The organism is Ectopseudomonas toyotomiensis, from assembly GCF_900115695.1.
GTDB lineage: Bacteria > Pseudomonadota > Gammaproteobacteria > Pseudomonadales > Pseudomonadaceae > Aquipseudomonas > Aquipseudomonas toyotomiensis.
Window position 1 is genome coordinate 1 of the sequence record NZ_FOXK01000018.1, and the last position, 44,316, is coordinate 44,316.

A 44,316-nucleotide genomic window follows, 5' to 3' on the forward strand; every position below is an offset into this window, starting at 1 on the left:
TTTTACGCGACTCATGTCTAGTTATCCGTCCCTGTTTTACGGTGCCCAAGGTCACAAGCTGCGTTATGCTTTTGCATACGCGCGGACATAGCCTCTGGGCGCTTGGGGCGCTGACGATTGGGGTTGCCATGGGCATCCCAGCGTTCCGGCCAAAGCACCTGGACAGTAAGGCCGAGAGCCTTGGCGATTACGCGCTCCATACGTGGGTAGGGCGTGCGCTTCACGTTCTTCAGGGCTGGCCCTGTGACGTGCTGCTCGCGCGCCAGCTTCGCCAGCGACGTGCCCTTGGCCCGTAGCTGGAACTTGATCCACTCCCAGCGCAGTGCTGGGTCAGATGGGATTTCCGCTGTGTTCATGTCTTGATCCATACCACCTGGCGGGGTGGCGTTTTCGGGATGTTTAACGTGCCTTACGACATAAACATAACCCATAAACAGGATCTGTAAAACTGTTTTCGAGACTTTCTTTTCTCGAAAACGGGCCTCGCAACTGAATACGGTTTTAAGGTCTTATAAATCAATGGGTTACGAAGAAAAGAAACAAGGGAAAGCGTCTGGCGAGGAACTTTCTTTTCCGTATACGGGAATGGAAAGCCGAATAGCTGCCGTTGCAGATCTGTACGAATCCCGAAAACAGGCTGCCGCCACTGCTCAGGTTGCTCTTTCGTCTCTGCAGCGCTGGATATCTGGCGATGGGATGCCTGCCTTTGGCTCCGTTGCCCTTCTAGCCTCTGGAAAGGGCATATCCCTGGACTGGATTGCGACAGGGCGAGGGGAAATGTTCATGGAGACTAGAGCGCAAGAAGCGCCAGTGGCAGAAAGCGATGCCTATGCCTATGTCCCTCTGTACGACGCCCGCTGCAGCGCAGGCAGTGGCGCCTGGAATGAGCGCAGCCGCGTACTGGTGAACCTGTCGTTCACCCGCTACTCGCTCCGCAAGAAGGGTCTGACGCCCGCTAATCTGGCATGCTTGCGCGTAGACGGTGACTCGATGCTTGGGCTGCTCGATGACGGCGACACCGTCATGATCGACCTGAGCCGCAACGCGCTTGAGGGTGAGGGTGTCTATGTGGTCATGCTCGATGACCATCTCTATGCCAAGCGCCTGCAGCGCCAGTTCGATGGCTCGGTGCTGATCATCAGCCACAACGCCGCATACAAAGATATGATGGTGCCCAGGGATCGCCTGGCCGAGCTGCACATCATCGGCCGCGTCGTCTGGGCCGGTGGCTGGATGGTCTAGAGAAGTGACGGGCAGGGAAGCCCGCTCTGCCGCCTCAAACGGCAGTGCCAAATCCCCCTGTGAAATCCTGCCGTTTCCGTGTTCGCGAGTTTTGGCACTGTTTCACCACCCGCCGCGCTGCTCACCCGCCTGAACCCCGCGCCCCGCTTGGCCGTCCGCCATCCCCCGGCCTTATCCGGCTTCTTCCGACGCGCTTCTTGACCTGTGCCAATACTCCCACTAGCTCACATCAGGCGAAGATCTTGCCGGGGTTCATGATGCCATTGGGATCGAACACCGCCTTGACCGCTTTCATGCAGGCGATCTCCGCCTCGCTGCGGCTGTAGTGCAGGTAGTCGCGCTTGGTCATGCCCACGCCGTGCTCGGCGCTGATCGAGCCGTTGTACTTCTGCACGGTCTCGAACACCCACTGGTTGACCACCGCGCACTTGGCGAAGAACTCGTCCTTGGACAGGTTCTCGGGCTTCAAGATATTCAGATGCAGGTTGCCGTCACCGATATGGCCGAACCATACCACCTCGAAATCCGGGTAATTGGCTTCGACGATGGCATCGATATCCTTGAGGAAGGCCGGCACCTGGCTGACGGTGACCGAGATGTCGTTCTTGTACGGCGTCCAGTGGCTGATGGTTTCGGAGATGTATTCGCGCAGCTTCCACAGGTTCTGCAGCTGCTGCTCGCTCTGACTCATCACGCCGTCGACCACCCAGCCCTGCTCGACGCAGTACTCGAAGGTTTCCAGCGCCAAGTTGGCCACTTCCTCGTTACTGGCTTCGAATTCCAACAGAGCATAGAAGGGGCATTCGCTTTCGAACGGCGCCGGCACGTCGCCACGACCGAGCACCTTGGCCAGTGCCTTGTCGGAGAAGAACTCGAACGCGGTCAGGTCGAGCTTGCTCTGGAAGGCGTGCAGCACCGGCATGATCGAGTCGAAATCAGCGGTGCCGAGCACCATCGCGGTGAGGTTCTTCGGCGCGCGATCCAGGCGCATGGTCGCTTCGACCACAAAGCCCAGGGTGCCTTCGGCGCCGATGAACAGCTGGCGCAGGTCGTAACCGGTGGCGTTCTTGATCAGGTCCTTGTTCAGCTCCAGCAGTTCGCCGGTACCGGTCACGACCTTCAGCCCGGCCACCCAGTTGCGGGTCATGCCGTAGCGAATCACCTTGATCCCGCCGGCATTGGTGCCGATGTTGCCGCCAATCTGGCTGGAGCCCGAGGAAGCGAAGTCAACCGGGTAATACAGGCCTTTCTCCTCGGCGAACAGCTGCAGCTGCTTGGTCACCACGCCGGGCTGGCATACCGCTGCACGGTCGTATTCGTTGAACGAGAGAATCTGGTTCATGTAGTCGAACGCCACCACCACTTCGCCGTTGGCCGCTACCGCTGCGGCCGAGAGGCCGGTACGGCCGCCGGACGGCACCAGGGCAATCTTGTGCGCGTTGGCCCAACGCACGATGGCCTGCACCTGCTCGATGCTCTTGGGGAAGACGATGGCCGAAGGCGCCGGGGCGAAATGCTTGGTCCAGTCCTTGCCATAGGCCTCGAGGGAATCGGCGTCGGTCAGTACCTTGCCGGGCTCAACCAGGGTCTTCAGCTCTTCGATCTGGGCAGGGGTGGTCATCTACAGAACTCTCAAAGGATTCATGGTCGCCCTGAGAACCATTCAGGTCGCAACCGAGCATTGAAAAAGGCGAACATGCTAGCATACGCACCCCGTGAATCGAGCCATGCGGCGATCTACGGGCGCTGGCTGAGTTTCTCGGCCCTTCCCTGCAAACATCCCTGGGACAACAGGTACTCCGATGAGCAAGACCTCTCTCGACAAGAGCAAGATCAAGTTCCTTCTTCTCGAAGGCGTCCACCAGAATGCCGTGGACACTCTGAAGGCCGCCGGCTACAGCAACATCGAGTACCTCAAGGGCGCGCTGTCAGGCGAAGAGCTGAAAGAAAAGATCGCCGATGCGCACTTCATCGGTATTCGCTCGCGCACTCAGCTGACCGCCGAGGTCTTCGACTGCGCGAAGAAGCTGGTAGCCGTCGGTTGCTTCTGCATCGGGACCAACCAGGTCGACCTGGACGCCGCCCGCGAGCGCGGTATCGCCGTGTTCAACGCGCCCTACTCCAATACCCGCTCGGTGGCCGAGCTGGTGCTGGCCCAGGCCATCCTGCTGCTGCGCGGCATCCCCGAGAAGAACGCCTCCTGCCACCGTGGCGGCTGGATCAAGTCGGCGGCCAACTCCTTCGAGATCCGCGGCAAGAAGCTGGGCATCGTCGGCTACGGCTCCATCGGCACCCAGCTCTCGGTACTGGCCGAGGCCCTCGGCATGCAGGTGTTCTTCTACGACACCGTGACCAAGCTGCCACTGGGCAACGCCACGCAGATCGGTGACCTCTACGAGCTGCTGGGCCTGTGCGACATCGTCTCCCTGCACGTGCCGGAGCTGCCGTCCACCCAGTGGATGATCGGTGAGAAGGAAATCCGCGCCATGAAGAAGGGCGGCATCCTGATCAACGCCGCGCGCGGTACCGTGGTCGAGCTGGATCACCTGGCCCAGGCGATCAAGGACGAGCACCTGATCGGCGCGGCCATCGACGTGTTTCCGGTCGAACCCAAGTCCAACGACGAAGAGTTCGAGAGCCCGCTGCGCGGCCTGGATCGCGTGATCCTGACCCCGCACATCGGTGGCTCCACCGCCGAAGCGCAGGCCAACATCGGCCTAGAAGTGGCCGAGAAGCTGGTCAAATACAGCGACAACGGCACCTCGGTGTCCTCGGTCAACTTCCCTGAAGTGGCCCTGCCGGCGCATCCGGGCAAACACCGCCTGCTGCACATCCACGAGAACATTCCGGGCGTGATGAGCGAAATCAACAAGGTGTTCGCCGACAACGGCATCAACATCTCCGGCCAGTTCCTGCAGACCAATGACAAGGTCGGCTACGTGGTGATCGACGTCGACGCCGAGTACTCCGACCTGGCGCTGGAAAAGCTGCAGCACGTCAATGGCACCATCCGCAGCCGCGTTCTGTTCTAAGTCGGAGCTGCTGCGCGCCGGCGATACGGCGTTGGGAACGACCTCGGAGATGCTCATTTACTGACGTAAACTCCGCTCTCCTCGGTCGCTCCCGCCTTTTCTCGCTCTAGCTCGCGAGCCCCGGAGCTATGTAGAAATGAACAAAGGGAGGCTTCGGCCTCCCTTTCTCATTCCGTAGGGTACGCCGCGCGCACCACCGTGCCCCGGATTGCATCCGGGCTACCTCAATCCCGCTCCAACCGCGCCAATTCGGCTGCTGCTTCGTCCAACTGCGTTTCGTTGAACACCTTCACCCCGGCTCGTTTCAGCAGGGCAGCAGTAACCCCTTCGCCCAGCACTCGCACGCCACTGAAACTGCCGTCGTAGTTTTCCAGATTGCCACACGAAGGGCTGCGCGCCTTCAGCAGTGCCAGGCGGATGTCGTGCTCGCGCACCAGCGCCAGCGCCTGTTCGGCGCCTTCGACGAACGCAGCCGTGACATCCTCGCCCTCGATCGTCAGTACTGGCAGCCGACCATCCAACACCGCACCACCCTGTCCATCGCGAATTTCCGCAGGCGGACGTGGCGTCGGCAGGCCACCGGCCACCTCCGGGCACAGCGCCACCACTCGTCCTTCATCCAGCCACCTCTGCAGTTGATCGAAAGGGCCGTGAGCACCGCCGTCATAACGCACCCGATGCCCGAGCAGGCAGCGGCTGACCAATATCTTCTGCATTGTCCTCTCCATGACTGTCGCCAGACAGCCCGCAGGCCTCAGAGTACCGCGCCACCTCGACGCCTGAACCAGCCGGTCAATGACAGTCGCTCGCGGGTGGCCGGCAGCACTTCGTGAGGCATCTCGGAAGATAGAAACAGCGCCAGTGTGCCCGCCTGGGGCAGTACGTCATGCTCCCGGCCATCGGCCAGATACAGGCGCAACGCCCCGCCCTGCTCGGCCTGCCAGTCCTCGTTCAGATAGAACACCGCCGACACCGTGCGGCGGTCGTCATCGCGAAAGCGATCAAGATGACGCTGATAGAAGGCCCCCGGTGCATAGCAGGCGAAGTGGCATTCATAGTCTTCGAGCCCCAGATAGAGCGACTGGTTGAGCGCCTGACGCAAACCGTCCATCAATTGCAGATACTGGTCACAGGCTTGGCTCTGCCCAGGTTCCAGCCATTGGATGCGATCGCCGCGAATCCCTTCCTGCACCTGCTGCATGCCCCCACGACCAACGCTGGCGGCATTGAGTTCGCCGTTCTGTGCACGCATACGGCACTCGGCGGCCAGTTCGCGGGTCAGAACCTCTGGGGCGAACAACGCCCGTTGCGACCAGCCCTGGCTGGCAAGGTCGTCGATAAGGCCGGAAAAGAGGTCTTGCAGGCTGGATTCGGTCATGGCGGCGATTGTATCAGTGGCATGTCGTGACTCGACAAGCCTCCACCAGCCACCGAAAATAACCGGCCGCAGCACCCAGCGGCCGGCCAGGAAAGTTTGCCAAGGAGTTCTCGATGCGCGTTCTGTTTGCCCTGTTGCTGATTGGCCTGACCTTGCCGGCCCTGGCAGATGACCACCTGCGCCTGTATCAGGCTGCCGGCTGGCCGCAACAGCGCGAACATTTCAACCAGGCGCTCGACGCTGCTCAGCAGCGCTACCGCAGCACCCTGCCACCGGCGGTGTTTCAGGCGTTGGTGGATAACAGCAATCGCCGCTTCGCCGCTGCCGCCATCGACCAGCGCGCGCAGTACAGCCTGGGCATGGAGCTGGCCGACCCGCAGCCGGCGCTGGCTTTCTTCGAGTCCGCATTGGGCCGCAAGATCGTCGCCGCCGAGACGCTGGCCACCCGTAGCGACCAGTTGGCCAAATATGCCAACGGCCTGCCACGCACCGAGGCCGATGCCACCCGGCGCCTGCTGATTCGTCACCTGGCCCAGGCCATTCCGGCCAAGGAAGCGGGGGCTGAAGTCAGCCTGGCGCTGGCCGGCGTGGCGGCCGACAGCCTTAGCCAGATGATTCCCGGCCTGCTCGGCGGCAGCCAGGCTCAAGGGTTGCTTAATGGCCAGCGTGAGCGCCTGATGACGCAGATCGAACAGGATCTCGACAACACCCTGCTGCACGTCTATCGCGAGCTGAGCGACCCCGAGCTGGAGCAGTTCGTCGAATTCGCCCAGTCGGAGGCGGGCAAAGCCTATTACCAGGCTGCCCTGCAGGCGCTACGCGCAGGCCTCGCAGTAGGCATGAGCAGCAACGAGCTGGCGCCGGCGCCGCAGGGCATCTGAGGCGCCTACCGAGTCCTGGCACAAACCTGCGCGTAGGGCGGTGCTCAGGAGCGAAGCGAAAAGCCCGCCTAACGTTCAACGTCCCGGCGTACTGCTTCGCGACGGCTGCATGGATGCAGGAGGTAGAGCGACGCAGGAGGCCAAAGCCGAGTACGCCCTATGCCAATCGCTCGCGCAGAAAGTCGAAATAGTGCTTACGCAACGTCTCGTTCTCGTTCGCCAGGTGATGGCGGGCGTCTGCCAATCGCAGAATCTGCGGCTGATGGAACTTGTCCTGCAGCACCTCGAGGTTGTAGCGCCAGTCCACGGTCATGTCCGCCTCACCCTGAATGATCAGCGGGCTGTGCGTGCTGCGCCCGGCCGCTTCGATATGCGGCACCCATTTGGCCAATGCCCCCACCCAGGCAGTCGGCAGACTGCGCGGCTGCAGGGGATCGAGGTTGTGCACGAAGTCGATGAAGGTGGCGTCGCTGGAGTTCTCGCTGAAGCGCCGCGGAATTTCCCGAACGAAGGGGCTGAGCATTCGATAGCTGAGCTTCGACCAGGCCCAGGCGCGCGGCCGCACCAGTGGCGCCAGGAGAATGCTCTGCCCGAGCTCCGGGCGCTTGCCGTCGGCGAGCAGATAATCCAGCAGAATCGCCCCACCCGTACTCTGCCCACAGAGATGCCAGGGCTGCGGCAGCCCCAGCTCGCTGGCCTGCTCGAACAACCCGCCCAGCACCTGCTGATACTCGGCAAAATCACCGATGCTGGCGCGCGCACCGCTGGACAGGCCGTGCCCCGGCAGGTCGCAGGCGAGCACGGCAAAATTCATGCTCAGTGCCCAGTCGACCACATGTCGGTACAGGCCCATATGGTCGTAATAGCCGTGCAGCAACAGCAGGGTGCCCTGCGGCTCGGCCGGCGCCCACAGCTGCACGGCGATCTGGTAGCCGGCGGCATTGAAGCTGCCGAGGCGGTTGTCCAGCCCGGCGAAACGCGCTGCCTGATCGAAGCCGTAGAAGCTTCGATAGGCCTGCAGCGCCGGCAATTCCAGGTGCGCTGCGGCCAAGGGTCGCAGCAGCGGGCGCAAGTGATCGGGCTGAAACGGCTCTGACATAGGGCTTTCCATAGGTTGCAGGATGCGCGCGGACGATCCCGACGACATCTCCTCGAATGCTGCGATATTCAGCTGCCCGGCGCATCGTGGCAAGCTACACGCCCTTTTTCGCCCGGCCCTCCCCATGCTCCGCCTGTCCCGCAAGAACCTGCTCATCGCCCTGCTCGCCCTGTCCTGGCTGGCCGGCATGGCGCTGGCCTACCGCTGGTTCGAAACACGCTACCTGCGCACCTTCGACGAGCGCGCAGCGGTGTTCTCCGGCGCCGAACTGCAGCTACCCACTGAACTGAGCGGCCCCGGCGCGATCCGCCTGGTGCATTTCTGGGACCCGGCCTGCCCATGCAATGTCGGCAACCAGCAGCACCTTGCCGAACTGATCGAACACTACACGCCACAAGGTGTGCAATTTCACGTCGTGCAGAAGCCCGGCAGCCAGGGCCGCCTGCCCGCCGAACTGGCCGCACTGCAACCCATCGATGAGCTGCCCGGCAGCACCAACCTGCCAGCCAGCCCCGCGGTGGCAATCTGGGACAAACAGGGCCAGCTGGCCTACTTCGGGCCTTACAGCGAAGGCCTGGTCTGCAACTCGAGCAACAGCTTCATCGAGCCGATTCTCGAAGCCCTGGCCGCAGGGCGCCGGGTCGACGCCAGCAACACCCTGGCGGTGGGCTGCTTCTGTGAATGGTCCGCGCCGACCAGCAACTGACGAGGCCCGAGCAACGTAGGGTGGGTTAGCCGCCTGTCGCGCTTACCGGTCGATTAGCCCTGTTTGACGCGGCGTAACCCACCATCGGCGCAATACGAGCCACCGCCTGGTGGGTTACGCGACGTACCACCTCCGCGGCGTTTGTCGATCCTCCTCCAGCGTCGCTAACCCACCCTACGAACGCTCTTCAATCGCCAGTCGATCCGTGGCGCGATACCAGACCGCGCGGCGTCCCGCCCTGCCAGCGACGAAACGCGCGGTAGAACGGCGACAGCTCGGCGAAACCGCAGGCCCGCGCCACGTCGCGTACACCCAGCCCCTGATCGAGCAGGCGCAACGCGCGCAAACGGCGCACTTCATCGTGAAGCGCACGAAAGCTGCTGCCCTGCTCACTCAGCGCCCGCTGCAAGGCACTGCGGTTGCTGCCCAGAGCCTGGGCACAGGTTTCCAGGCTACAGGTCGCACTGCCCAGGTTGATCTCCAACCAGTAGCGCACCCGCGCCAACAGCTGGTTCTCCACCAACCCTGCCAACTGCTTCTCGGCTTCTTCGCTGAGCACCTCGAACAATCGCGGGCTGGCGCTGCGCGAAGGCCGCGAGAGCAGTGCACGCGGCAGAATCAGCACATCGTGCGGCCTCGAGAAACGGGGCTCGACACCCAGCAGGCGGCGATGCTCGGCAAGCTTGCGTGGCGCCCGGTGGCGAAACTCGACGCCTATCAATGGCAACTCGCCGCCAGCGGCCGACGCCAGCATCTTGCTCAGCAGCACGGCCAGGCACTCCATCTGCTGACGTAGCGAGCCAACCTGGCGATAGTTGAGATCGATCACCAGGTGCGCCTCGTCTCCCTGCTCCTGCAGTCGCGCGGCAAAACCGCCGGAGAGGATGTGCTGGAAGCGCACGAAGGCTTGCAAGCCCTGACGCAGGTCCCGAGCCGCCAGCAGCAGATAGCTGACCACATCCATCGGCCGTGGCTGCATGACCTCGCCCAGGTGCAGGCCGATATCGGCGTCACCGCTGATGCCCTCCAGCGCCTGCCAGAAGCGCGGCGCATTGTCGTGCTCCTCGCGTGCTTCCAGCAACGGCGCCGCCAGGGCTACACCAGCATAGGCCCGACGGTAGGTGTCGGTCGGGTCGAGCCCCAGCGCCGCCAGGGCCTCGTAGAGCAGCCGGCGCAGGGTCGAGGAATGAGTGAGGGCGACGAAGGCGTTATCAGCCATGGCGGTTCCGGGCAGCTATTGACCATAGACTTTCAGTCTTGAGGCATATGGTCAATGCCGACACCCGAGCGCCTGAGCAAAATGCCCGCACGCTTGCTCCACAACAATAAGGATCGCTGGATGAAACGTTCCCTGACCGCCCTTGCGCTGGTGATTGCAGCCGCTGCTGGCGGCCTGACCTGGTACCTGCATGACAAGCAACCGCAACGCGATGGCGAGTTGGTACTCGGCGCGCTGCAGGCGCCGGTCACGGTCGATTACGACGAACGCGGCGTGCCGCACATCCGCGCCGAGAATGAAGCGGACATGTACCGCGCCCTCGGTTTCGTCCACGCCCAGGATCGCCTGTTCCAGATGGAGCTGCTGCGGCGCCTGGCGCGCGGCGAACTGGCCGAAGTGCTCGGAGAAAAGCTGGTGCCCACCGACCGCCTGTTCCGCACCCTGGAAATAGGCCGCCACGCCGATGCCTACGCCGCCAGTCTGGAAGCCAACAGTCCGTCCACCCAGGCGCTGCAGCACTATCTCGAGGGGGTCAACCAGTACCAGGCCAGCCGCCCAGGTCCGCTGGAGTTCGACCTGCTGGGCATCGAGCCACGCCCTTTCACCATGGCCGATACGCTCAGCATCGCTGGCTACATGGCCTACAGCTTCGCCGCGGCCCTGCGCACCGAACCGGTGATGACCCATATCCGTGACGCCCTGGGTGCGGACTATCTCGAGTTGTTCGATCTCGACTGGCATCCGCAGGGCGTGCTCGGCACCTCCCTGGCCGCAGGCGACTGGCAGGATCTTTCCGCCCTCGCTCAACTCAGCAACAGCGCCCTGGAGGGCACCGGCCTGCCACAGTTCGAGGGCAGCAACGCCTGGGCTGTTTCCGGCAGCCGCACCGCCAGCGGCAAGCCACTGCTGGCCGGTGACCCGCACATTCGTTTCTCGCTGCCGGCGGTCTGGTACGAGGCGCACCTGCAGGCGCCCGGCTATGAACTGTATGGCTACCACCACGCGTTGATCCCCAGCGCCATGCTCGGCCACAATCGCGACTTCGCCTGGAGCCTGACCATGTTCCAGAACGACGACCTCGACCTGATCGCCGAGCGCGTCAATCCGGATAACGCCAACCAGGTCTGGTACCAGGGCAACTGGGTCGACCTCGAACAGCGTACGGAAACCATCCGGGTCAAAGGTGCCGAGCCGGTGCAGATTACCCTGCGCCGCTCGCCGCACGGGCCGATCATCAACGATGCCCTGGGCCAGACCAGCGGCAACACGCCGATCGCCATGTGGTGGGCCTTCCTCGAAACCGACAACCCGATGCTCGACGCCTTCTACCAACTGGGCCGCGCCGACAGCCTGGACAAGGCCCGCGCCGCCGTCGAGAAGATCGAAGCACCCGGCCTCAATGTGCTCTGGGCCAGTGCCAGCGGTGATATTGGCTGGTGGGCCGCCGCCAAGCTGCCGCTGCGCCCGACCGGGGTCAATCCGACCTTCATTCTCGATGGCGCCAGCGGTAACGCGGACAAGCTCGGCTATCACCCCTTCAGCGCCAACCCGCAGGAAGAGAACCCGGAGCGCGGCTACATCCTCTCGGCCAACTACCAGCCCGTACCGGCCAGCGGCATCGAAATTCCCGGTTACTACAACCTGCCTGATCGCGGTCAGCGCCTGAACCAGCGCCTGAGCGACGCCTCGGTGAAGTGGGATACGCAGAACAGCCAGGCGCTGCAGCTCGACCCCGGTACCGGCTATGGGCCGCGCCTGCTGGCGCCGATCCTCGACGAGCTGCGAGCGGCAGCGACGACCGATGAGGAGCGCGCACTGGCGGAACAACTGGCCAAGTGGAATGGCGACCACACACTCGATTCCGTGGCCGCCACCCTGTTCAATCAGCTGACCTATCAGCTTGCCCGCGAAGCCATGGCCGACGAGCTGGGTGAGGTGTTCTTCGACAGCCTGCTGCAAACCCGCGTGCTCGACACTGCCCTGCCACGCCTGACCGCCAATGCCGACTCGCCTTGGTGGAATCGCCAGGGCAGCGAGCAACGCGAAAGCCGCGCACAGATCGTCGCCGACGCCTGGCGCGCCAGCCTGACGCATCTACGCAGCGTGCTCGGCAATGATGTCGATGCCTGGAACTGGGGCCGCGGTCATACCCTCACGCATCAGCACGCACTTGGTCAGCAGCAGCCGCTGACCTGGCTGCTGAACGTCGGCCCGTTTGCCGCACCAGGCGGCCATGAAACACCGAACAACCTCTCGCACAAGGTTGGCCCGGCGCCCTGGCCCGTGGTCTATGGCCCATCGACCCGACGACTGGTCGACCTGGCCGATGCCGACAAGGCGCTGGGTGGCATTCCCGTCGGCCAGAGCGGCGTGCCGTTCGACGCGCATTACGGCGATCAAGCGGCGCCCCATGTGGCCGGCAAGTATCAGCCACAGCACCTGAGCGAAGCCGACGTCAAAGCCAACAGCCAGGGCACGCTGAAACTGCTGCCACGCTGAACAACCATCCAGCGCCCTAGAACAGCGTGGTGCGTCATCGGTGCATCACGCTGCACGCTGGTGCACCGCGGCGCCGCAACTGGCGCCGCAGCCCTCGCCCGTGGGCCTCAATCCCAGCGAAATAGCACCTTCCCGCTCCGGTAATAAAATTGGCACACGCCCTGCATATGCTAAGGCAATCCCAGTTTCGGGGACCTTGGTACAGGCAGGCCGGGGAATCCCCTTCTTTATTCGACGCCACCGCGCGTCATGTGTAACGCGCCGCTGCTCTGCCAATGAGCACGGCGCCACCCGTTTCGGGGACCTTGGTACAGGCAGGCCGGGGAATCCCCTTCTTTATTTGGGACGCAGCGTCAGGCGCGCCCGCCAACGTCCATCCTCTTGCGCACCGCGCCACTCCCCGTCCAGCGGGCGGGGTGACACCAGCACCAGCAGCAGATCCCGTCCGTCGCGCTCCACGCGCCAGTTCACCAGCCCCAGCGGCAGTTTCAATTGTCCCTCACGCACACGCCCGTAGGCATCCTCGTAGCGATACACCAGGGCGCCGTCGACATGTTCGGCCTGCGCCTGCGGCTCACGATTGAACCAGAGCTGTAGTCCCTGCTCCCAGGCCTCGGCATCCTCGATACGCAGACGTGGTGGATCGAACACCCGGCCGATCATCATGCCGACGAGAAAGGCGATCAGCATCACCGATGCCACGAAACGCCAGCGCAAACGCGGCCGTGGATCTTCTGGCGGCGTAGAATGGCGCTCGTCCCAGCGCTCGGAGTGTTGCATGTTCCACGTCATCCTCTTTCAACCGGAAATTCCGCCCAATACCGGCAACATTATCAGGCTGTGCGCCAACAGCGGCTGCCAGCTGCACCTGATCGAGCCGCTGGGCTTCGAACTGGACGACAAGCGCCTGCGTCGGGCCGGCCTGGATTATCACGAATACGCCACCCTCAAGCGCCACCCGGACCTGCAGAGCTGCCTCGACAGCCTTGGCCAGCCGCGCCTGTTCGCCTTCACCACCAAGGGCTCGCAGCCGTTCCACGAGATCGCCTACCAGCCCGGCGACGCGTTTCTGTTCGGCCCGGAAAGCCGTGGCCTGCCCGAGGACGTACGTAACGCGCTACCGCCGGAGCAGCGCGTACGCCTGCCGATGCGCGCCGGTTGCCGCAGCCTGAACCTGTCCAACACCGTGGCGGTGACCGTGTACGAGGCCTGGCGGCAGAACGGCTTCGCTGGCGCCGACTAAGGCCGCGAGCGGACACAAAAAAGCGCCCCGAGGGGCGCTTTTTCACGCAGCTGAACCGAGCACTTAGTGAGCAGTGGTTTCGCCGGCTTGCTGCATGCGCTGCAGCTCCTGGGCGTACAGCGCGTCGAAGTTCACCGGCGACAGCATCAGGGCCGGGAACGAGCCACGGATCACCAGGCTGTCCAGCGCTTCACGGGCGTACGGGAACAGGATGTTCGGGCAGAAGGCACCGAGGGTGTGGCTCATCGAGGCAGCGTCCAGCCCCTTGATCAGGAAGATGCCGGCCTGCTGTACTTCAGCGATGAAGGCGACTTCTTCGCCGTTCTTGACTGTCACCGACAGGGTCAGCACCACTTCGTGGAAGTCGCCCTCCAGGGCCTTCTGGCGGGTGTTCAGATCCAGACCGACGCTCGGCGTCCACTCCTGACGGAAGATTTCCGGGCTCTTCGGCGCTTCGAAGGACAGGTCCTTGACGTAGATGCGCTGCAGGGAAAATTGCGGATTCTGCGAATCGGCAGCGGCTGCGCCGCTGTTGGCTTGCTCGGTCATGGCGTTTGCCTTCCTTAACGTTGAGGTTTCAAGCGGGGCTCTGCAGCAGGGCGTCGAGCTTGCCGGCGCGCTCCAGGGCATAGAGGTCGTCACAGCCACCCACATGGGTGCTGCCGATCCAGATTTGCGGCACCGAGGTGCGGCCGGCCTTGCGGGTCATCTCCGCGCGGATGGCCGGCTGACCGTCGACGCGAATTTCCTCGAAGTCCACCCCTTTGCTGGCCAGCAGTTGCTTGGCGCGCATGCAGTAGGGGCACCAGTCGCTGGAGTAGACGACCACGCTGGTCATGTCACTTCACCAGCGGCAGGTTGTCGCCGCGCCAGGTGGCGATGCCACCGGACAGCTTGGCGGCGGTAAAACCGGCTTTCTTCAGCTCGCGGGCGACGCTGCCGGCATGCTGACCCATGGCGTCGACGACGACGATGGTCTTGGCCTTGTGCTTTTCCAGCTCGGCGACACGTGCCACCACCTTGTCGTAAGGGATGTGCAGCGAATCGACGATATGTCCGGCGGAGAAGTCCTTCTGCGCGCGCACGTCGAGCACAACGCCCTTGTCGCTGTTGACCAGCGCGGTGAGCTCGCGGCTCGACAGGCTCTGCCCGCCCTTGCGCATTTCGGTGACGATCAGCAACACCAGCAGAACGGCGAACATTCCACTCAGTACGTAGTGGTTGATGATGAATTCAATCAGGTTGGCGAACATCTATATGGCCCAGGACGGTAAAATGCCGGCCAGTATACACAGCCCCACAGGTCGGCCAAACCCCGTCTGGCAGTGACGCGCCAGGCGCTTGGCCCTAAAATGCCGGGCTGTTTCATTGCCCCCTCAGACGCAGAGCGAGCCAGTTCAATGAGTGCCACGCCAAAACCCTTGGTTCTGATCATCCTCGACGGCTTCGGTCACAGCAACAAACCCGAGTACAACGCCATCCACGCCGCCAGCACGCCGGTCTACGACCGCCTGCGCGCCACCTACCCGCACGGCCTGATCTCCGGCAGCGGTATGGACGTCGGCCTGCCGGACGGGCAGATGGGCAACTCCGAAGTCGGCCATATGAACCTCGGTGCCGGCCGCGTGGTGTACCAGGACTTCACCCGCGTGACCAAGGCGATTCGCGACGGCGAATTCTTCGATAACGCCACCATCAACCAGGCCGTCGACAAGGCCGTGGCCGCCGGCAAGGCCGTGCACATCCTCGGTCTGCTCTCCGATGGTGGCGTACACAGCCACCAGGATCACATCGTCGCCATGGCCGAACTGGCCGCCAAGCGCGGCGCCGAGAAGATCTACCTGCACGCCTTCCTCGACGGCCGCGACACACCGCCGAAAAGCGCGCAACCGTCGATCGAGCTGCTCGACGCCGCCTTCGCCCGCCTCGGCAAGGGCCGCGTCGCCAGCCTCACCGGCCGCTACTTCGCCATGGACCGCGACAACCGCTGGGACCGCGTCGAGCAGGCCTACAATCTGATCGTCGACGGTGCCGGCCAGTTCAACGCCGCCAACGCCGTGGCAGGCCTGCAGGCCGCCTACGAACGCGGCGAGAGCGACGAATTCGTCAAGGCCACCACCATCGGTACACCGGTACAGGTCGAGGACGGCGACGCCGTGGTGTTCATGAACTTCCGCGCCGACCGCGCCCGCGAACTGACCCGCGCCTTCGTCGAGCCTGGTTTCAAGGAGTTCGAGCGCAAGCGTGCACCGCAGGTCGGCTTCGTCATGCTCACCCAGTACGCGGCGAGCATTCCGGCCCCCAGTGCCTTCGCTCCGGAAGCTCTGACCAACGTGCTCGGCGAATACCTGGCGAAGAACGGCAAGACCCAGCTGCGCATCGCCGAAACCGAGAAATATGCTCACGTCACCTTCTTCTTCTCCGGCGGCCGCGAAGAGCCGTTCGAGGGCGAAGAACGCATCCTCATCCCCTCGCCGAACGTCGCCACCTACGACCTCAAGCCGGAAATGAGCGCGCCAGAGGTGACCGACAAGATCGTCGATGCCATCGAGAACCAGCGCTATGACGTGATCGTCGTCAACTACGCCAACGGCGACATGGTTGGCCATACCGGCGTGTTCGAGGCAGCAGTAAAGGCCGTGGAAACCCTCGACAGCTGCGTCGGTCGCATCACCGAGGCGCTTGAGAAGGTCGGCGGCGAAGCGCTGATCACCGCCGACCACGGCAACGTCGAGCAGATGGAAGACGAGTGCACCGGCCAGGCGCACACTGCCCACACCTGCGAGCCGGTGCCGTTCATCTACGTCGGCAAACGCCCAGCGCGCATTCGCGAAGGTGGCGTGCTGGCCGACGTGGCACCGACCCTGCTCAAGCTGATGGGCCTGGAACAGCCGGCCGAGATGACCGGCAAGACCATCGTCGAGCTGCAGTAATCGGCAGAAAACAAGAAACGCCCCGCGCCGTGAGGCCCGGGGCGTTTTTTTTGCCCGGCGGCGCGGGCATACTAGGCCTCAATTCGCCCTCCGGTGTCGCCTCGCCCATGCTTCGCATCCTTGCCCTGATTCTGCTCAGCAGCCTGATCGCTCCGGCCATCGCCGATCAGCGCGCCGATACCCAGCGCCAGCTGGAAGCCGCGCGCCAGGACGTCGCCGAGCTGAAGAAGCTGCTGGAGAAACTGCAGCAGGAGAAATCCGGCGTGCAGCAGCAGCTGAAGAAGACCGAGACCGAGATGGGCGACCTGGAAAACCAGGTCAAGGAACTGCAGCGCGAGCTCAAGGGCAGCGAGCAGGAAATCCAGCGCCTGGATCAGGAGAAAAAAAAACTCCAGGACGCGCGCACTGAACAGCAAAGGCTGATCGCAATCCAGGCCCGCGCCGCCTATCAGAGCGGCCGCCAGGAATACGTCAAGCTGCTGCTCAACCAGCAGAACCCGGAAAAATTCTCACGCACCCTCACCTACTACGACTACCTCAGCCAGGCGCGTCTCGAACAGCTCGCCGCGTTCAACGAGACCCTGCGCCAATTGGCCAATGTCGAGCAGGAAATCAACAGCCACCAGGCCCAGTTACAGGCGCAGAAAGCGGGCCTGGATGAGCGCCACGCGCGGCTCGCCGAAGCGCGCAAGGAACGCCAGCAGGCACTGGCCAAGCTCAACCGCGACTTCGCCACCCGTGATCAGCGGCTCAAGGCGCGCCAGCAGGAACAGGCCGAGCTGGGTCGTGTACTGAAGACCATCGAAGAAACCCTGGCCCGCCAGGCGCGCGAGGCCGAAGAGGCGCGCAAGCGCGCCCTGGCCGCGCAGCAGGCAGAGCAGGCTCGGCCAGGCCAGCAGCCCAGCCAGCCAAGCGGCCCGTTGGTGACATCCGGAGCCGTCTACGGCGGGCCTTTCGCCAGCGCACGCGGCAAGTTGCCGTGGCCGGTCGATGGCCGATTGGTAGCACGCTACGGAACCCCTCGCGGCGGCGACGCTCGTACTAAGTGGGATGGCGTACTGATTGGTGCGCCCGCTGGCAGTCAGGTACGCGCCGTGCATGGTGGTCGCGTGGTATTCGCCGACTGGTTGCGTGGCGCCGGTCTGTTGGTCATTCTCGACCATGGCAACGGTTATCTGAGCCTGTATGGCCACAATCAGAACCTGCTCAAGAGTGCCGGAGACGTGGTAAAGGCCGGCGATCCCATCGCCACCGTAGGTAGCAGCGGTGGCCAGGAAACATCGGCACTGTACTTCGCCATTCGCCAGAACGGTCGCCCGAGTGATCCGGCACAGTGGTGCCGCGCGCAGGGATAACCAAGTTTTTGAAAAACGTAAGCGAGGCCGGCAAGACAAGGCAAAAACGGTCGAAGAAGCGGAATTTACGAGCTGTAAATGAGCATTCTGAGGCCGTTTTTAACGCAGTATTGCCAACGCAGGTAGTTTTTCAGCAGCCTGGTGGCGCCTAATTTAACTAGGAGTTGTCTTCATGTCTCATCGCTTCCGCCCCACCTGCCTGGCCCTGGCCCTCGGGCTGCTGCTCGGCGCTCCAGCCCTGCATGCCGCCGAGCCTGCCCCCGCGCCAGTAGCAGCGGCGAGCGGCAAGGCTCCACTGCCGTTGGATGATCTGCGCACCTTCGCCGAGGTGATGGACCGCATCAAGGCAGCCTACGTCGAGCCGGTAAGCGACAAGACCCTGCTGGAGAATGCCATCAAGGGCATGCTCAGCAACCTCGACCCGCACTCGGCTTACCTCGAACCGGAAGCCTTCGCCGAGCTGCAGGAAAGCACCAGCGGCGAGTTCGGCGGCCTGGGCATCGAGGTCGGCATGGAGGATGGCTTCGTCAAGGTGGTCTCGCCCATCGACGACACTCCAGCATCGAAGGCCGGCATCCAGCCCGGCGACCTGATCGTCAAGATCGACGGCCAGCCGACCAAAGGCCTGTCGATGATGGAAGCCGTGGACAAGATGCGCGGCAAGGCCGGTAGCAAGATCGAGCTGACGCTGGTGCGTGATGGCGGTCGCCCGTTCGACCTGACCCTGACCCGCGCGGTGATCAAGGTGCGCAGCGTCAAGAGCCAGATGCTCGAAGACGGCTACGGCTATCTGCGTATCTCGCAATTCCAGGTCAATACCGGCGAGGAGGTCGGCAAGGCGCTGACCAAACTGCGCCAGGACAACGGCAACAAGAAACTGCGCGGCCTGGTCATGGACCTGCGCAACAACCCGGGCGGCGTGCTGCAGGCAGCCGTGGAAGTCACCGACCACTTCCTCAAGAGCGGCCTGATCGTCTACACCGAAGGCCGCCTGGCCAATTCCGAACTGCGTTTCAACGCCGACCCGGCCGACGCCAGCGAAGGCGTACCGCTGGTGGTTCTGATCAATGGCGGCAGCGCCTCTGCTTCGGAGATCGTCGCCGGTGCGCTGCAGGATCACAAACGCGCGGTACTGATGGGCACTGACAGCTTCGGCAAGGGCTCGGTACAGACCGTGCTGCCGTTGAACAACGACCGCGCGCTGAAGCTGACCACCGCCCTGTATTTCACGCCCAACGGCCGCTCGATCCAGGCTCAGGGCATCGTCCCCGACATCGAAGTGGCGCGTGCCAAGCTCACCCGCGAGCAGGACAGTGAAGGCATCAAGGAAGCCGACCTGCAGGGCCACCTGGGCAATGGCAACGGCGGTGCTGATCGCCCGAGCAAGGCTGCCCAGGCAGCACGCGCCGAACGCCCGCAGGACGACGACTACCAGCTAAGCCAGGCCCTCAACCTGCTCAAGGGCCTGAGCGTCACGCGCGGCAACTGAGCCAGCAGGCCATACGAAAAGCCCGGACAAATGTCCGGGCTTTTTCTTTGGCGAAGCGCGTAGGGTGCGCCGTGCGCACCGAGGCTGGAACCAGCGTCACGGCTGGTGCGCGCGGCCTAGGCGGCCCCGCGACATTCTACGGTTTTACAGATAGTTCTCGGTAATGTCGTCGATGAAGCCTTCGCTGCGCAGCTCATCCAGCGCCTTCTGCAGACGCTGCACCACCTCGTCCGGGGTATCCTTGTTCAGCGCCAGGTACAGCTCGGCTTCCCTGAAACGCAGCACGGTGTTGAGACCGGTAACGTCTTCCTGCTTGGCCAGATAACGACCCACCGGGTCGGTGGTGGCCCACAGGTCGATTTGCCCGCGCACCAGCTTCTTCACGTTCTCCTGGTCGCGCAGGGCGTTGATCGGCTCCAGGCCCTGGCTCTCCAGATTCTGGCTGACCGCATCGTTCTTGTAGGCACCGATACGATATTTGGCAGCATCCTGCAGACTCGACACCTTGATGTCGTTACCCGGCGCGGCGAGCAACACCCAGCCGGTCTTGGCGATCGGGCCGACCCATTTGAACAGCGGCTTGCGCTCCTCGGTATAGGTGGTGGAGAACAGCCCGTAGTTGGGTTTGTCCAGTGTCAGGCGATAGAGGCGATCCCATGGAAAACGCAGGGTCAGGGTGTAGTCGATGCCGGCACGCTTGAACATCTCGCGCACGATGTCGGCACTGATGCCATCGATACCGTCGTCACGGGCGAAGTTCTTGTCGTCCACCGCCATGTTGAAGGGCGGGAAATTCTCGGTCAGCAGCACCACCTTGTAATCCTGCGGCAACTCCGCGTACGCGGAACCGCAGAGCATGAACAAGGTGACAAACAGGCTTTTCTTCAGAGTATTCAGCATAAGACGTACCGCTCGCATGATTTTGGTTATGGCTAGCGACATCCTTGCATGGGCCTGAGCCCGGTCATTGGCACTCAGTGGCTTTGCCATCCATGGCAAGCGACCGGCTCGTGGCCGGTCGCGTGTTCGGTGCTTACAGGTAGTTGTTCAGCGTCTCGTCGACAAAGCCTTCGGCGCGCATCTGATCCAGCGCTGCCTGCAGCTTGGCGACGATCTCGTCAGGCATTTCCTTGTTCAGTGCCAGGTAAAGCTCGGCACTGTCGAAGCGCAACACGGTGCGCAGACCGGAGATCCCCTCCTGCTTGGCCAGGTAGCGGCCGGCAGGATCACCGGTGGCCCATAGATCGATCTGCCCGGCCATCAGCTTGCGGGCATTTTCCTGGTCACGCAACGAGGTGCTGTGCTCCACCCCCTTGTCGACCAGATATTCGGAGATGGCATCGCCCTTGTAGGCACCAATGCGATACTGCTTGGCCTCATCCAGATTGGCCAGGTTGATCGAACTGTCGCCCTTGGCCAGCAGTACCCAGTCATCAGGACCGATCGGGCCAACCCACTTGAACAGTTGCTCACGCTCCGGCAGGCGCGCGGTGACGAAAACACCGTAGTTCGGTTTTTCCAGCGCCAGCTTGTAGATACGATCCCAGGGGAAACGCAGGGTCAGGCTGTACTTGACCCCGGCACGCTTGAACATCTCTCTGACCACATCGACGGCGATGCCATCGATATTGTCTTCCTGAGCGAAGTTCTTGCCGTTGATCGCCATGTTGTAGGGCGGGAAATTCTCGGTCAGCAGGACCACGCTGTAGTTCGGGTCCACTTCGGCGCGCACCGCGCCAGCGAGCACCACAAGGGTGCCAGCGAACGCGATTAGCAGACGTTTGAACATGACATTTCTCTTTCTATGAAAAGGCAGACCACCTCAGGATAACCGCCACGCCCTCCCCGGCCCAGCGATTACTGGCAGTGTGCCTCAGTAGCGCGCCTCGATACTCCTCAACGCCCCCTCGGCCCGCAGCGAGTCCAGTGCACTTTGCAACTTCTGCACCAGCTCGTCAGGAGTCTGCAGGTTGAGCGCTAGGTAGAGATCAGCGGTGTGCAGATTCTGCACCACCTTGAGGTTCTCCAGGCCCTCCTGGCGCGCGACGAAACGCCCCGCCTGATTGGAGGTAACCCACAAGTCGATCTGGCCCCTTTCCAGCTTCTTGACGTTCTCGCTGTCACGCAACGCCGTCTGCACTTCCAACCCGCGATCGAGCAGGAACTGGGTCTTGGCGTCACCTTTATAGCCACCAATACGATAACGCCGTGCGTCGTCGAGACTGTTCAACTGGATCGAACTGTCACCCTTGCTGAACAGCACCCATTCGTTCCTGGCGATCGGCCCCACCCACTTGAACAGCCCTTCGCGCTCTGCGGTACGCGCGGTGGAAAACAGCCCGTAGCCCGCGTCATCCAGCGTCTGCTGGTAAACACGCTGCCAGGGGAAGCGCAAGATCTGCTGGCACTGGACCTGAGCACGCTCGCACACCGCACGCAGGATGTCGGAGCTGATGCCGGTCACGCCATCGTCACGGGCATAGTTGGTGCCGGCGACCGACATGTTGAAGGGAGGCAGATTCTCCGTGAGCAGCACCAGTGGTTCAGCGCGCGCGAGGCTGAGACCACACGCCAGGGCCAGTATGGTCACGAATCGAAGAAGGAACATGGGGACTCCGTGTCGGAAAGTTCGGCAAGGGAATGCCATCCGCCAGAAGCAGAGGCATAGGATTCAGGAATGGTGGGAGATTTTAGCCGCATCGCTGGCACTTTGCCGTCGACTCGCCCGCAGCTTTCGTTACAGGCTCTGTCGAGCGATCAACGGGCCACGAGCGTGACCCGAACAGACCGGAGCCTTAGCGCACCACGATACCGCGACTGGCCAGGTAGGCCTTGGCTTCCGGCACGGTGTACTCGCCGAAGTGGAAGATGCTCGCGGCCAGCACGGCATCAGCCTTGCCTTCGAGGATACCGTCGGCCAGGTGCTGCAGGTTGCCGACGCCACCGGAGGCGATCACCGGCACGCGCACGGCCTCGCTGATGGCGCGAGTCACACCGAGGTCGTAGCCACTCTTAACGCCGTCCTGATCCATGCTGGTCAGCAGGATCTCACCGGCGCCCAGCTCTTCCATCTTGCGCGCCCACGCCACGGCATCCAGGCCGGTCGGCTTACGCCCGCCATGGGTGAAGATCTCCCAACGGCCCGGCTCACCCGGCGCAGACACACGCTTGGCGTCGATGGCGACGACGATGCACTGCGAGCCGAAACGCGCGGCAGCCTCGCCGACGAACTCGGGATTGAACACCGCAGCGGTGTTGATCGACACCTTGTCGGCGCCGGCATTGAGCAGGTTGCGAATGTCCTGCACGGTGCGCACGCCGCCACCGACGGTGAGCGGGATGAACACCTGGCTGGCCATGCGCTCGACGGTGTGCAGGGTGGTGTCGCGGCCGTCGACGCTGGCGGTGATGTCGAGGAAGGTGATCTCGTCAGCGCCCTGCTCATCGTAGCGGCGAGCGATCTCCACCGGATCACCGGCGTCGCGGATGTTCTCGAACTTGACGCCCTTGACCACGCGGCCGTTGTCCACGTCGAGGCAGGGGATAATGCGTTTAGCCAGTGCCATACGGAGCTCCCGTAGGGTGGGTGCAACCCACCGATAAAGATTGCGTCAATTGCGGCGGGTTTCACCCGCCCTACGGTTCAACCCTTGAAGCTGTCGCAGAAGGCCTGCGCCTCGGCCACATCCAGGGTGCCTTCGTAAATCGCGCGGCCGGTGATGGCGCCGATGATGCCGGGCGAGCGCGCCAGCAGCAGCTTCTCGATATCACCCAGGTTGTGGATGCCGCCGGAGGCGATCACCGGAATGCGGCTGGCAGCGGCCAGCGCGGCGGTGGCTTCGACGTTGCACCCCTGCATCATGCCGTCTTTGGCGATGTCGGTATAAACGATGGCGGACACGCCGTCAGCCTCGAAGCGCTTGGCCAGGTCGGTAGCCTGCACGCTGGAGACTTCCGCCCAGCCGTCGGTGGCAACGAAGCCGTCCTTGGCATCCAGGCCGACGATGACCTTGCCGGGGAAGGCCTTGCACGCCTCGGTGACGAACTCAGGCTCTTTCACCGCCTTGGTGCCGATGATCACGTAGCTGACGCCGGCACGCACGTAGTGCTCGATGGTCTCCAGAGTACGGATACCGCCGCCGATCTGAATTGGCAGGGTCGGGTAGCGCTTGGCAATGGCGGTGACCACCTCGCCGTTGACCGGTTGGCCTTCGAAGGCGCCGTTCAGGTCGACCAGATGCAGACGACGGCAGCCACCCTCGACCCACTTGGCAGCCATGCTCACCGGATCATCGGAGAACACCGTGGAGTCTTCCATACGGCCCTGACGCAGACGCACGCAGGCGCCGTCCTTCAGATCGATAGCGGGGATAATCAGCATCGGTTGAACCTGCTCAAGTTTGAATTCGGTAAGGCGCTCAGCTCTTTTCGAGCGCCCAGAGGTCGCTCTCGATGCTTTCGAACCTGTCTTTCAGGTGCGCCTGCACATCGAGAATCGCCTTGTTGTAATAGTGCGGCGCCAGCTCGCGGGTGATCTGGTCGAGGACTTCCTGCACTTCGAAGGTGCCCAGCTGCAGCTCGAAACGTTCGTCGAGAAAGCGCTTCAGCATCAGCAGCGCGGCCTGCTCCTGGGCAGGCTCAAGCGCGAGACTGGGGACCTTGCTGCGGGCCATTACCAGCGCCCATCCCAGGCGGCGAAGTTCTGCAGCAGCTGCAGGCCATGGGTATGGCTCTTCTCCGGGTGGAACTGCACGGCGAAGCGCGAGCCCTCGGCCAGTGCGGCAGCGAAGTCCTTGCCGTAGTGGCCGCGACCGACCACCTGCTGCGGCTTGCCGGCCTCGATGTAGTAGCTGTGCACGAAGTAGAAGCGTGCGCTGTCCGGGATGTCGTGCCACAGCGGGTGCTTGACTGCCTGGCTGACCTCGTTCCAGCCCATGTGCGGCACCTTCAGGCGCTCGCCGTCTTCGTTCAGATCCTTGCCGAAGAAGCGCACCTGACCGGGGAACAGGCCGATGCAGTCGACGCCGTCGTTCTCCTCGCTGCGCTCGAGCAGCGCCTGCATACCGACGCAGATACCGAGGAACGGACGGTCGGCGCTGACCTCACGCACCAGCTCATCGAAGCCCAGGCGCCTGATCTCGGCCATGCAGTCGCGGATCGCGCCGACGCCGGGAAACACCACGCGGTCGGCCTCGCGGATCACCTTGGCGTCGGAGGTCACCAGCACGCGGCCGGCGCCGACATGCTCCAGCGCCTTGGCCACCGAGTGCAGGTTGCCCATGCCATAGTCGATTACGGCTACCGTCTGCATTTACAGACAGCCCTTGGTCGACGGCATCTGCCCGGCCATGCGCGGGTCCAGCTCCACCGCCATGCGCAGCGCGCGTCCGAAGGCCTTGAACACGGTCTCGATCTGGTGGTGGGTGTTGTGCCCACGCAGGTTGTCGATGTGCAGCGACACCAGCGCGTGGTTGACGAAGCCCTGGAAGAACTCCTGGAACAGGTCAACGTCGAAGTTGCCAACCACCGCGCGGGTGAACGGCACGTGCATCTGCAGGCCCGGGCGACCGGAGAAGTCGATCACCACGCGCGACAGCGCTTCGTCCAGCGGCACGTAGGAATGGCCGTAACGGGTCATGCCCTTCTTGTCGCCAATGGCCTTGGTAAAGGCCTGGCCGAGAGTAATGCCGACGTCCTCGACGGTATGGTGGTCGTCGATATGCAGATCGCCCTTGCACTCGATATCGAGGTCGATCAGACCATGACGGGCGATCTGGTCGAGCATGTGCTCGAGAAAGGGCACACCGATATCGAAGCGCGCCTTACCGGTGCCATCCAGGTTGATCGAGACCTTGACCTGGGTCTCCAGGGTGTTGCGCTCGACGAATGCCGTACGTTCGGCCATCACCAGCTCCACGAATTACTAACGGAAAAAGGCCAGCATTATAGGCGTGCCGGGGCGGCAACGGCTACCGGCGATGGTCGGACGGGCAGAAACGAAAAAGCCCGCGCAGGCGCGAGGCCTGAGCGGGCTTTTCCACAAGCACGGCGTTACTGGAACAGCACGACGGTCTTCTGCAGGGTGATCCACACACCCCAGGCCAGCGGGATACCCACCACCAGCCAGGCGGCGACTGCCACCGGCTTGCTCGACGGATCAGCCGACCACTCCAGCTCGCTCGCTGCCGGCGCCGACTTCTCGCCATGGGCGCGCTCGGCGGCCAGCTCGGCCTCGGTCATGAAGTACTTTGGCGCCACCGGACGCACCAGGGAGTTGCAGATGAAGCCCAGCACCAGCAGACCGGCAAGGATGTACAGAGTGATGTCGTAGGCCGCAGCCTTCTCCACTCCGATGCTCAACTGGTACTCGCGCAGGTAGTTGACCAGCACCGGGCCAAGCACACCAGCCACCGCCCAGGCAGTCAGCAGGCGACCGTGGATCGCGCCGACCATCTGCGTGCCGAACAAATCGGCCAGGTAGGCGGGCACGGTGGCGAAGCCGCCGCCGTACATCGACAGGATGATGCAGAACGCCAGCACGAACAGCGCCAGGCTGCCCAGGTGACCGAGCATCGGCACCGAAGCGTAGAGCGCGAAGCCCAGCCCGAAGAACACGAAGTAGGTGCCCTTGCGACCGATAAAGTCCGAGCAGGAGGCCCAGAAGAAGCGGCCACCGATGTTGAACAGGCTGAGCAGACCGGTGAAGCCCGCAGCGATGGCGGCGATCTCGACCAGTTGCGCGGAGCTGAGCTCGTTGAAGGCCAGGTCGACACCGATCAGCTTGCCGGCGAAGACTTCCTGCAGCAGCGGCGAAGCCATGCCGATGATGCCGATACCCGCCGACACGTTCAGGCACAGCACGGCCCAGACCAGCCAGAACTGCGGGGTCTTCCACGCGGTGTTCACGTGTACGTGACCCTTGGTGATCATCGCGTTGTTGGCCTTGGCTGTCGGCGCGGTCCAGCCTGCCGGTTTCCAGCCGGTCGGCGGTACGCGGTAGGACAGCGCACCACCCATCATGAAGATGAAGTAGATCACCGCCATGACCACGAAGCTCTGCCACACGCCCACGCCTTCAGCCGACGCGAAGTGATTCATCAGGATTGCCGCCAGCGGCGCACCGACCATCGCACCACCGCCGAAGCCCATGATCGCCATGCCGGTGGCCATGCCGCGCTTGTCCGGGAACCACTTGATCAAGGTCGAAACCGGCGAGATGTAACCCAGGCCGAGACCGATACCACCGATTACCCCCGAGCCCAGCCATAGCAGCCAGATCTGGTGGGTATAGATACCCAGCGCGGAAATCAGCAGACCGCCGCACCAGCACAGCGCGGAGACCACGCCCGCCTTACGCGGGCCAGCATGTTCCAACCAGCCACCCCAGATGGCAGCCGAGCAACCGAGGAAAACGAAGAACAGGGTATAGATCCAGCCGAGCATGGAGATCTGCCAGTCGCAGTTGCTGGCGAAGATCTGCTCGAAGAAGCCCATTTCCGGGGCACAAGCCGTGGCAGCGGTGATACCGACCGCCTTCGACAGCGGCAACCAGAATACCGAGAAGCCGTAGGCCATGCCGATACACAGGTGAATGGCGAGAGCGGCTGGCGGAACCAACCAACGGTTGAAACCGGGGCGCGCGATGATGCGCTCCTTGGATAGAAATGCGGGCTTCGCCACATCGCCGTCCAATACAAAGGCGTCAGTCATAGAGTAGGTCTCTTCTTATGGTTACGAGCAAGCAAGGGCAATCGCATAGACTCGCCGAGGTAAAAGCTTGCGGAGAGTAGCACCAGGGCGCGACAAATCGCCGCGCAAGAAGTCAATTTTTATCAATTTATGCAGATTTTTTGCTTTTTACGCAAAAACCCAAAAGATCTCATCTATTGCGTGATAGACGGCGTCGATACAACTGCCAATCCACTGCCCGGCGCAGCTGCGGGGAACCGCTCGAACCTATTCCAATCCAAGCTCAAGCCGATCCCTGCTCAGCGCCTCAAGCGGGCGCCTGGACATGGCGCCATGACGCTATAATCGGCAGTCTTCTGCACACCGCCATTCCAGCTCTCGAAACCAAGGACCCGTTCATGAAAGCGTTAGGCAAGATCCTGGGCCTTTTCTTTCTCGGCTTGCTGCTGATCGTAGTGGCGCTGCTGTTCGCCCTGACTCATCTGTTCGACCCCAACGATTACAAGGACGAGATCCGCCAGATCGCCCGCGACAAGGCCAACCTCGAGCTGCAGCTCAGGGGCGACATCGGCTGGAGCCTGTTCCCCTGGCTGGGTCTGGAGCTGACCGACGCCACCCTGGCCAGCGCCGATACCCCGGACAAACCTTTCGCCGACCTGCGCATGATCGGCCTTTCCGTCCGCGTGATGCCGCTGCTGCGTAAGGAAGTGCAGATGAGCGACATCCGCGTCGACGGACTCAACCTCAACCTCCAGCGTGACGACAAAGGCCATGGCAACTGGGAAGGCGTTGGCCGCCCGGCCCAGGCCAGTGCGCCACAGCAAACGCCCAGCGAGCCGGCGCCGAGCGAAGAAACGCCGCCGAGCCAGCCGAGTGACAAACCGGCCGGCCAGCCGGTCAAACTGGATATCGACAGCCTGACCCTGAGCAACTCGCGCATCGACTACAGCGACGCGCAGAAAGGTCAGCAATTCACCGTCGAGAATATCGAGCTGAAAACCGGCGCCATCCGCGAGGGTGCCAGTATCCCGGTCAAGCTCAGCGCCTTCTTCGGCACCAATCAGCCAGTGCTGCGTGCACGCAGCGAGATTGAAGGCCAGCTACGCTTCGATCGCGCGCTCAAGCGCTATCAGTTCGAAGACCTCAAACTGGCCGGTGAAGCCTCGGGCGAGCCACTCAAGGGCAAGACCCTCAACTTCTCTGCCCAGGGCCAACTGCTGGTGGACCTGGCTGCCAACGTAGCCGAGTGGAATGGCCTCAAGCTATCGGCCAACCAATTGCGCGCCCTCGGCGAGATCAAGGCGCGCGAACTGGGCGAGGACGCCAAGATCTCCGGCGGGCTGTCCATCGCCTCGCTCAACCTGCGCGAGTTCCTCGACGGCATCGGCGTCGAATTGCCGGCCATGCAGGCTGGCGATGCCCTTAACCAGTTCGAGCTGGTCAGCCGCCTGAACGGTTCGAGCAAGGGCATGATGTTCGAAGAGCTCAACCTCAAACTCGACGGCAGCAACTTCACCGGCAAGCTCGGCGTGGCCGATGTCAGCAAGCAGGCACTGCGCATCGACCTCAAGGGCGACAAGCTCGACCTCGATCGCTACCTACCGCCCAAAACCCAGGATAGCGCCGCTGCCGCGCGCAAGGCGGAGGTCAAGGACAGTATCGCCGGCGCCGGCAAGGACGGCTCCACCCCACTGCCCAACAAACCCACCCAGCAGGCCTGGAGCGACGAGAAAGTGCTGCCGGTGGACCAGCTGCGCAAGCTCGACCTGCAACTGGCGCTCAGCCTCGCCCAGCTAACCTACGACAAGCATCAGCTCAGCGACGTCAATCTCAAGGCCAATGGCCGGGGCGGTCTGATCACGGTGGAAGAGGCGCGCGGCAAACTGCAGGGCGGCAGCTTCGTCGGTAGCGGGCGCATAGACGTCCGCCAGGCCGAGCCGATGCTCAGCGTGGAAAAGCGCGTCAGCCGCATGCCGCTGGAACCACTGCTGAAGAAGGACGATCAGCCGTCGCCGATCAAGGGCCTGCTCGACCTGGATGCCAAATTCAACACCCGCGGCAACAGCCAGAAGGCCTGGATCGAAGCGCTCAATGGCAACGCCAGCTTCGTCCTCAACGACGGCGTGCTGGTCGACGCCAACCTCGAACAGCAACTGTGCCGCGGCATCGCCACCCTCAACCGCAAGGCGTTGAGTAACCCGCCAACCGGCAAGGACACCCCCTTCCGCGAACTCAAGGGCAGCCTCAGCGTGCGCGATGGCGTCGCCCATAACCCGGACCTCAAGGCCCAGGTGCCGGGTCTGGCAGTCAGCGGCAACGGCGACCTCGACCTGCGTGTGCTCGGCCTCGACTACAAGGTCGGTATCACCTTGGAAGGCGACCAGCGCGAAATGCCGGACCCGGCCTGCCAGGTCAACGAGCGCTACGTCGGCATCGAATGGCCGCTGCGCTGTCGCGGCCCGCTGGAGCTCGGCGCCAAGGCCTGCCGCCTGGATCAGGACGGCCTGGGCAAGATCGCTGCGCGCCTGGCCGGCAACAAGCTGACCGAGAAGCTGGAAGAGAAGCTCGGTGACAAGGTCAGCCCGGATCTGAAAGACGCACTCAAGGGCCTGTTCAACCGATGAGCCCCGAGCAGTTCAACGGCGCCGTGCTGGCCTGGTACGACCAGCACGGGCGCAAGGATCTGCCCTGGCAGCAGAACATCACGCCGTACCGTGTCTGGGTGTCGGAAATCATGCTGCAGCAGACCCAGGTCAGCACCGTGCTCGGCTACTTCGACCGTTTTATGGCCGCATTACCCACGGTACGCGACCTAGCCGAAGCTCCCGAGGATGAAGTACTGCACCTGTGGACCGGCCTGGGTTACTACACCCGCGCGCGCAACCTGCAGAAGACCGCACAGATCGTCATGCGTGAGCACGGTGGCGAGTTCCCGCGCAGCGTCGAGGCGCTGGCCGAACTGCCCGGCATTGGTCGCTCCACCGCCGGCGCCATCGCCAGTCTGAGCATGGGCGTACGAGCGCCGATCCTCGACGGCAACGTCAAGCGTGTGCTGGCGCGCTACGTGGCGCAGGAGGGCTACCCAGGCGAGCCGAAAGTGGCCAAACAGCTGTGGGACGTGGCAGAGCGCTTCACCCCGCATGAACGCGTCAACCACTACACCCAGGCGATGATGGACCTCGGCGCCACCCTCTGCACACGAAGCAAACCCACCTGCCTGCTGTGCCCGGTGCGCAGCGGCTGCCAGGCGCATCTGCTCGGCCTGGAAATCCGCTACCCGGTGCCCAAGCCGCGCAAGACACTGCCGCAGAAACGCACGCTGATGCCGCTGCTGGTCAATCACGCCGGTGACATCCTGCTCTATCGCCGCCCCTCAACCGGGCTATGGGGCGGACTGTGGAGCCTGCCGGAGCTGGACGACCTCTCCCAGCTCGATGAACTCGGCAGACAACAACAGCTCCAACTCGGCGAGCGCCGCGAGCTGGAAGGCCTGACCCACACCTTCAGCCATTTCCAGTTGGCCATCGAACCCTGGCTGATTGAGGCAACCGAACAGCCGGGTCGCGTGGCCGAGGCCGACTGGCTCTGGTATAACCTCGCCACCCCGCCGCGCCTGGGCCTCGCCGCCCCGGTGAAGAAGCTGCTCAAGCGCGCGGCGCAAGTCATTACCGCCGGAGAACCGACATGACCCGCACCGTGCTGTGCCGCAAATACAAACAGGAACTGCCCGGCCTGGATCGCGCGCCCTACCCCGGCCCCAAGGGTGAAGACATCTTCACCAACGTTTCCAAGCAAGCCTGGGACGAGTGGCAAAAGCACCAGACCATGCTGATCAATGAGCGTCGCCTGAACATGATGAACGCCGAAGACCGCAAGTTCCTGCAAGCCGAGATGGACAAGTTCCTCTCCGGCGAGGAATACGCCCAGGCCGAAGGCTACGTACCGCCGAGCGAATAAGACGTAGGGTGCGCCGCGCGCACCAGGGCATCTACAGGGCGGTGCGCACGGCGCACCCTACCCTCACGAACCTAAGCGCCCGAAATAATTAAATATTTTTCAAACCCGCGCTTGACACTGATCCTTCAAATCCGTCTAATAGCGCCCCGTTGGCCCAGGTAGCTCAGTTGGTAGAGCAGGGGATTGAAAATCCCCGTGTCGGCGGTTCGATTCCGTCCCTGGGCACCATGAATAGCAAACGAAGAGCCTCAGCCATGTGCTGGGGCTTTTTGCTTTCTGTCTCCGGCAATTTTCGTGTGCCATTGTTTCGCCTGCGCGACAAGCAACTGTAACCAGGCGACACCTGCAACCCGGCGACCCTCTATCGCCCAGCAAACGGCTTGGCGGTCACGGAAACGCTATGCTAGCTTGGCCGCCAGCCAGGACGGCCCGCCGTACGCCGGAGTGCATTCGAAGAAGAAGAGGACACCACCCCATGGCCGAGGCGACGCCCGCGCTGGAAATCCGCAACCTGCACAAACGCTACGGCGATCTCGAAGTGCTCAAGGGTATTTCACTGACGGCCAAAGACGGCGACGTCATCTCCATTCTCGGCTCTTCCGGCTCCGGCAAGTCCACTTTCCTACGCTGCATCAATCTGCTGGAAAACCCGCATCAGGGTCAGATTTTCGTCGCTGGCGAGGAGCTCAAGCTCAAGGCCGCGAAGAATGGCGATTTGGTTGCTGCCGACAACAGGCAGATCAACCGCCTGCGCAGCGAGATCGGTTTCGTCTTCCAGAACTTCAACCTGTGGCCGCACATGAGCGTGCTCGACAACATCATCGAGGCGCCGCGCCGCGTGCTTGGCCAGAGCAAGGCCGAAGCCATCGAGGTGGCCGAGGCGCTGCTGGCCAAGGTCGGCATCGCCGACAAGCGTCATGTGTATCCCAACCAGCTTTCCGGCGGCCAGCAGCAACGCGCAGCCATCGCCCGCACCCTGGCCATGCAGCCGAAGGTGATCCTGTTCGACGAGCCGACTTCGGCGCTCGACCCGGAGATGGTACAAGAAGTGCTTAATGTGATTCGCGCGCTTGCCGATGAGGGTCGCACTATGCTGCTGGTGACCCATGAAATGAGTTTCGCTCGCCAGGTTTCCAGTGAGGTGGTGTTCCTCCACCAAGGCCTGGTCGAGGAACAGGGGCCACCCGCCCAGGTGTTTGACAACCCCAACTCGGCACGCTGTAAACAATTCATGTCCAGCAATCGCTAACACGGAGCAACATGCATGCAGAACTATAAGAAGATCCTGCTGGCCGCAGCCGCTACCCTGGCTTTCGGCACCAGCGCTGTCGCAGCTGACAAACTGAAACTCGGCACCGAAGGCGCCTACCCACCCTTCAACCTGATCGACGCCAGTGGCAAGGTCACCGGCTTCGACGTGGAAATCGGCCAGGCGCTGTGCGCCAAGATGCAGGCCGAGTGCGAAGTGGTCACCTCTGACTGGGATGGCATCATCCCAGCCCTGAACGCCAAGAAATTTGACTTCCTGATCGCTTCGATGTCGATCACTGAAGAGCGTCAGGCAGCGGTCGACTTTACCGAGCCCTACTACACCAACAAGCTGCAGTTCATCGCACCGAAATCGGCCGACTTCAAGACCGATGCCGGCAGCCTCAAAGGCAAGGTGATCGGTGCGCAGCGCGCTACCATTGCCGGCACCTGGCTGGAAGACAACCTGGACAAGGTGGTCGACATCAAGCTGTATGACACTCAGGAAAACGCCTACCTCGACCTGGCTTCCGGCCGTCTCGACGGCGTACTGGCTGACACCTTCGTCAACTGGGAATGGCTCAAGAGCGACGCAGGCAAGGACTTCGAGTTCAAGGGCGACCCGGTATTCGACAACGACAAGATCGGCATCGCCGTGCGCAAGGGCGACCCGCTGCGCGAGAAGCTGAACACCGCTCTGCAGGCCATCATCGAAGACGGCACCTACAAGCAGATCAACGACAAGTACTTCCCGTTCAGCATCTATTGATGACCTGACGGCATTGCGCCGCCCAATGGGCGGCGCAGTTGCCCGAGCCCTCCGATGATTTTCGAACTCCACGGATTCGGCCCCGCCCTGGCCGCCGGCACCCTGATGACCATCCAACTGGCGCTGTCCGCGCTGGCAGTGGGTCTGGTGCTTGGCCTGCTCGGTGCGCTGGCCAAGACTTCGCCCTACAAGCCGCTGCAGTGGCTCGGCGGCAGCTATTCCACCATCGTGCGCGGCGTACCCGAATTGCTCTGGGTGCTGCTGATCTATTTCGGCACGGTTGGCCTGATGCGCAGCCTGGCCGACCTGCTTGGCGTCGAGAGCCTCGAACTCTCCGCCTTCGCCGCGGGCACCATTGCCCTCGGCCTGTGTTTCGGCGCCTACGCCACCGAAGTGTTCCGTGGCGCCATTCTGGCGATCCCCAAGGGCCACCGCGAAGCCGGCATGGCACTCGGCATGTCCAAGGCGCGCATTCTCTGGAAGTTGATCCTGCCGCAGATGTGGCGCATCGCCCTGCCCGGCCTGGGCAACCTGTTCATGATTCTGATGAAGGACACCGCGCTGGTGTCGGTGATCGGCCTGGAGGAGATCATGCGCCGTTCGCAGATCGCCGTGACCGCCAGCAAGGAGCCCTTCACCTTCTACATGGTCGCCGCCTTCATTTATCTGGGCCTGACCGTTCTCGCCATGATCGGCCTGCATTTCCTCGAGAAGCGCGCTAGCCGCGGCTTCGTCCGGAGCGCGTCATGAACTGGGAAGTCATCATCAAGTGGCTGCCGCGCCTGTCCGAAGGTGCGCTGCTGACCCTGGAGCTGGTGGCCATCGCGGTCGTCGCCGGCCTAATCCTCGCACTGCCGATGGGCATCGCCCGCGCATCCAAGCACTGGTACGTGCGTGCCCTGCCCTATGGCTACATCTTCTTCTTCCGCGGCACACCGCTGCTGGTACAGCTGTTTTTGGTCTACTACGGCCTGGCGCAATTCGACGCGGTGCGCCAGGGCCCACTCTGGCCCTACCTGCGCTCGCCGTACTGGTGCGCGATCATCACCATGACCCTGCACACCGCCGCCTATATCGCCGAGATTCTGCGCGGCGCGATTCAGGCCGTACCGCCCGGAGAAGTGGAAGCGGCGCGCGCGCTGGGCATGTCGCGGGCCAAGACCATGTTCTACATCATCCTGCCGCGTGCAGCACGCATCGGCCTGCCGGCCTACAGCAACGAAGTGATCCTGATGCTCAAGGCCAGCGCCCTGGCCAGCACCGTGACGCTGCTGGAGCTGACCGGCATGGCGCGCACCATCATCGCGCGCACCTATTTGCCGGTGGAGATATTCTTTGCCGCAGGCCTGTTCTACCTGGTCATCGCCTTCGTGCTGGTGCGCGCCTTCCGCCTGCTGGAGCGCTGGCTGCGCGTCGACGCCTGCCAGGGTCGCTAAGCCAACCGGGCAGCCCTCTTGATGTGGGCCGCCTGGCCCAACCAGACGCATACGCACGATGTCCGAGCCCATCCTTACCTCTGGCGATCTGCTCGCTCGCTTCCAGGCCCTGGACAGCTTTCTTCTGCAGCATCAGGCGCTCTGGCGCCCTCGGCCATTTCATTACCTGCAACTGCCATGGGAGAGCAAGCTACCAGAGCTCGCCGCCTGGCTGCGCAGCCGCTCCCTGGAGCAGGCTGAAGCCAGCGACAACAGCCCCTTCGCCCTCTCTGCACCAGCCCCCCTTCCTGAGCTGGCCCACCAAGCGCAAGCGCTTAGCCAGCTGGGCGAGATTCCATACCTGGACAGTCCTCCGCGTGCGCACACCTTCAGCGTCGATGTACCTGGCAGAAAGCTGGCGCAGATCCAGGCCTTCGCAAACCATCTGCAGTTTCGCCAGCGCCCCACGCACTGGCTCGACTGGTGCTCCGGCAAAGGCCACCTAGGTCGCTGGCTGACCCAGAATGACCAGCACCTGACCTGCCTGGAGCACGATCCAGCACTGATCGAGTCCGGTAGCGCACTGAGCAAACGCCTGGGACTGGCTGCCGCACACCTACAGCAGGATGTGCTTGCCGATGATTGCGATCAGTGCGTGACGAAAGAACATACCCCGGTGGCCCTGCACGCCTGTGGCGACCTGCATGTCCGCCTGCTGCAACTGGCCAGCCGCAACGGATGCCCACAACTGGCGGTTGCGCCCTGCTGCTACAACCGCATCGCCGGCCTGCAATACCAAGCGCTCTCGACTGCCGCACAAGCCTCCGCCTTGCGGCTTTCACGCGACGACCTCGGCCTGCCGCTGAGCGAGACCGTTACCGCTGGCGCGCGCGTGCGCAGACAACGCAATCAGTCGATGGCCTGGCGCCTGGCTTTCGATCTGCTGCAACGCCAGCTACGCGGCATCGATGAATACCTGCCAACGCCATCGCTGCCCAGCGACTGGTTGAGCAAACCGTTCCCCAGCTTCTGTCATGACCTCACCGAACTGCGTGAAGTGCCAGCGCCTGGCGAGCAGGACTGGCCGGCACTGGAAGCTCGCGGCTGGCAACGCCTGGCCGAAGTGCGCAATCTGGAGTTGCTGCGCAACCTGTTCCGCCGGCCATTGGAACTCTGGCTGCTGCTCGACCGCGCCCTGTATCTGCAGGAACAGGGCTACGAAGTGAAGCTGGGCACCTTCTGCGATTACCAGCTGAGCCCGCGCAACCTGCTACTACTGGCCGAACGTGCCTGAGTTGCACACAGAAGCTGTGGATAACTCTGTTGATCCTTTCTGGGCAAATGCGCCAAAGCCACTTGGGAATTGCCTCGTAGACATCTGATCATTTTTCGAACAGCCTTCGAAGCCCTAGCAAAAACAATAACTTGCGAAAAATCGTGATCCAGCGCACAGAGCCGGTGCACGGCTATCGGATACGCCTTCTCTTTGTGCATAAGCCAGAAGCTGCTGATAGCCGAGCCCGGAAAAACCTGGCTCGAAGGTGGCTTTACTCAGGCCGATGAATGGATATAATGGCGGCCCTTCAGTGCCGGTATAGCTCAGCTGGTAGAGCAACTGACTTGTAATCAGTAGGTCCCGGGTTCGACTCCTGGTGCCGGCACCATCTAATATCAGGGCCTGCTTTCATGCAGGCCTTTTTTGTTTTTGCTCCTGCCCACATCCGTCGCTTGTTCATTGCACTTACCGCACTCGGCTCGTGGGTATGGCGAAAGGTTACATAGCGAGGTTATGAGCAGATGCGCATTCTTGTTACCGGCGGCGCCGGCTTCATCGGTTCGGCGCTGATTCGCCATCTGATCCAAAGTACCGAGCATCAAGTACTCAACCTCGACAAGTTGACCTACGCCGGCAACCTGGAATCGCTTGCACCCGTTGATGACAACCCGCGCTACCGCTTCGTCCAGGCGGACATCGCCGACAGCCCTGTGGTTGCGCAGACGCTGGCCGAATTCCAGCCCGACGCCATCATGCACCTGGCGGCCGAATCTCATGTCGACCGCTCCATCGATGGCCCAGCGGCCTTTATCCAGACCAATATCGTCGGCACCTACAGCCTGCTGGAAAGCACCCGCGCCTATTGGCTTGGCCTGAGCGCAGAACGCAAAGCGGCCTTTCGCTTCCATCACATTTCCACCGACGAGGTGTACGGCGACCTGCACGGTGTCGATGACCTCTTCACCGAAACCACTCCCTACGCGCCCAGCTCGCCTTATTCAGCGAGCAAGGCGGCGTCCGACCATCTGGTCCGTGCCTGGCAGCGCACCTATGGCCTGCCGGTGTTGATCACCAACTGCTCGAACAACTACGGCCCCTATCATTTCCCCGAAAAGTTGATCCCACTGATGATCCTCAACGCGCTGGCGGGCAAACCGCTGCCGGTGTATGGCAACGGTCAGCAGGTGCGCGACTGGCTGTATGTGGAAGACCACGCGCGCGCCCTGCTCAAGGTGGTCAGCGAAGGTCAGGTCGGCGAGACCTACAACATCGGCGGCCACAACGAGCAGAAGAACCTCGATGTGGTGCGCGCCATCTGCGCACTGCTGGAGGAACTGGCGCCACAGAAGCCGGCTGGTATCGCGCGCTATGAGGACCTCATCACTTACGTGCAGGATCGCCCGGGCCATGACCTGCGCTACGCCATCGACGCTGGCAAGATCGAGCGCGAGCTGGGCTGGGTGCCGCAGGAAACATTCGAAACCGGCCTGCGCAAGACCGTGCAGTGGTACCTGGACAACCTCCACTGGTGCCGCCGCGTGCAGGATGGCAGTTATCAGGGTCAGCGACTCGGCGCACTCTAAGGAGCAGGAACAATGAAAGGCATCATCCTCGCCGGTGGCTCCGGCACTCGTCTGCACCCCATTACCCTCGGCGTGTCCAAGCAGCTGCTGCCGATCTATGACAAGCCGATGATCTACTACCCGTTGTCGGTGCTGATGCTGGCCGGCATTCGCGAGATTCTGATCATCTCCACTCCCGAAGATCTGCCCAACTTCCGCAAGATGCTCGGTGACGGCAGCCAGTTCGGCATCGAACTGCAGTATGCCGAGCAACCTTCTCCCGACGGCCTGGCGCAAGCCTTCCTGATCGGCGAGTCGTTCATTGGTGACGACTCGGTGTGCCTGATCCTCGGCGACAACATCTTCCATGGTCAGCATTTCACCGAGAAGCTACTGCGCGCAGCCACCCACGACAGCGGTGCCACGGTTTTCGGCTACTGGGTCAGCGATCCCGAGCGTTTTGGTGTGGTCGAGTTCGACGCCGCCGGCAATGCGCTGTCGATCGAGGAAAAGCCGGCAAAACCCAAGTCCAGCTTTGCCGTGACCGGCCTGTACTTCTACGACAACGACGTGGTGCAGATCGCCAAGGCAGTGAAACCCTCGCCACGCGGCGAGCTGGAAATCACCGATGTGAACAACGCCTATCTGGCCCGTGGCGACCTGCGCGTTGAGCGCTTCGGCCGCGGTTTCGCCTGGCTCGACACCGGAACCCACGACAGCCTGCTCGATGCCTCGCACTACGTGCAGACCGTGGAAAAGCGCCAGGGCCTGAAGGTCGCCTGTCTCGAAGAAATCGCCTATCAGCAGGGCTGGATCGACCGCGACAAACTGCTCGCGTGCGCCAAGGCGCTGGGCAAGACCGGCTACGGTCAGTACCTGTACAAGCTTGCCGAGGAACTCCCATGAAGGTGATTACCACAGCATTGCCGGAAGTGCTGATTCTCGAACCCCAGGTATTCGGTGACGAACGCGGCTTCTTCTACGAGAGTTTCAACGCACGGCGCTTTGCCGAAGCCACCGGGGTAACCCGCGAATTCGTCCAGGACAATCATTCGCGCTCCGCCCGCGGCGTGCTGCGCGGCCTGCACTATCAACTGCAGCAGGCCCAGGGCAAGCTCGTACGCGTCAGTGCCGGCGAGGTCTATGACGTCGCGGTCGACGTACGCCGCAGCTCGGCGAATTTCGGCAAGTGGGTCGGCGTGCATCTGTCCGCCGAAAACAAACGCCAGCTGTGGGTGCCGGAAGGTTTCGCCCACGGCTTTCTGGTACTCAGCGAATACGCCGAGTTCCTCTACAAGACCACCGACTACTACGCCCCCGCTCATGAGCGCTGCATCCGCTGGGACGACCCACAGGTGGCCATCGACTGGCCGCTCGACGGTCTGTCGCCACAACTCTCCGCCAAGGACCAACAGGGCCTGAGCCTGACCGACGCCGAGACCTTCGCATGAAGATTCTGATCAGCGGCCATACCGGCCAGGTCGCCCGCGAACTGCAACTGGCCCTGCACCAGCACGAACTGATCAGTCTCGGCAGGCAGGCATTCGACCTGTCCCGCCCGGACAGCCTGCGCGAAATCATCCTGCGCGAGCGGCCGGCGCTAGTGATCAATGCCGCCGCGTACACCGCCGTCGATCAGGCCGAACAGGAGCGCGAACTCGCCTTCGCCATCAATGCCGAAGCGCCGGGCGCCATGGCCGATGCCTGCTTCGAGCTGGACATCCCGCTGATCCACTACTCCACCGACTACGTCTTCGACGGCAGCAAGGCCACCCCCTACCGTGAGGCCGATACGCCACACCCCTTGAGCATCTACGGTGCCAGCAAGGCGGCCGGCGAACAGGCGCTGCGCATCAGCGGCTGCGACCACCTGATCCTGCGCACCAGTTGGGTCTACTCGCAGCACGGGCGCAACTTCCTGCTGACCATGCAGCGCCTGCTGCAGGAGCGCGAAGAGCTCAGCGTGGTCAACGACCAGATCGGCGCGCCGACCTGGGCCGGCAGCATCGCCAGCGCCACCGCCGAGCTGATCGACAAGTGGCAGCAGGGGCGCCATCACTGGGGCACCTACCACCTGACCTGTCAGGGCGAGACCAGTTGGTTCGGCTTCGCCAGCGCCATCGCCGAGCGCCTGCGTGCAGCCGGCAAACCCTGCGCCAGGCTACGCCCCATTCCCAGCAGCGAGTACCCGACACCGGCGCAGCGCCCACTCAATTCGCGCCTGGATGGCGAGCGCCTGGAGCAAGACTGGCAGGTTCGCATGCCGGACTGGCGCACAGCACTGGATGCCTGCCTGCAACGCATGAACTGAAGGCCCTGCGTTTCATCCGCGCGGCCAGTGCGCATCACCGGCCACGCGCTTAACGTGCATAATGCGCCGATCATTTCTGCACGGTTTGCCATGAGCACGAACACTGCCACTCCCCGTCGCCTGCGCTGGCGCAGCCTCGTGCTGTTGGCGCTGCTGCTTGCGCCACTGCTATGGCCCGTTCACTTCCTGGCCGAGCGCTACTACCGCGAAGTGCTGATCGAACAGAACCGGCAAACCCTCGATCTGTATGTGGCCAACCTGCTCGGCACGCTGCGCCGCTACGAAGTACTGCCGCAGATTCTTGGCGATCTGCCGGGCCTGCGCGCGGCCCTGCATGCGCCTGAAGATCCGACCGCGCTGGACAACGCCAACCGACTGCTGGCCCGCGTGAAGAGCCAGACCGGCGCCGACGTGATCTACCTGATGAACCCGCGCGGCGTCACCCTGGCTGCCTCCAACTGGGACAAGCCCGACAGCTTCGTCGCCGGCAATTTCGCCTTTCGCCCGTATTTTCGTGAAGCATTGGCCGGGCGCCTGGGGCGCTTCTTCGGCCTGGGTACAACGTCCGGCAAGCGCGGTTACTACTTCGCCTATCCGGTGCGCGAGGACGACCACAATATCGGCGCACTGGTGGTCAAGGTCGACCTCGATCACACCGAAACCCTATGGGGCAACACCCCGGAGCAACTGCTGGTCACCGACACCAATGGCGTCGTCATTCTCACTTCACGCCCGGACTGGCGCTTCCACGCCAGCCGTCCGCTGGACCGGGTCGAGCAATCGGCCATCGCCGCCAACCAGCCCTACCCGACCCAGGCGCCGCCCCTGCTCGATATCGATCCCAACGCCTGGCTGACACAAAGCCGCTCCCTGGAAGAAACCGGCTGGACGGTGAGCATTCTCGCCCCACGCATCCTCCTCGACCGCCCCGTGCGCAGCGCCGTGGCCGTCGGGGCAGCCGCCCTGCTGGCACTGCTGTTGCTGCTCGGCCTGCTGATCCTCCGTCGCCGTCATTACTTGGAACGCATTGCCCTCGACGCACGCGCCAAAGCCGAACTGGAGCAACGCGTGACTGAACGCACGCAGGACCTGGAACTGCTCAACAGCCGCCTCAAGCAGGAAGTGCTCGAGCGTGAACAGGCTCAGCAGGAGCTGGTGCGCGCTCAGGACGAGCTGGTCCAGGCCGGTAAACTGTCGGCGCTCGGCACCATGAGTGCCAGCATCAGCCACGAACTCAACCAGCCGCTGGGGGCGATCCGCAGTTATGCGGAGAACGCCAGTACCCTGCTCGATCACCAGCGCAGCGACGATGCCCGCGCCAACCTCAAGCTGATCAGCGAGCTGACCGAGCGCATGGCCTCGATCATCACCCATTTGCGCGCCTTTGCCCGCCGCGACCGCCACGCGCCGGAGCGGGTTGCCCTGCAACCAGCGCTGGACGATGCCCTGGCGCTGTTGGCCAAGCGCCGCCGGGCCATGGACGTGGAACTGATTCGCGATCTGCCGGACGCCACCCTCTGGGTCCAAGCTGGCGAGACGCGGTTGCGTCAGGTGCTGGGCAATCTGCTCGGCAATGCGCTCGATGCGTTGATCGATAAAGCACCTCCACGGCGCATCTGGATCAGCATCGAGCATCAAGCCGAGCACCTTCACCTGCTGCTGCGTGACAATGGCCCCGGCTTCTCGCCCGAATCACTGGCGCGCGCGCGTGAGCCCTTCTTCACCACCAAGACCAGCGCCCAGGGCCTAGGGCTAGGGCTGGCCATCTGCGACAGCCTGGTGCGCGCGCTGGACGGCGAACTACTGCTGGCCAATCATCCATCCGGTGGTGCGCTGATCACCCTGCGCCTGCGCCTGGCCACCCCCGGCGTCAACCTGCAACCCTCAGAGGACCCTTCGCCATGACCAGCGACAGCGCCATCGACAGCCGCATTCAGGTACTGCTGATCGACGACGACGCCCATCTGCGCCAGGCACTCAGCCAGACGCTCGACCTGGCCGGGCTCAAGGTCCTCAGCCTGGGCAATGCGCAGGGTCTGGCCGCGCGCATTCCCGCTGGCTGGCCAGGCGTGGTGGTCAGCGATATCCGCATGCCCGGCATCGATGGCCTGCAACTGCTGCAGCAATTGCGCGAGCGTGATGCCGAGCTACCCGTGCTGCTGATCACTGGCCATGGTGACGTGCCGCTGGCCGTACAGGCGATGCGCGCCGGCGCCTACGACTTTCTGGAAAAACCCTTCGCCAATGATGATCTGCTCGACAGCGTACGCCGCGCGCTGGAACTGCGCCGCCTGGTGCTGGACAACCGCAGCCTGCGTACGGCGCTCAACGACCGCCAGCAACTGTCCAGCCGCCTGGTTGGCCAGTCACCGGCCATGCAACGCCTGCGCGAACAGATCGGTGCACTTGCCAGCATCGCCACCGATGTACTGATTCTCGGCGAGACCGGCGCCGGTAAAGAGGTGGTCGCACGCGCCCTGCACGATCTGTCCAACCGTCGCGAAGGGCCCTTCGTCGCCATCAACGCCGGCGCACTGGCCGAGTCGGTGGTGGAAAGCGAGCTGTTCGGCCACGAGGCCGGCGCCTTTACCGGCGCGCAGAAACGGCGCATCGGCAAGTTCGAGTTCGCCAACGGCGGCACCCTGTTCCTCGACGAGATCGAGAGCATGAGTATGGATGTGCAGGTCAAGCTGCTGCGCCTGCTGCAGGAACGCGTGGTCGAGCGCCTCGGTGGTAATCAGCTGATCCCACTGGATATCCGCGTGATCGCCGCGACCAAGGAAGACCTGCGCCAGGCCGCCGATGCCGGGCGCTTCCGCGCCGACCTTTACTACCGCCTCAACGTTGCGCCGCTGTCCATCCCGCCGCTGCGCGAGCGCGGCGAGGACGCCCTGCTGCTGTTCCAGCATTTCGCCGAAGGGGCGGCCGCCCGCCACGCCCTGGCGCCACGTGAACTGCAACCGGGGCAGCGTGCGCTGCTGCTGCGTCATCCCTGGCCAGGCAACGTACGTGAGTTGCAGAACGCCGCCGAGCGCTTCGCGCTGGGCCTGGAGCTGGCGCTCGACAGCAACGCGCCAAACCTGCCACCGGTCAACGGCGGCCTCAGCGAACAGGTCGAAGCCTTCGAGCGCGCCCTCATCGCCGCCGAGCTGAGCCGCCCGCACGGCTCGCTACGCAGCCTGGCCGAAGCCCTGGGCGTGCCGCGCAAGACCCTGCACGACAAACTGCGTAAGCATGGGCTGAATTTCTCCGGCGCTGGCGGAAGCTCGCCAGAGGACTTCGACTGACTGGCGGCAAACCGCCAAATCCGAACGTAACGATAGGCCGGGGAGCGCTTCGAAAGGCCCGCGCCGCGATTGGCCAGAAGCCATCAAGACCTCTGGCCAAGGGCTTTTGCGCACTTGTCATGCGCATGCCACAGAGGTCTGGCACAAGGGTTGCTCTAGATTTGCCCCAAGCGAACCCACAAGTACAAGTCCAGGCCTCGCTAATGCCTTCGGCGTTTTTCTCCAAGCCGCCTAGACTTGCTCTTGTCCGTTCGTCAGCTGCGCCCCGGCGCAAATGCGATAAACACAACAAGAGGAAGCATCCGCATGTTCAAACTGACTGCCAAGGCGCTGGCTTGCGCCCTGTCCCTGTCCATCGCTGGCGTGGTTCACGCTGCCGACCCGATCGTCATAAAGTTCTCCCACGTGGTTGCCGAGCACACCCCGAAAGGTCAGGGTGCCGTGCTGTTCAAGCAACTGGCTGAAGAGCGTCTGGGCGACAAGGTCAAGGTCGAGGTCTACCCGAACTCCTCGCTGTTCGGTGACGGCAAGGAAATGGAAGCGCTGCTGCTCGGCGACGTCCAGATCATCGCCCCGTCCCTGGCCAAGTTCGAGCATTACACCAAGCAGCTGCAGGTATTCGACCTGCCGTTCCTGTTCGACGACATGGCTGCAGTCGATCGCTTCCAGAAAGGTCCGGAAGGCCAGAAACTGCTGACCTCCATGACCGACAAGGGCATCACCGGTCTGGCCTACTGGCACAACGGTCTGAAGCAGCTGTCGGCCAACAAGGCGCTGCTGGAGCCGAAAGACGCCCGTGGCCTGAAGTTCCGCGTACAGGCTTCCGCCGTACTGGAAGAGCAGTTCAAGGCCGTGCGCGCCAACCCGCGCAAGATGAGCTTCGCCGAGGTATATCAGGGCCTGCAGACTGGTGTGGTCAACGGTGCCGAGAACCCCTACTCGAACATCTACAGCCAGAAGATGCACGAAGTTCAGAAGTACATCACCGAGTCCAACCATGGTCTGCTGGACTACATGCTGATCACCAACACCAAGTTCTGGGAAGGTCTGCCGGCTGACGTACGCGACGAGCTGAACAAGATCATCGCCGAGGTCACCGTCGAGGTGAACAAGCAGGCTGACGCCCTCAACGAAGGCGACAAGCAGCGCATCGTCGAAGCAGGCACCACCGAGATCCTGACCCTGACTCCTGAGCAGCGCGGCCAATGGCGCGATGCCATGCAGCCGGTATGGAAGAAGTTCGAAGGCGAGATCGGCGCTGACCTGATCAAGGCCGCGCAAGCAGCCAACCAGTAATAAGGCCGGAGAGCCGTAGGGTGGGCAGAGCGTCGATGCTCTGACCCACCACGACGCCCGCGACGGGCGTCGATCAACGCTGTAACCGGTGGGCCGGCTACCGTCCCACCCTACGCCCTTTCCATTCGGGAGAACCGACCATGAACGCCTTGCGGCGCGTCTGGGAGCACTTCGAGGAAGGCTTCATTGCTTTCCTCCTGGCGGCCATGACGCTGATCACTTTCGTCTACGTGATCCTCAACAACTTCTACACCCTGTTCTATTGGCTGGGTGATGCCTTCGGCGGTAACGAGTTTCTGCTCGCTATCGGCGACTCCATTCTCGACATGGCTCAGGCGATGACCTGGAGCAATGCCCTGACCAAGGCCCTGTTCGGCTGGCTGATCTTCTTCGGCCTGGCCTACGGCGTGCGTACTGCCGGCCACATCGG

At 63.0% G+C, this 44,316-nt stretch carries 43 protein-coding genes, 2 tRNA genes and 1 pseudogene; 27 read left to right on the plus strand and 19 right to left on the minus strand.

The genetic code is table 11. The features are described 5' to 3' along the window. Positions 1–17: 17 nt before the first annotated feature. Positions 18–356, minus strand: a complete 339-nt coding sequence (locus BM186_RS24930) for a helix-turn-helix domain-containing protein (protein WP_074916773.1) — start codon at positions 354–356, stop codon at positions 18–20. Between the two features lie 229 nt (positions 357–585). Between BM186_RS24930 and BM186_RS27050 the strand changes: the two genes are divergently transcribed. Continuing rightward, complete coding sequence (locus BM186_RS27050; RefSeq protein ID WP_394327906.1) at positions 586–1,242, plus strand: LexA family transcriptional regulator; 657 nt, start codon at positions 586–588, stop codon at positions 1,240–1,242. Positions 1,243–1,471: 229 nt separating this feature from the next. On the opposite strand, the gene BM186_RS24940 is transcribed toward BM186_RS27050, so the two are convergent. Next, a complete protein-coding gene (locus BM186_RS24940; protein WP_074919076.1) occupies positions 1,472–2,863 on the minus strand; it encodes an FAD-binding oxidoreductase in 1,392 nt (463 codons plus the stop codon). A 181-nt stretch (positions 2,864–3,044) separates the two neighbouring features. On the opposite strand from BM186_RS24940, the gene serA reads away from it, so the two are divergent. Then, positions 3,045–4,274 (plus strand): phosphoglycerate dehydrogenase, encoded by a 1,230-nt coding sequence (gene serA, locus BM186_RS24945; RefSeq protein ID WP_017675927.1) that lies wholly within the window; start codon positions 3,045–3,047, stop codon positions 4,272–4,274. Positions 4,275–4,498: 224 nt separating this feature from the next. Here the strand turns inward: serA and BM186_RS24950 are convergent, their stop codons facing one another. Next, complete coding sequence (locus BM186_RS24950) at positions 4,499–4,990, minus strand: 2-thiouracil desulfurase family protein (RefSeq protein ID WP_074919078.1); 492 nt, start codon at positions 4,988–4,990, stop codon at positions 4,499–4,501. 38 nt (positions 4,991–5,028) lie between these two features. Next, a complete protein-coding gene (locus BM186_RS24955; protein WP_074919080.1) occupies positions 5,029–5,652 on the minus strand; it encodes a 2OG-Fe(II) oxygenase in 624 nt (207 codons plus the stop codon). 113 nt (positions 5,653–5,765) lie between these two features. Here BM186_RS24955 and BM186_RS24960 point away from each other — a divergent pair, with 113 nt between their 5' ends. Beyond that, positions 5,766–6,533, plus strand: coding sequence for a hypothetical protein (locus tag BM186_RS24960; RefSeq protein ID WP_074919082.1), 768 nt, complete (start codon positions 5,766–5,768; stop codon positions 6,531–6,533). 157 nt (positions 6,534–6,690) lie between these two features. Here the strand turns inward: BM186_RS24960 and BM186_RS24965 are convergent, their stop codons facing one another. Continuing rightward, the gene (locus tag BM186_RS24965) at positions 6,691–7,632 is read right to left on the minus strand and encodes a phospholipase BipL (RefSeq protein ID WP_072424840.1); all 942 of its coding nucleotides are present in this window, start codon (positions 7,630–7,632) and stop codon (positions 6,691–6,693) included. A gap of 124 nt (positions 7,633–7,756) precedes the next feature. Between BM186_RS24965 and BM186_RS24970 the strand changes: the two genes are divergently transcribed. Continuing rightward, positions 7,757–8,338, plus strand: coding sequence for a DUF6436 domain-containing protein (locus BM186_RS24970; protein WP_072425063.1), 582 nt, complete (start codon positions 7,757–7,759; stop codon positions 8,336–8,338). Positions 8,339–8,525: 187 nt separating this feature from the next. Here the strand turns inward: BM186_RS24970 and BM186_RS24975 are convergent, their stop codons facing one another. Continuing rightward, a complete protein-coding gene (locus BM186_RS24975; RefSeq protein ID WP_074919083.1) occupies positions 8,526–9,557 on the minus strand; it encodes an AraC family transcriptional regulator in 1,032 nt (343 codons plus the stop codon). 120 nt (positions 9,558–9,677) lie between these two features. Here BM186_RS24975 and BM186_RS24980 point away from each other — a divergent pair, with 120 nt between their 5' ends. Next, on the plus strand, positions 9,678–12,056 hold the full coding sequence (locus BM186_RS24980; protein ID WP_074919085.1) for a penicillin acylase family protein: 2,379 nt from the start codon (positions 9,678–9,680) through the stop codon (positions 12,054–12,056). A 336-nt stretch (positions 12,057–12,392) separates the two neighbouring features. Here BM186_RS24980 and BM186_RS24985 read toward each other — a convergent pair whose 3' ends face one another. After that, positions 12,393–12,836: a hypothetical protein gene (locus BM186_RS24985; RefSeq protein WP_017675935.1), complete on the minus strand. Its 444-nt coding sequence runs from the start codon at positions 12,834–12,836 to the stop codon at positions 12,393–12,395. Here BM186_RS24985 and trmL point away from each other — a divergent pair. Beyond that, positions 12,835–13,299, plus strand: a complete 465-nt coding sequence (trmL, locus tag BM186_RS24990) for a tRNA (uridine(34)/cytosine(34)/5-carboxymethylaminomethyluridine(34)-2'-O)-methyltransferase TrmL (protein ID WP_059392386.1) — start codon at positions 12,835–12,837, stop codon at positions 13,297–13,299. The genes BM186_RS24985 and trmL overlap by 2 nt on opposite strands. A 63-nt stretch (positions 13,300–13,362) precedes the next feature. On the opposite strand, the gene secB is transcribed toward trmL, so the two are convergent. Genes secB through BM186_RS25005 form a run of 3 tightly spaced genes read right to left on the minus strand, consistent with a single transcriptional unit; the run spans position 13,363 to position 14,552 of the window. Further along, a complete protein-coding gene (gene secB / locus BM186_RS24995; protein WP_017675937.1) occupies positions 13,363–13,848 on the minus strand; it encodes a protein-export chaperone SecB in 486 nt (161 codons plus the stop codon). Positions 13,849–13,876: 28 nt separating this feature from the next. Next, positions 13,877–14,137: a glutaredoxin 3 gene (gene grxC, locus BM186_RS25000; RefSeq protein WP_003464145.1), complete on the minus strand. Its 261-nt coding sequence runs from the start codon at positions 14,135–14,137 to the stop codon at positions 13,877–13,879. Position 14,138: 1 nt separating this feature from the next. Beyond that, positions 14,139–14,552, minus strand: a complete 414-nt coding sequence (locus tag BM186_RS25005) for a rhodanese-like domain-containing protein (protein ID WP_064495066.1) — start codon at positions 14,550–14,552, stop codon at positions 14,139–14,141. A 147-nt stretch (positions 14,553–14,699) separates the two neighbouring features. On the opposite strand from BM186_RS25005, the gene gpmI reads away from it, so the two are divergent. The 3 genes from gpmI (at position 14,700) to BM186_RS25020 (ending at position 19,076) form a co-directional block, all read left to right on the plus strand. Then, complete coding sequence (gpmI, locus tag BM186_RS25010; protein WP_074919087.1) at positions 14,700–16,232, plus strand: 2,3-bisphosphoglycerate-independent phosphoglycerate mutase; 1,533 nt, start codon at positions 14,700–14,702, stop codon at positions 16,230–16,232. Positions 16,233–16,339: 107 nt separating this feature from the next. Further along, the gene (locus tag BM186_RS25015) at positions 16,340–17,587 is read left to right on the plus strand and encodes a murein hydrolase activator EnvC family protein (protein ID WP_074919089.1); all 1,248 of its coding nucleotides are present in this window, start codon (positions 16,340–16,342) and stop codon (positions 17,585–17,587) included. Positions 17,588–17,759: 172 nt separating this feature from the next. Beyond that, complete coding sequence (locus BM186_RS25020; protein WP_072424833.1) at positions 17,760–19,076, plus strand: S41 family peptidase; 1,317 nt, start codon at positions 17,760–17,762, stop codon at positions 19,074–19,076. A 144-nt stretch (positions 19,077–19,220) separates the two neighbouring features. On the opposite strand, the gene BM186_RS25025 is transcribed toward BM186_RS25020, so the two are convergent. From BM186_RS25025 to BM186_RS25065, 9 genes are all read right to left on the minus strand, one after another. After that, positions 19,221–19,976 carry a substrate-binding periplasmic protein gene (locus BM186_RS25025; RefSeq protein WP_072424832.1) on the minus strand — a complete coding sequence of 252 codons (756 nt, stop codon included), beginning with the start codon at positions 19,974–19,976 and terminating at the stop codon, positions 19,221–19,223. Between the two features lie 133 nt (positions 19,977–20,109). Next, on the minus strand, positions 20,110–20,865 hold the full coding sequence (locus BM186_RS25030) for a substrate-binding periplasmic protein (protein WP_072424831.1): 756 nt from the start codon (positions 20,863–20,865) through the stop codon (positions 20,110–20,112). Between the two features lie 84 nt (positions 20,866–20,949). Then, entirely contained in the window at positions 20,950–21,684 is a 735-nt protein-coding gene (locus BM186_RS25035; RefSeq protein ID WP_074919091.1) for a substrate-binding periplasmic protein, read from the minus strand. A gap of 187 nt (positions 21,685–21,871) precedes the next feature. After that, positions 21,872–22,642 (minus strand): imidazole glycerol phosphate synthase subunit HisF, encoded by a 771-nt coding sequence (gene hisF / locus BM186_RS25040; protein ID WP_064495061.1) that lies wholly within the window; start codon positions 22,640–22,642, stop codon positions 21,872–21,874. A 77-nt stretch (positions 22,643–22,719) separates the two neighbouring features. Next, entirely contained in the window at positions 22,720–23,457 is a 738-nt protein-coding gene (gene hisA, locus BM186_RS25045; protein ID WP_017675946.1) for a 1-(5-phosphoribosyl)-5-[(5-phosphoribosylamino)methylideneamino]imidazole-4-carboxamide isomerase, read from the minus strand. 37 nt (positions 23,458–23,494) lie between these two features. Then, positions 23,495–23,749, minus strand: coding sequence for a DUF2164 domain-containing protein (locus tag BM186_RS25050; protein ID WP_017675947.1), 255 nt, complete (start codon positions 23,747–23,749; stop codon positions 23,495–23,497). Then, on the minus strand, positions 23,749–24,387 hold the full coding sequence (gene hisH, locus BM186_RS25055) for an imidazole glycerol phosphate synthase subunit HisH (RefSeq protein ID WP_074919092.1): 639 nt from the start codon (positions 24,385–24,387) through the stop codon (positions 23,749–23,751). Before hisH ends, BM186_RS25050 begins: the two co-directional genes overlap by 1 nt. Continuing rightward, a complete protein-coding gene (gene hisB, locus BM186_RS25060; protein ID WP_017675949.1) occupies positions 24,388–24,981 on the minus strand; it encodes an imidazoleglycerol-phosphate dehydratase HisB in 594 nt (197 codons plus the stop codon). It lies immediately after the preceding gene. Positions 24,982–25,127: 146 nt separating this feature from the next. Further along, positions 25,128–26,786 (minus strand): OFA family MFS transporter, encoded by a 1,659-nt coding sequence (locus tag BM186_RS25065; RefSeq protein WP_072424827.1) that lies wholly within the window; start codon positions 26,784–26,786, stop codon positions 25,128–25,130. 377 nt (positions 26,787–27,163) lie between these two features. Between BM186_RS25065 and BM186_RS25070 the strand changes: the two genes are divergently transcribed. From BM186_RS25070 to BM186_RS25155, 18 genes and pseudogenes are all read left to right on the plus strand, one after another. Next, complete coding sequence (locus tag BM186_RS25070; RefSeq protein ID WP_074919094.1) at positions 27,164–29,389, plus strand: AsmA family protein; 2,226 nt, start codon at positions 27,164–27,166, stop codon at positions 29,387–29,389. Continuing rightward, entirely contained in the window at positions 29,386–30,453 is a 1,068-nt protein-coding gene (mutY, locus tag BM186_RS25075; protein ID WP_074919096.1) for an A/G-specific adenine glycosylase, read from the plus strand. Before BM186_RS25070 ends, mutY begins: the two co-directional genes overlap by 4 nt. Continuing rightward, complete coding sequence (locus BM186_RS25080; protein WP_017675953.1) at positions 30,450–30,722, plus strand: oxidative damage protection protein; 273 nt, start codon at positions 30,450–30,452, stop codon at positions 30,720–30,722. The genes mutY and BM186_RS25080 overlap by 4 nt, the downstream gene beginning before the upstream one ends. A 152-nt stretch (positions 30,723–30,874) precedes the next feature. Next, positions 30,875–30,950: transfer RNA gene (locus tag BM186_RS25085), tRNA-Phe, on the plus strand. A gap of 247 nt (positions 30,951–31,197) precedes the next feature. Continuing rightward, the gene (locus BM186_RS25090; protein ID WP_072424824.1) at positions 31,198–31,971 is read left to right on the plus strand and encodes an ABC transporter ATP-binding protein; all 774 of its coding nucleotides are present in this window, start codon (positions 31,198–31,200) and stop codon (positions 31,969–31,971) included. A gap of 15 nt (positions 31,972–31,986) precedes the next feature. Further along, on the plus strand, positions 31,987–32,739 hold the full coding sequence (locus BM186_RS25095; RefSeq protein ID WP_045735743.1) for an ABC transporter substrate-binding protein: 753 nt from the start codon (positions 31,987–31,989) through the stop codon (positions 32,737–32,739). A gap of 54 nt (positions 32,740–32,793) precedes the next feature. After that, the gene (locus tag BM186_RS25100; RefSeq protein ID WP_072424823.1) at positions 32,794–33,489 is read left to right on the plus strand and encodes an ABC transporter permease; all 696 of its coding nucleotides are present in this window, start codon (positions 32,794–32,796) and stop codon (positions 33,487–33,489) included. After that, positions 33,486–34,175, plus strand: a complete 690-nt coding sequence (locus BM186_RS25105) for an ABC transporter permease (protein WP_045735745.1) — start codon at positions 33,486–33,488, stop codon at positions 34,173–34,175. The genes BM186_RS25100 and BM186_RS25105 overlap by 4 nt, the downstream gene beginning before the upstream one ends. 58 nt (positions 34,176–34,233) lie before the next feature. Further along, positions 34,234–35,448, plus strand: coding sequence for a methyltransferase (locus BM186_RS25110; protein ID WP_074919098.1), 1,215 nt, complete (start codon positions 34,234–34,236; stop codon positions 35,446–35,448). 294 nt (positions 35,449–35,742) lie between these two features. Then, positions 35,743–35,818 (plus strand) — tRNA-Thr (locus tag BM186_RS25115). A gap of 133 nt (positions 35,819–35,951) precedes the next feature. Beyond that, positions 35,952–37,013 carry a dTDP-glucose 4,6-dehydratase gene (rfbB, locus tag BM186_RS25120; protein WP_074919100.1) on the plus strand — a complete coding sequence of 354 codons (1,062 nt, stop codon included), beginning with the start codon at positions 35,952–35,954 and terminating at the stop codon, positions 37,011–37,013. Positions 37,014–37,025: 12 nt separating this feature from the next. Then, positions 37,026–37,898: a glucose-1-phosphate thymidylyltransferase RfbA gene (gene rfbA / locus BM186_RS25125; RefSeq protein WP_072424820.1), complete on the plus strand. Its 873-nt coding sequence runs from the start codon at positions 37,026–37,028 to the stop codon at positions 37,896–37,898. Then, positions 37,895–38,443 (plus strand): dTDP-4-dehydrorhamnose 3,5-epimerase, encoded by a 549-nt coding sequence (gene rfbC / locus BM186_RS25130; protein WP_074919102.1) that lies wholly within the window; start codon positions 37,895–37,897, stop codon positions 38,441–38,443. Before rfbA ends, rfbC begins: the two co-directional genes overlap by 4 nt. Next, complete coding sequence (gene rfbD, locus BM186_RS25135; RefSeq protein ID WP_074919104.1) at positions 38,440–39,303, plus strand: dTDP-4-dehydrorhamnose reductase; 864 nt, start codon at positions 38,440–38,442, stop codon at positions 39,301–39,303. The genes rfbC and rfbD overlap by 4 nt, the downstream gene beginning before the upstream one ends. 90 nt (positions 39,304–39,393) lie before the next feature. Beyond that, positions 39,394–41,208, plus strand: coding sequence for a sensor histidine kinase (locus tag BM186_RS25140; RefSeq protein WP_072424817.1), 1,815 nt, complete (start codon positions 39,394–39,396; stop codon positions 41,206–41,208). Then, entirely contained in the window at positions 41,205–42,590 is a 1,386-nt protein-coding gene (locus tag BM186_RS25145; RefSeq protein WP_074919106.1) for a sigma-54-dependent transcriptional regulator, read from the plus strand. Before BM186_RS25140 ends, BM186_RS25145 begins: the two co-directional genes overlap by 4 nt. A 306-nt stretch (positions 42,591–42,896) precedes the next feature. Further along, positions 42,897–43,886 carry a C4-dicarboxylate TRAP substrate-binding protein DctP gene (gene dctP / locus BM186_RS25150; protein WP_072424815.1) on the plus strand — a complete coding sequence of 330 codons (990 nt, stop codon included), beginning with the start codon at positions 42,897–42,899 and terminating at the stop codon, positions 43,884–43,886. Positions 43,887–44,026: 140 nt separating this feature from the next. Then, a pseudogene (locus BM186_RS25155) lies at positions 44,027–44,316 on the plus strand (C4-dicarboxylate ABC transporter); the annotation flags it as partial.

What these genes read in the sequence shown, in the direction of transcription:
- BM186_RS24950 (WP_074919078.1), bottom strand. Translation starts at nt 4,990, where the DNA reads ATGCAGAAGATATTGGTCAGCCGCTGCCTGCTCGGGCATCGGGTGCGT.
- rfbC (WP_074919102.1), top strand. Translation starts at nt 37,895, where the DNA reads ATGAAGGTGATTACCACAGCATTGCCGGAAGTGCTGATTCTCGAACCC.
- BM186_RS25110 (WP_074919098.1), top strand. Translation starts at nt 34,234, where the DNA reads ATGTCCGAGCCCATCCTTACCTCTGGCGATCTGCTCGCTCGCTTCCAG.
- BM186_RS24970 (WP_072425063.1), top strand. Translation starts at nt 7,757, where the DNA reads ATGCTCCGCCTGTCCCGCAAGAACCTGCTCATCGCCCTGCTCGCCCTG.
- BM186_RS25090 (WP_072424824.1), top strand. Translation starts at nt 31,198, where the DNA reads ATGGCCGAGGCGACGCCCGCGCTGGAAATCCGCAACCTGCACAAACGC.
- rfbA (WP_072424820.1), top strand. Translation starts at nt 37,026, where the DNA reads ATGAAAGGCATCATCCTCGCCGGTGGCTCCGGCACTCGTCTGCACCCC.
- BM186_RS25015 (WP_074919089.1), top strand. Translation starts at nt 16,340, where the DNA reads ATGCTTCGCATCCTTGCCCTGATTCTGCTCAGCAGCCTGATCGCTCCG.
- BM186_RS25035 (WP_074919091.1), bottom strand. Translation starts at nt 21,684, where the DNA reads ATGTTCCTTCTTCGATTCGTGACCATACTGGCCCTGGCGTGTGGTCTC.
- BM186_RS24930 (WP_074916773.1), bottom strand. Translation starts at nt 356, where the DNA reads ATGAACACAGCGGAAATCCCATCTGACCCAGCACTGCGCTGGGAGTGG.
- BM186_RS24940 (WP_074919076.1), bottom strand. Translation starts at nt 2,863, where the DNA reads ATGACCACCCCTGCCCAGATCGAAGAGCTGAAGACCCTGGTTGAGCCC.
- trmL (WP_059392386.1), top strand. Translation starts at nt 12,835, where the DNA reads ATGTTCCACGTCATCCTCTTTCAACCGGAAATTCCGCCCAATACCGGC.
- BM186_RS24980 (WP_074919085.1), top strand. Translation starts at nt 9,678, where the DNA reads ATGAAACGTTCCCTGACCGCCCTTGCGCTGGTGATTGCAGCCGCTGCT.
- BM186_RS25025 (WP_072424832.1), bottom strand. Translation starts at nt 19,976, where the DNA reads ATGCTGAATACTCTGAAGAAAAGCCTGTTTGTCACCTTGTTCATGCTC.
- BM186_RS25080 (WP_017675953.1), top strand. Translation starts at nt 30,450, where the DNA reads ATGACCCGCACCGTGCTGTGCCGCAAATACAAACAGGAACTGCCCGGC.
- BM186_RS25100 (WP_072424823.1), top strand. Translation starts at nt 32,794, where the DNA reads ATGATTTTCGAACTCCACGGATTCGGCCCCGCCCTGGCCGCCGGCACC.
- rfbD (WP_074919104.1), top strand. Translation starts at nt 38,440, where the DNA reads ATGAAGATTCTGATCAGCGGCCATACCGGCCAGGTCGCCCGCGAACTG.
- hisH (WP_074919092.1), bottom strand. Translation starts at nt 24,387, where the DNA reads ATGCAGACGGTAGCCGTAATCGACTATGGCATGGGCAACCTGCACTCG.
- BM186_RS25095 (WP_045735743.1), top strand. Translation starts at nt 31,987, where the DNA reads ATGCAGAACTATAAGAAGATCCTGCTGGCCGCAGCCGCTACCCTGGCT.
- BM186_RS24955 (WP_074919080.1), bottom strand. Translation starts at nt 5,652, where the DNA reads ATGACCGAATCCAGCCTGCAAGACCTCTTTTCCGGCCTTATCGACGAC.
- rfbB (WP_074919100.1), top strand. Translation starts at nt 35,952, where the DNA reads ATGCGCATTCTTGTTACCGGCGGCGCCGGCTTCATCGGTTCGGCGCTG.
- mutY (WP_074919096.1), top strand. Translation starts at nt 29,386, where the DNA reads ATGAGCCCCGAGCAGTTCAACGGCGCCGTGCTGGCCTGGTACGACCAG.
- BM186_RS27050 (WP_394327906.1), top strand. Translation starts at nt 586, where the DNA reads ATGGAAAGCCGAATAGCTGCCGTTGCAGATCTGTACGAATCCCGAAAA.
- hisB (WP_017675949.1), bottom strand. Translation starts at nt 24,981, where the DNA reads ATGGCCGAACGTACGGCATTCGTCGAGCGCAACACCCTGGAGACCCAG.
- BM186_RS25005 (WP_064495066.1), bottom strand. Translation starts at nt 14,552, where the DNA reads ATGTTCGCCAACCTGATTGAATTCATCATCAACCACTACGTACTGAGT.
- BM186_RS24965 (WP_072424840.1), bottom strand. Translation starts at nt 7,632, where the DNA reads ATGTCAGAGCCGTTTCAGCCCGATCACTTGCGCCCGCTGCTGCGACCC.
- BM186_RS25140 (WP_072424817.1), top strand. Translation starts at nt 39,394, where the DNA reads ATGAGCACGAACACTGCCACTCCCCGTCGCCTGCGCTGGCGCAGCCTC.
- secB (WP_017675937.1), bottom strand. Translation starts at nt 13,848, where the DNA reads ATGACCGAGCAAGCCAACAGCGGCGCAGCCGCTGCCGATTCGCAGAAT.
- dctP (WP_072424815.1), top strand. Translation starts at nt 42,897, where the DNA reads ATGTTCAAACTGACTGCCAAGGCGCTGGCTTGCGCCCTGTCCCTGTCC.
- serA (WP_017675927.1), top strand. Translation starts at nt 3,045, where the DNA reads ATGAGCAAGACCTCTCTCGACAAGAGCAAGATCAAGTTCCTTCTTCTC.
- BM186_RS24960 (WP_074919082.1), top strand. Translation starts at nt 5,766, where the DNA reads ATGCGCGTTCTGTTTGCCCTGTTGCTGATTGGCCTGACCTTGCCGGCC.
- grxC (WP_003464145.1), bottom strand. Translation starts at nt 14,137, where the DNA reads ATGACCAGCGTGGTCGTCTACTCCAGCGACTGGTGCCCCTACTGCATG.
- hisA (WP_017675946.1), bottom strand. Translation starts at nt 23,457, where the DNA reads ATGCTGATTATCCCCGCTATCGATCTGAAGGACGGCGCCTGCGTGCGT.
- BM186_RS25020 (WP_072424833.1), top strand. Translation starts at nt 17,760, where the DNA reads ATGTCTCATCGCTTCCGCCCCACCTGCCTGGCCCTGGCCCTCGGGCTG.
- BM186_RS25105 (WP_045735745.1), top strand. Translation starts at nt 33,486, where the DNA reads ATGAACTGGGAAGTCATCATCAAGTGGCTGCCGCGCCTGTCCGAAGGT.
- BM186_RS25070 (WP_074919094.1), top strand. Translation starts at nt 27,164, where the DNA reads ATGAAAGCGTTAGGCAAGATCCTGGGCCTTTTCTTTCTCGGCTTGCTG.
- hisF (WP_064495061.1), bottom strand. Translation starts at nt 22,642, where the DNA reads ATGGCACTGGCTAAACGCATTATCCCCTGCCTCGACGTGGACAACGGC.
- BM186_RS25030 (WP_072424831.1), bottom strand. Translation starts at nt 20,865, where the DNA reads ATGTTCAAACGTCTGCTAATCGCGTTCGCTGGCACCCTTGTGGTGCTC.
- BM186_RS25145 (WP_074919106.1), top strand. Translation starts at nt 41,205, where the DNA reads ATGACCAGCGACAGCGCCATCGACAGCCGCATTCAGGTACTGCTGATC.
- BM186_RS24975 (WP_074919083.1), bottom strand. Translation starts at nt 9,557, where the DNA reads ATGGCTGATAACGCCTTCGTCGCCCTCACTCATTCCTCGACCCTGCGC.
- gpmI (WP_074919087.1), top strand. Translation starts at nt 14,700, where the DNA reads ATGAGTGCCACGCCAAAACCCTTGGTTCTGATCATCCTCGACGGCTTC.
- BM186_RS24985 (WP_017675935.1), bottom strand. Translation starts at nt 12,836, where the DNA reads ATGCAACACTCCGAGCGCTGGGACGAGCGCCATTCTACGCCGCCAGAA.
- BM186_RS25065 (WP_072424827.1), bottom strand. Translation starts at nt 26,786, where the DNA reads ATGACTGACGCCTTTGTATTGGACGGCGATGTGGCGAAGCCCGCATTT.
- BM186_RS25050 (WP_017675947.1), bottom strand. Translation starts at nt 23,749, where the DNA reads ATGGCCCGCAGCAAGGTCCCCAGTCTCGCGCTTGAGCCTGCCCAGGAG.